Source organism: Azospirillum isscasi, assembly GCF_030849505.1.
Classification (GTDB): Bacteria; Pseudomonadota; Alphaproteobacteria; order Azospirillales; family Azospirillaceae; genus Azospirillum; species Azospirillum isscasi.
This window is the reverse complement of record NZ_JAUJFI010000032.1, coordinates 1-42,015: the sequence shown is the minus strand read 5'-3', so window position 1 is coordinate 42,015 and position 42,015 is coordinate 1. Positions and strand designations below refer to the sequence as shown.

Sequence of the window (42,015 nt, the reverse complement as noted above, 5' to 3'; positions counted from 1 at the left end):
ATCCGCTCCACCCAGCCCAGGCTGCGCAGCCGTCCGGCGTGGCGGGAGGCGGCGAGCCGTCCGGGCAGCGCCCCGGCGTCCCCGGCGAACAGCACCACCGCGCGCGGGGCGGCGTCGAGCAGCCGCTCCAGGAGGGCCAGGAACTCCGCCCCGACCTCCGCGTCCAGCCGGTTGCCGATCACCACGCAGGGGAAGGCGTCGCCGGGAATGCCGAAATCCGCGGGGGAGGCGGGTGGCGCGCCCTCGTCCCGGCGCAGCGACAGCCCCAGGCGGAAAGGCCGCCACGCGCGGGCGAAACGCCCCCCTTCCGGAGGCGGCGTGGTGCCGCCGAAGTCCAGCGCGATGTCCGCCAGCGAAACCGGCGTGCCCGTGGTCGTCGGGATGCAGAGCAGCGGGCGCGCCGCCCCCAGCAGGTCGGCCAGCAGCACCGAACCGCCGAAGCCGATCACCACGTCCGGATCGAACGCCTCCACCGCCTCCAGGAAGCCCTTCAGCTTGCCCGCCGCCAGCCCCGGCTCGACCGAGGAGAGCAGGCGGAAGCTCTGGTCCTCGAAGGCGATGCGCTGTTCCCCGTTCAACTGCGCCTCGATGGCCGCGGCGAAGGGCGGCACGAAGGGGCTGTGGTAGCGGTCCGGCATCATGTTGGTGTTGAGGATCAGCACCTCCCGCCCGGCGCCGCCCTGCAGCAGCGCCGCCTGCCGCAGCAGGTCACGCGAGGGCTGGTGATAGGCCGACAGGAGCTGGTTCGTGACCATCACCACCCGCCCGGTGTCCGGCGCCCCGGCGGGCCGCGGTGCGGGGCGCAGGCCGAGGCGCCGCGCCGCCTCGCCCAGGAAGCGTTCGTAGAAGGGGAAGAGGCGGGCGGTGAAGAAGTCCGGCATGGTCGCCGCGTCCATGCGCGTCAGGAACAACTGGCGCTGCATGGACCAGTAGATCTGGTTGATGCCGTCCAGCGGCGCCAGATCCAGCACGTTTTCCACCATGTCCAGGATGCGGGCGAAGCGCCGCAGGTCGCCGGAGACGTGGGCCAGCGCGGATTCCCGAAGGATCGGGTCGGCCCCGGCCGCCGCCGCCTCCAGCGCGGCCACCAGCGCCGGGTCGGCGCCCAGCCCGGCGGCCCGTGCCTGTTCGCAAGCTTCGGTGATGGCCTTCAGATCCTCCCCGGTGCCCGCGGGCCCGCACAGGCGCGCCGCAACCGCTGCAAGGAGGCTGGAGGCGTGGCTGGAGTCGATCGGCATGACGGCGCTCCGGATCGGGAAAGGGGGCGAAGGGGCGGAGAGACCGGCGGCAACCTGGACGCCGCTCAGGCTCCCTTCTAGAAGCGCAGGGCGCCGCCGTCAATTCAGCGGACACGCGAGCGTCCAGGAATTTCGTCACCCAACGGTGGAAATATTTCATCTTTTCAATCAGTTCCGGATCTTTCGACGGAACGGCGGCGTCCTTTGCATCTTCCGGACGGGACAGCCATCGTTTATCTTCGGCCCACGGTGGGCACGGAGCCTATCCATCTGGGAAATAAAGACAGCGGTTTCTTGGAGGAGTAGAGCTTGCGGATGCTCGTCGCCGTGGCTGATGAACTGCGTCGGCAGAGCCGCAGTGTTATCGTCCGTCTTATGCTGTTTGGACTAGCCCTGGTCTTGATTGGCGCCTGCGTGCGCATTTGGGTCCTGTCATCCTTCCTGGAGGACAAGATCAACGAGCTGACGTCAGCCCAGCAACTTTCGATTGCTTCCTACGTCGCCCACGATATTGACGAAAAGATCAAGGCGCGGCTCGATCTCCTGCGCCACGCCGCCGGCAGTCTTCCGCCGGCGACGCTCGACGATCCCGCGGCGCTGCAGGACTGGCTGAGGAAGCACCAGGAGATCGCGCCCCTGTTTTCGCGCGGGATGATCCTCGTCCGTCCGGACGGCCGCGGGATCGTCGCCGAACATCCGGAACGGGCCCGGTCGCCGGGTTTCGACGTTTCGGACCGCGACTGGCTCCGGGCGGCGCTGGAAACCCGTGGGCCGGTGATCGGGCGGCCCACCCGCGCCGCCATCGACGGGGAACCGATGGTGGTCATGGCGATGGCCGTCACCGATTCCGCCGGAACGCCGGCCGCGGTCCTGGCCGGGGCCACCGCCCTGTCGTCGCCCGGCTTCCTCAATCTGGTCCAGGGAAACCGCATCGGGCGCAGCGGCGGCTTCCTGCTGGTTTCCCCCCGTGACCGGCTGTTCGTGTCGGCCAGCGACCACGAGATGATCCTGACCGCCACCCCGCCGGACGGGGTGAATCCGCTGCACGACCGGGCCATGGCCGGCTACCGGGGCACCGGCGTCACCGTGAACGCGGCGGGGGTCGAGGAGCTGTCGGCCATGGTGACGGTTCCGACGCCGGGCTGGTTCCTGGTCGCCCGGCTGCCCACGGCGGAAGCGTTCGAAGGGGTGCGGGATCTCCGGACCTTCATCGCCTCCAACAGCCTGCTGATCGCCACAGTCGCCACGACGGTGCTCTTCATCGGCATGCGCCGCTTCTTCCGCCCGCTGACCGACGCGGCGCGGCGGATGCACCAGATGGCCGACGGGCATGTGGAGCTGGCGCCCCTGCCGGTCCACCGCATGGACGAGGTCGGGGAGCTGGCGCAGGGCTTCAACTATCTGCTGGGCAAGCTGCGGGAGCAGGAGGCGGCGCTTCGGGCGAGCGAGGCGCGCATGGCCCATATGGCCCACCACGACCCTCTGACCGGCCTGCCGAACCGCGCCATGTTCCACGAGCGGCTGCAACAGGCCATCGACCGCGCGGCGCGCGGCGGCACCCTGTTCGCCCTGCTCTACATCGATCTGGACGGCTTCAAGCCGATCAACGACACCCACGGCCACAGCCAGGGCGACGAGGTGCTGCGCGTGGTGGCGCGCCGCCTGTCCGGCCTGCTGCGCAAGTCCGACCTGATCGCCCGCATCGGCGGCGACGAGTTCGCCATCATCCTGGAGGTGGACGTGACCCGCGCCGGGGCGGAAACCGTCGCCGACAAGTGCCGGGCGGCGCTGGCGGAGCCCATCCTGATCGACGGGCTGCGGCTGCCGCTGGCCCTGTCGATCGGCGTCGCGGTCTATCCGCAGGACGGGTGCGATGCCCAGCAGTTGATCGCGCACGCCGACCAGGCCATGTACGCCGTGAAGAAAGGCACCACCCGCGCGGCGGCCCTGTAAGCCGGCCCGCTCAATGGCAGCTTGAGCCGCCGGACGGACCGCATCCCTTGCACCCCCCGCCGCAGCCGTGGGACCCCGGCGCCGCGCGGCCCAGCAGGCGGGCGCGCAGCCGGGCCGGAAGGATCAGGCGCCACACCGTCCAGCCCGCGGCCAGCGCCACCACCACCGCGACCACCAGATCCTGCCACATGGCCCGGCCCTCCCCCTTCCGTTACAGCAACGCCGAGGCGACGCGGTAGGTGACGAAACTCGCGCCATAAGCCAGCGCGATCATGTAGGCGAACATCACCGCCGGCCAGAACCAGCCGTTGGTTTCCCGCTTCACCACCGTCAGGGTGGCGATGCACTGCGGGGCGAAGACGTACCAGGCGAGCAGCGACAGGGCGGTCGGCAGCCCCCAGGAGGCGGCCAGCGCCCCGGCCAGCGACGATTGCAGCGCGTCCCCGCTGTCGCTCAGCGCGTAGATGGTGCCCAGCACGCCCACCGCAACCTCGCGCGCCGCGATGCCCGGCACCAGGGCCACGGCGATCTGCCAAGTGAAGCCGATGGGCGCCAGCAGCGGTTCCAGCGCATGGCCGATCATGCCGGCGATGGAATACTGGATGGCCGGCTCGCTCGCCCCCTCCGGCGCGCCGGGGACGCTGGCCAGGAACCACATGACGATCATCAGCGCGAAGATCGTGGTGCCGGCCCGCGCCAGGAAGATCCTGGCCCGCTCGAACAGGCCCAGCGCGATGTCGCGCGGGTTGGGCAGGCGGTAGGCCGGAAGCTCCATCAGCAGCGGTTCCCGCGCGCCCTTGAACACCGTGCCCTTCAGCACGAAGGCGACGGCCAGCGCCGACAGGATGCCCGCGGCATAGAGCGCGAACATCACCAGCCCCGGCAGCCCGACCAGACCGCCCAGCACCGGACGGTCCGGCACGAAGGCCGCGATCAGCAGCGTGTAGACCGGCAGCCGGGCGGAGCAGGTCATCAGCGGGGCGATCATGATGGTGGCCAGCCGGTCGGCCCGGTTCTCGATGGTGCGCGCCGCCATGACGCCGGGCACCGCGCAGGCGAAGCTGGACAGCAGCGGGATGAAGGCCCGCCCGTGCAGCCCCACCCCGCCCATCAGCCGGTCCAGCAGGAAGGCGGCGCGGGCCAGATAGCCGGTGGCCTCCAGCACCAGGATGAAGAAGAACAGCACCAGGATCTGCGGCAGGAAGATGACCACGCTGCCCACCCCGGCGATGATCCCGTCGGTCAGCAGGCTGCGCAGCGCGCCGTCCGGCAGGGTGGCGGCCACCCAGTCCTTCAGCCCGCTGACCGCGCCGTCGATCAGGTTCATCGGCGCCTCGGCCCAGGCGAACACCGCCTGGAACATCAGGAACAGCACCAGGAACAGGAAGGCCAGCCCGAACACCGGGTGCAGCAGCACGGCGTCCACCCGCCGGGTCGCCACGGGCGGCAGGCCGGCGTCGGTCACGCAGCGGGCCAGCAGCCCCTCGACCTCCTGGTGATAGGCGCGCAGTTCCCGCGAGGACGGCTCGCTCCAGCCGTTGGGGGAGCCGCAGGGGGAGCAGCAGGGGGCGGGGCTTTCCGCGGCGTCCGCCGCCGCCGCCAATGCGACGGCCCCGTCGATCTGGTCCAGCAGCGGCTGGACGCCGCCGCGGCGGATGGCGACGGTGGGCACCACCGGCACGCCGAGCGCCGCGGACAGCGCCGCCGCGTCGATCCGGCAGCCGCGCTTCTCCGCCGCGTCCATCATGTTCAGCGCCAGGATGATCGGAAGCCCCAGCCGCTTCAGCTCCACCACCAGCCGCAGGTTCAGGCGCAGGTTGGTGGCGTCGGCGACGCAGACCAGCAGGTCGGGGCTCTCCTCGTGCGCGAAGCGGCCCAGCACCACGTCGCGGGTCACCTCCTCGTCGGGCGAGCGGGCGCGCAGGCTGTAGGTGCCCGGCAGGTCGATCACCTGAACGCGGCGGCCCAGCGGGCTGACGAAATGCCCGATCTTCCGTTCCACCGTGACGCCGGGATAGTTCGCCACCTTCTGGCGCGACCCGGTCAGCGCGTTGAACAGGGCGGTCTTGCCGCAGTTCGGGTTGCCGACCAGCGCGATGCGCGGCGGCACGGCGGCGGATGTCATCACCGACATGGCCGATGTCCTTGGATAAGGAGTCGTTTTGGAACGGGGGCGCCGCGCGTCAGGCGGCGGGCGCCACCAGCACGGCCCGCGCCTCCGCACGGCGGAGCGCCAGCGTGTGTTCGTTCACGCGGATGGCGATGGGGTCGCGGCCCGGGAAGGCCTCGTGCAGAACCTCGACGTGGGAGCCCTCGACCAGCCCCATCTCGATCATGCGGCGTTCCAGTTCCCCTTCGGGAAGGGAGGTGACGACCGCCGTCTCGTCGACCCCGGTCACGCGGGCGCGCTGGCCCTTCCTCAACTCGCCCAAATGCCGTCCGCCGGGGCGCTGGCCTGTTTCAGGGAAGGACTGACCGCTCATGGCTGCACCTGATCGCACCGGGGGGCGCGTTCCGCCCCTCTTCGCCGCGGATGATCCTGCGAAGCGTTCGCATCCGTCCAGCCGGCCAAATGTCGCAGGAGCCTTGTAAAATTAGCGTATCGCCCCCACCGCGATTAAGGTTTTGCGGGAGCGGCGGCGCCCTTCGCTTCACCTTTGGGTGCGGGAGCGGGTGCGCGGGCGGAGCGGTCGAGATTGGCTTGCGCCGTCTTCGCCGCCCCGCTGTCCGGCGCGTTGCGGACGATCTGCCCCCAATCCTCGCGCGCGCCGGCCAGATTGCCGGCCTGCGCCTTGATGTTGCCGCGCAGCAGCAGGGCGTCCGGATCGCCGGGCCGCAGCTCCAGCGCGCGGTCGATGTCGGCGACGGCCTGCCGGTCGTTGGCCAGCGCCTTGTGGGCGGCGGCGCGGTAGAGATAGGCCTCGGGCCGCCGCGGGTCCCTCGCCAGCGCCGCGTCCAGGTCGGCGACGGCGTCCCAGAAACGCTCCGTCTCGGCCCGCGCGATGGCGCGGTCGATCAGCAGGTCCACGTCGTCCGGCTGAAGCGCCAGCGCGCGGCTATAGGCCCGCTCCGCCCGCGCGTTGTCCCCGGCGCGCAGCCACGCCCAGCCGGCCCGCCCCAGGATCGAGGCCGCCGCCTTCGGGTCGTCCTTGCCCAGCACGGGGGCCAGTTCCTCCAGCCGCGCCCCGGCGGTGGTGAAGTCGCCCTTGTGGAACAGCGCCAGCGCCTGGCACAGCCGGGCATGGTCGCCGCCGCCGCGGTTCAGCCAGGTCTGGGCGCTTTCCAGCGCCTCGGCGGGGCGCTTCTCGGCCAGCGTCAGGCAGGCCTGGAACTCCCGGTTGTGGTCGACGGCGGGAGCCGCGGAAGCCGGAACGGAGAAGGCCAGACCGGCGGACAGGAGCGCCAGCACGGCCGTGATGTGGTAAGCGTTGCGTCGGTTCATGGCGGCCTTACACTCCGTCATTGCCGCTTCCGACGCAAGGACCCCGCAAGACATGGCTTCACCCCGTCTGTTCGTCTTCGGCCTGGGCTTCACCGCCCGCGTTTTCGCCGACCGGCTGAGGGCCGAGGGCTGGCGGATCGCCGCCACCTGCCGCGGCGAGGACAAGCGCGCCGCCCTGGAGGCGCAGGGAATCGAGGCGTTCCTGTTCGACCGGGGCCGCCCGCTGGAGGACGCCCGCGCCGCGCTGGCCGGCACCACCCACCTGCTGGTCAGCGTCCCGCCCGACGAGCGGGGCGACCCGGTGCTGGACCAGCACGCCATGGATCTGGCGGACCTGCGGACGCTCGACTGGGCCGGCTACCTCTCCACCACCGGGGTCTACGGCGACACCAAGGGCGAATGGGTGGGCGAGGCGGCGTGGCTGCGCCCCACCGGCGAGCGGCAGAAGCGCCGCGTCGAAGCGGAGCGCGGGTGGCTGAACCTGTACCGGCAGTACGGCGTGCCGGTGCATGTCTTCCGGCTGGCCGGCATCTACGGACCGGGGCGCAGCGCGCTGGACAACGTGCGCGACGGAACCGCCCGGCGGGTGGACAAGCCCGGGCAGGTCTTCAGCCGCATCCATGTGGAGGACATCGCGGCGACGCTCCGCGCCTCGATGGACAAGCCGACGCTGGGGGCCGTCTACAACGTCGCCGACGATCTGCCGACCCCCTCGCACGAGGTGGTGAGCTACGCCTGCGGCCTTCTGGGGGTGGAGCCGCCGCCCCTGCTGCCCTTCGAAGAGGCCGGGCTCTCGCCGATGGCCGCCAGCTTCTACGCCGACTGCCGCCGGGTGAAGAACGACCGCATCAAGCGCCAGCTCGGCGTGGAGTTGGCCTACCCCGACTACCGCGCAGGTCTGGACGCCCAATTCGCGGCGGAGTCCGCGGCGGAGGGCGGGAGGGGGTGACGTGTCCCCGTTCAGCGGCATTCCCGGCCATGCCGTTCGGTGCGGGATGCTCACGCTCAGGCTGGCATCCGGTTTTGCGTTGCGGCATAACCGGCCCATGATGCAGATCGACACCATCATCGGGATCGACGCCAGCCCTGCCGTCGTGTGGGGCGTCCTTACCGATTTCGCCGCATACCCAAGCTGGAACCCGTTCATCGTGAACATCGAGGGGATCGCCGGGGCCGGTGAACGCCTGACCATTCGCGTCGTGCCGCACGGGCAGAAGGGCATGGCCTTTCGCCCCCGGGTCCTTGTCGCCGACCCCGAGCGCCAACTGCGGTGGAGGGGCCGCCTGATCCTTCCCGGACTGTTCGACGGCGAGCACATTTTCCGCATCGAGCCCGTTGCCGCCGGCGTCCGCTTCCATCATTCGGAGCGGTTCACCGGCCTGCTTCCCCACATGATGCCCGCGTCATCGTTCGACGCCGTCCGCAAAGGATTCGAAGCGATGAACGAAGCGTTGAAGCAGCGCGCCGAAGCCCGCAAGAAGCACTGATCCGCACCGTTCGGCCGTCTCCGGCAACGCCAGAGTCGCCGCCAGCCGAATCGGCGCCCGCACCGCTTCCGCCGCAGCCCCCCCTACGGCGGGGTGCCCCGCGGGAGCATCACGGACCTCCGGACGGGCCGGAATCGTCCTTTCCGGAGACCGCCACACCCTCCCGAACGAATTTGGTTCGGCAAAACCGACGTTGTGGTATCATGCGCCCCCGTTCCGGCCCGTTGGACTGCGGCCGGACCGGCATGGGTACACCTGCGAATCGCAAGAAAACACGACCTGCCGAGACGACGACCAGCATGAACATCATCATCGAACGCGCCGCCCTTCTCCGGTCCCTGGGTCATGTGCAGAGCGTGGTGGAGCGCAGGAACACCATTCCCATCCTGTCCAACGTGCTGTTGCGGGCGAGCGACGGCGAGCTGTCGCTGGCCGCCACCGACATGGACCTGGAGATCGTGGAGACGGTCCCGGCCACGGTGACCCGTGCGGGCGGCACCACCGCCCCGGCCCACACGCTGTACGACATCGTGCGCAAGCTGCCCGACGGCAGCCAGGTGGAGCTGGACATCGGCGGCGACGGCACGATCCTGACGCTGCGCGCGGGCCGGTCGCAGTTCAAGCTGTCCTGCCTGCCGGTGGACGATTTCCCGCAGCTGTCCGGCGGCGACCTGCCGCACCGCTTCGATCTGGCGGCGGGCGACCTGCGGGCGCTGGTGGACCGCACCCGCTTCGCCATCTCCACGGAAGAGACGCGCTATTATCTGAACGGCATCTACCTGCACGCGGCCAAGGCCAAGACGGGCGGGTCCGAACTGCCGGTGCTGCGCGCCGTGGCGACCGACGGCCACCGTCTGGCGCGGGTCGAGATGCCGCTGCCGGAGGGAGCCGCCGGCATCCCCGGCGTGATCGTGCCGCGCAAGACGGTGAACGAGATCCGCAAGCTGATCGACGAGGCCGCCGACCGCATCGAGCTGTCGCTGTCGGACAACAAGATCCGCTTCGCCTTCGATTCGGTGGTGGTGACCTCCAAGCTGATCGACGGCACCTTCCCGGACTATGAGCGGGTGATCCCGGTCGGCAACGACAAGACCATGGAGGTGGACGCCAAGCTGTTCGCCGCCGCCGTGGACCGCGTCGCCACCATCTCCACCGAGAAGAGCCGGGCGGTGAAGCTGTCGCTGACCCGCGGCACGCTGACCCTGTCCGCCACCAGCCCCGAGGCCGGCAGCGCCACCGAGGAGCTGGAGGTCAATTACCAGGAAGGCCCCCTGGAAATCGGCTTCAACTCTCGCTATCTGCTTGATATCACGCAGCAGATCGAGGGCGAGGGCGCGCGCTTCTCGCTGGCCGACGCCGCCTCGCCGACCATCGTGCGCGACGTTGCCGACCCCACGGCCCTTTACGTGTTGATGCCGATGCGTGTGTGACCGGTCCGGACGGACCGGCGCTCTTTGGGCCGGCGCCCCCTGGACCCCGTCTTTCGTGGGTTGCGGTGGCGCGGTCCCCGCATTCCGGATCGGACGCTTTGCTCGACGCCAGACAGACTTTTTCCCCCTCCGCCCTCGCGGCGGACACCCCCGCCGCCCTGGTGGTGACGCGCCTGACCCTGACCCGCTTCCGCGGCTATGACAGCGCGCGCCTGGAGCCCGACCACCGCCCGGTGGTGCTGACCGGCCCGAACGGTGCGGGCAAGACCAACCTTCTGGAGGCCGTCAGCTTCCTCGCCCCCGGACGCGGCCTGCGCGGCGCCAAGCTGTCGGAGGTGGAGCGGATCGGGACCTCCCCCGGCCTGGGCTGGGCCGTCGCCGCCGTTCTCGACACCCCCACCGGCCCCGTGGAGATCGGCACGGGCCGGGAGATCGGCCCCCCGGCGGCGTCGGGCGCCGAGCGCGACCGCCGCGTCGTCCGGGTGGACGGCCACCCGGCCAAGGGCCAGACCGTCCTGGCCGAGCATGTCGCCGTCGTCTGGCTGACCCCGCAGATGGACCGGCTGTTCCTGGAAGGCTCCAGCGGGCGCCGCCGCTTCCTCGACCGTCTGGTCTTCGGATTCGATCCTGCCCACGCCGGGCGGCTCAGCCGCTATGAGCACGCCCTGCGCGAGCGCGCCCGCCTGCTGCGCGAGGGGCACCGCGGCTGGAACGGCGACGAGGGCTGGCTGAGCGGGCTGGAGGACCAGATGGCAACCACCGGAGTCGCCGTGGCCGCCGCCCGCCGCGACGTTGTGCAGCGGCTGTGCGCCGCCTGCGGGCGGGCCGTCGGCCCCTTCCCCGGCGCCGGCCTGTCGGTCCAGGGCACGGTGGAGCGCTGGCTGGACGAAGGCCCGGCGCTGGCCGCGGAGGACGCGCTGCGCCGCTCCCTGCGCGACAGCCGGCGGGCCGATTCGGAGAGCGGCGGCGCCGCGGCGGGGCCGCACAAGAGCGACCTGTCGGTGCGCCACGCCCAGAAGGACATGCCGGCGGCGCTCTGCTCCACCGGGGAGCAGAAGGCGCTGCTGATCGCCATCATGCTGGCCAACGCCCGGCTTCTGGCGGCGGAGCGCGGGGCCGCCCCGCTGCTGCTGCTGGACGAGGTGGCCGCCCATCTCGACCCGCAGCGGCGCGAGGCCCTGTTCGACGAGATTCTGGCGCTGGGCGCCCAGGCCTGGATGACCGGCACCGACGACGCCGTCTTCGGCCCGCTGGGCACCGCCGCCAAACGCTTCCACATCGAGGATGCGACCGTGACCCCGGCCTAGACCCTGGAGAACGGGCCGTAAAGCCCAGAAAAACGCATACCGAAGAACGGTATTCCGCCGAAACCCAACGCAGTCTGCTATAGTCGCACCATGGCACAGGAAGCACTGAAGAACGACCTCCCGCAGCAGGATTACGGCGCGGAATCGATCACCGTCTTGCGCGGGCTGGACGCCGTGCGCAAACGTCCGGGCATGTACATCGGCGACACCGACGATGGCTCTGGCCTGCACCACATGGTCTACGAGGTCGTGGACAACGCGATCGACGAGGCGCTGGCCGGCTACTGCGACGCGGTCGTGGTGCAGCTCAACGCCGATGGGTCGGTCACGGTGCGCGACAACGGCCGCGGCATCCCCACCGACATCCACTCCGAAGAGGGCGTGTCGGCGGCGGAGGTCGTGATGACCCAGCTCCACGCCGGCGGCAAGTTCAACCAGAACTCCTACAAGGTGTCGGGCGGCCTGCACGGCGTGGGCGTGTCGGTGGTGAACGCCCTGTCGGAAACGCTGGAGCTGCGCATCTGGCGCAACGGGCGCGAATGGTCGATGCTCTTCCGCCATGGCGTCGCCGATGCCCGTCTGGCCGACGTCGGCCCGGCCCCGATGGTGGACGACGGCAAGGGTGGGCAGAAGCAGCTCACCGGCACCGAGGTGACCTTCCTGCCGTCCAAGGACACCTTCACCAACACCGAATTCGACTTCGCGACGCTGGAACACCGGCTGCGCGAGCTGGCCTTCCTGAACTCCGGCGTGCGTCTGGTGCTGACCGACGCGCGCGGGGTGGAGCCGAAGGTGCAGGACTTGCATTACGAAGGCGGCCTGGAAGCCTTCGTGAACTGGCTCGACCGTTCCAAGGTGCCGCTGCACAAGCCGGCCATCTCCATCAAGGCGGAGCGCCCGACCGAGCATGGCGGCGTGGTCACCGTGGAATGCTCGCTCCAGTGGAACGACAGCTACCACGAGACGACGCTCTGCTTCACCAACAACATCCCGCAGAAGGACGGCGGCACGCACCTTGCCGGCTTCCGCGCGGCGCTGACGCGGGCGATCAACAACTACGCCAACGAGTCGGGCATCGCGAAGAAGGAGAAGGTCAACCTCTCCGGCGACGACGCGCGCGAGGGCCTGACCTGCGTGCTGTCGGTGAAGGTGCCCGACCCGAAATTCTCCAGCCAGACCAAGGACAAGCTGGTCTCCTCCGAAGTCCGTCCGGTGGTCGAGGCGGTGGTTGGCGAATGCCTCGCCCAGTATTTCGAGGAGCATCCGGCGGACGCCAAGCGCGTCGTCCAGAAGGTGGTGGAGGCCGCCGCGGCCCGTGAGGCCGCCCGCAAGGCGCGCGAGCTGACCCGCCGCAAGGGGGCGCTGGACATCGCGTCGCTGCCCGGCAAGCTGGCCGACTGCCAGGAGCGCGACCCGGCGCTGTCCGAACTCTTCATCGTGGAGGGCGATTCGGCGGGCGGGTCGGCCAAGCAGGGCCGGTCCCGCCAGTTCCAGGCCATCCTGCCGCTGCGCGGCAAGATCCTGAACGTGGAGCGGGCGCGCTTCGACAAGATGCTGTCCTCGGCGGAGATCGGCACGCTGATCGCCGCGCTGGGCACCGGCATCGGGCGCGACGAGTTCAACCCGGACAAGACGCGCTATCACAAGATCATCATCATGACCGACGCGGACGTGGACGGCAGCCACATCCGCACGCTCCTGCTGACCTTCTTCTTCCGGCAGATGCCGGAACTGATCGAGCGCGGCTATCTCTACATCGCCCAGCCGCCGCTCTACCGCATCAAGCGCGGCAACGCGAAGGAGCGGTACCTGAAGGACGACCGGGCGCTGGAGGAGTATCTGATCGAGGCGGCGCTGGGCGATCTGTCCGTGCGGCCCGCCGACGGCTCCCTGTTGAACGGCGCCCCGCTGCGCGAACTGGTGGAGCAGGCCCGCAACGCCCGCCTGCACATCGAGACGCTGGCCCGCAAGGCCGGCAGCCTGTCGGTCGTGGAATCGGCTGCGGTGAGCGGTGCCCTGTCGGTCGCCCTGGCGCAGGACGCCGCCCTGGCGCAGCAGGCCGCGGAGACGGTGGCCGCCCGGCTGAACGCGCTGGACGCGGAAGGCGGCTGGCGCGGCGAGGGTCTGGCCCAGGGCGGCTACGCGCTGGTCCGGACGCGCCGCGGCGTGACCCACCGTCACCATCTGGACGCCGACCTGCTGAAGAGCGCGGAAGCCCGCAAGCTGGACGCCATCGCGGCGGACCTGAAGCGCGCCTACGCCGAGCCGGGCCGCGCCTTCGAGAAGCAGAAGGAGAGCCGCAGCCTGACCGGCCCGGTCGCCCTGTTCGACACGGTGATGGAGTTGGGCCGCCGCGGCGTGACGATCCAGCGCTACAAGGGTCTGGGTGAGATGAACCCGGACCAGCTCTGGGAAACCACGCTGGACCCGGCCAAGCGTTCGCTGCTGCAGGTGAAGGTCAACCACGCCGATCAGGCGGAAGAGGTCTTCTCCACCCTGATGGGCGACATCGTGGAACCGCGCCGCGAGTTCATTCAGGAAAACGCCCTGAAGGTCGCGAATCTGGACGTGTGATGGTTTTTTTGTCGGATGACTCGTAAACCGAGGCTCTGACAAGGAAAATGAGGCGGGTTGCGGCCCGCCTCATTCTTTTTCTCGGCAAGGCGGAAGCGTTCAGGACTTTTGTCTTATTATCTGTCCTTGCAAAACCGCCCACACCAGCCTCCCAACTGATTGTCAACATTCCGCGTTTTGACGATTAAGGGGGCAAGCTCCCCTTTTTTGCGGACGGCCGCTGTCGACGCCTGTCCTTGAGCGAATCCGCTTCCCCTTTCGTGTCAACATGGTGCCCCTCCACGATGCGGGAGCAGTCGCCCGCATGTTGTCAACATTTGCTTTCGCGCCCCTTCGAGGTCCAGGGCGAGGAAAGGGGAAGGATAGATTGGGGCCGTGGGAAATCGTTCTGTTTGCCAGCGCCGTCAATCATCCGCCGCAATCCCTGCCGTCTCTCCCGGGCACACAGGAAGGACACGGGATAGCCTGCACAAGCCAGAGAACGATTGCCCGTTACGGAGCGTCTCCCGGGTTCTGAACAAGCTGCAGCATCCCGTCGACGGAAGCGGCGAGACCGGCGCTCCCTCCGAGACCGTTATCCGGTGGAGGAGCCCATCGCTCCCGACAGGCTTAACCTGGGGCGTAACCCTCACGCCTCCGACATAGGATGAAATCCCATACTTATTCCTGGCGGTTGGGACCATAATCCTGATTTGCGCCCGGAAAGCGGCGCCTCTTCCTAGATGGGTCGCCGCTCCGGCGACGGGGACGGCTGTGCCTTGGGTCCGGCCCTCCCTGACCATTGGGGAGAACGCGCATGACCAGTCCAGACTTCTCACCCCTCGGCGACGATCCCCTCGGGATCAGGAGCCAAGGCGCATCGGACGCGGGTGGCCCACCCACGCCTTCAAAAGATGGCAGCGAGACAGTCCGGCGCCGCAACACCAGTGTCCGAGGCATCGTCGCCAGCCTGAAGAACGGCGTCGCCATGCCGTGGCGCTGGGACGCCGAGCGTGACTTCATGCACCTGCTTGAGGTCGATCCCGACGTGCTGTCCTACCAGCGGCACCAGAAGCCGGTCGCGCTCATAATCGGCCACCGTGTCCGCCAGCACACGGTCGATTTCAAACTCGAACTGATCGACGCCCACCAGGTCCGGTCGGCCCTGGTGGACATCGTCGGCGACACGAGCACGCCAGAAAGGGACGCGCGCACCCGCGCCTTGAGCACGTACTACACCGCCCGGGGCACCCACTACGGCACCGTCTCCGTGACCGAGATCAGGTTCCAGCCACGACTGGACAACGCCAAAGAGGTGCTGACCGGACGATCGGTCGAGCCGCCGGAGGAGCGAACTGGGTTCATCTGGACCCCTTGGAACGCCTCGTGCCGCTTTGACGGATGATCTACGCGGCCGCGCTGCGCAAGCGCGTCCGCCTCGAGATCAACGTTGAGCCGATCTCCGAAAACACTCCCGTTTCTTTTTGAGGGAGGACGACATGGGACGCACATTCGTTCCGAAGCTGTCTTTCATCGTCGGCCAGATCGTCGAGATCCAAGGACGCCGCCATCGGTACGTCATGCGGGCGCCCGACGGGAGCGCCGTCTTCCAAGACGAGGAGACAAAGGATAACAAACGGCTGCCAGACGCCGAGATCGCCCGCCTGATCGCCGTCGGGAATCTCGACGTACGGAGCTTCCCCACGTGCGGTCCTTCTACCGCTTCCGGGACCGGCGAATCGACCAGCATACCCTTGTTGCCACCCGAAGGAGCAAGCAGGAAGCCGACGCCCTGTACCGGCCGGTCGGCTCCGGCCCGGTCGTCGAGCGCATCAACGATTATTGGGAGATCGACCACACGGAGCACACCGGGGTGCTTGCCGTTGACGGCGCGACCGGCCTGATGATCGGCCATCCGTGGGTGAGCGTGGTTCTCGACCGTTGCAGCACGATGCCGGTCGGCTTCCACCTCGGCTTCGACGGTCCGAGCATCTTCGCCACGTTCGAGTGCCTGCGCAACGCCGTCCTGCCCAAGGACTACATGCGCGAGGCGTATCCGCAGATCGAGAACGATTGGCCGTGCTTCGGCCTGCCACGGACGATCGTCCCGGACAACGGCTCCGATTTCCGTTCTTCGCATTTCATGGCGGCCTGCCTTCTGCTCGCCACCGACATCCAGTACACGCCCGTCGCCAAGCCCTGGTACAAGGGCAGGCTCGAACGTTTCTTCCAGACCCTCCAGACCCAGTGCCGCTCAGCGTCGAGCGCCCGCTTCGCCGACTATTACAGGCGCGCGCGCCGCAAGCAGCCCGATCAGGTCTCCCTGATCACGCTCGAGGAGCTCACCATGCTCCTCCACAAGTGGATCGCCGATGTCTACGCGGTCAGCCCGCACCGCCGCTCCGACGGGCGCTGCCCGCGGCAGGTATGGGAGAACAGCGCGCGCGTCCACGGGATCGTGCCGCCTCCGAGCCGCGAGCGCCTGTTCTCGATCCTGTCACTGACCGAGTTCCGCGTTCCGCACAAGTACGGCATCGAATTCCTCGGGCTGCGGTACAACAGCGCGCGGTTGGCGAAGGTCCGCATCGCCCCGAACGCCCCTAAGGAATTCCGTGTCCAGATCGACCCCGGCGACTTTGGGGCCATCAGGGTGCAGGACTTCGAGACCGGCGAGTTCTTCCCGGTCGAGGTCGACACGTCCCAACGCGGAATCGCCGCGGGCGTCACCCTGCACCAGTACAAGGTCGCCCGCGCCCTGGTCCGCAACACCCCCGACCGGTTCTCCAGCGACGCGGACATCGCCAAGGCCCTGGTCTACATCATGGAGTACGGGCGCGAGCGGCAGGGCAAGGGCACCCAGCGGGAGCGTCGCGCCATCGCGCGCCACACCTTCAAGCCGACCCACCGTGAAATTCAGCAACAAGCCGGGGCGCCCGGCCACTCCCTGCGGTCGGTCACCGAGGAGTTCCTCGACGGCACGGACATGCCGGTACAGGACGCTGCGGCCGCGCCGGACGCTACCGTCGGCGACACCCTGGTCCCGCCGCCCGAGGACGACCTCGACCTGGACGCCGAGGCGCGCCGCCTTGGCGTCCGATCGGACACCATCCGGGACATGGGGGACGGCGATGAACAGAAATGACCGCGTCCGTCGTCTGTTCAAGCTGAAGAACGTGTTCGCCGACACGGAACGGACGCGCGAGGCCACCGAGCGCATCCAATGCCTGCACGAGAACCACGGCACCGGGCTGGAGGCCCGGTGTCTTCTCCTCACCGGCCTTCAAGGGGCGGGCAAATCGACAGTCCTGAAGCGATACGCGCTTCGGCATCCCGACACGGCGGAGGAGCTCCGGGATCGGCGCCCAATCCTCCAACTCGATGTCCCGGCGGAGGCGACCCTGCGGTCCCTCGCCAGCACGATGCTGGCCACGCTCGGCGACCTCGTCCCGTCCCGGGGGAACCAGGTCGAGATGACCGTGCGCGTCCAGGGCCTGCTCCGCAAGCTCGGCGTGGAGCTCGTGATCCTCGACGAGATCCATCACCTCATCCACTCCAGCACCCACAAGATCGCCTACGACGCCGCGGAGTGGATCAAGGGGATGCTCAACGCGAACATCTGCCCCTTCGTCCTGGCCGGGCAGCCCTACGCCGACCGCATCGTCGCCAGCAACCCCCAACTCAGGCGCCGTTGCGAGGGCGAGGTGTACCTGCCCTCCTACGACTGGGAGGACGAGCGGCAACGGACCGAGTTCCGGGTGGTGCTCAACGCCCTGGAGCACGCGCTCGAACTGCCCGGCGCTTCCAGGCCCGGAAGCTACGACACCGCGCTCCGGCGCGAACTTCCCTGCCTGTCCCATGAACTGCTCGCCGAGGCCACGGATTGGTTGCGCGTCCGGGAGGACCGGCGGCTGGTCAATCCGTTTCGCGTGCCGTCCATAAGACCGGTGCGTCCCGCCGAACGGAACGAGGCGCTCGTCCCGCGTCTCCGGGACGAGGTCGCGCGCCGGAGCCGCAAGCCCCGGGGAGGCGACGATGCGGCGTGACGATCCGCCCCGCCTTCCTCTCCGGGTCCGTCCGGAACCGGACGAGAGCCTGCCCGGCCTGCTGCTGCGGATGGCGGCCGAGAACGCGCTGGGAACCCCGTCGCGGCTCCTGGACACCTGCGGGATGGGGCACATGGACCTCGCCGCCGCGGCGATGTCCTACGCCGGGCCGGACGGCGACCTGCGGATGCTCGGTCACCGTGTCCGGGGCCATTTCGTGAACCCGCGCCGCCGCATGGTTTGCCCGAGATGCCTGACGGAGAGCAACCACCACAGGGCCGTGTGGGACATGAGCCTGACGACGGTCTGCGTGGTCCACCAAGTCCGGCTGGTGGACCGCTGCCCGGGCTGCGGCAAGCCCCTGTCCTGGAAGGTGCCTTCACCCTCGGCGTGCCGTTGCGGCCATGATCTGCGCCGGGATGAGGGGGGAATCCGTTCCCGAGGGCGAGCTCGCCGGTGCCGCGGCCGTCCACCGCCTGCTGCACACGCCGCCCGATCGTCTGGAGGGGTTGGCCGCGCAGGTCGGGGTCGGCGGCGTGCTCGCCCTGGTGTACGCGTTCGGAGGCATGGCTTCCGGGGACAGGCGAAGCCGCAACGCGGTCTCCTTCGCCCGGCTCCATCCCGAGCGCGCGCACCTCCTGTTCGACGCCGGGTGGCGGGCGTGCGCGGACTGGCCGTCCTCGTTCCACGGCCTCCTGGAGCGCCTGCGGACCCGCGCGTCGGAACGCAAGGGGCGCTACGGAATCGCCAAGGAGTTCGGCAGGCTGCACGACTGGCTGTCCGACATCGGGGACCAGACCTACGGACGCGTCGCCCTGAAGGCGTTCGCCGACCACGTGGCCGCCCGGCCGGAACTCGCCACCCGGGCGCTGGTCGCCCTCCGCAGGCGCGCCGAGGCGCCGCCGGAACACACCGGCATGACGCTGATGCGGGCCGCCCGCCTGCCGAATGTGGCTTTCGAGACGCTGCGCCGCCTCGTCGACCGGCACGGGCTGGCCCTCGCGGGCGGCGGCGGCAAGGGGGCGCCCGTCCTGCTGCGGGCCTCGGTGGTCCGCACGCTCAAGGCGGAGATGGCCCGCCTCGTCGATCAGGACGCCGCCTGGCACCTGTTCGGCATGGGCAAGCGGACCTTCGTCGAACTCCGGGACACGGACCTGTTGCCGCTTCCGGTGCCGGGCGCGGACGTCCTGCCCCCACCGGCATGGGCCCTGGCCGCCGACCTGTTCGGCCGTCCCGTGTGGGCGGTCGCCGACCTGGAAACCTTCGTTCGCCGCTTCGACGCGGCGGTCGTCCGCAGGCGGGGCGGAGGGCGTCTGATCGGCCTGCCGACGGTCGCCCGCATGCTCTCCGGACTCGGTCTCGGGATGGAGCAGGTGCTTCGGGTCGTCCTCGACGGTCGCCTGCGCCCCGCCGCCCTGACGGCGGGCAAGCGGGGCTTGGCCCGGCTCGCCTTCCGCCGGGAGGATGCCGTCGCGCTGCAGAAGGCCATGGCCGCCGAGAAACGGGGGACGCTGTCGGTGAACGGAGCCGCCAGGACACTCGGCGTGAAGCAGGAGGTCGCCTACCAATGGGTGCGGCGCGGTCTGCTGCCCACCGTGCTCGTTCCGGGCAAGCGCGCCGAGACGGGGCGCCGGGTCACCACGGAAGCGATCGACGCGTTCCGGGAACGGTACGTCACGGCGTCCGAACTCCGCAGCGCCGGGGCGCTCGGCCGCTCCAGGAAGCTCGCCCTCGACATCATCGCGATGGGCGTGGCGCCCGTCTGCGGCCCGTCCGTGGACGGCGCCCGCCAATACCTGTTCCCGCGCGCCGAAGTGCGGGACGCCCTTTCCGGCGCTTCAGGGAGACCGGAATGACGGACGAGTTCGATGCTTCCAAGGGCACGGGCGGCGCGGAAGACGAGGATCCGCTTCGGCTTTGGCGCGACCGACGGCCATCCGCCGACGCGCAGGCCCGCCTGCGGGCGGCGCTGGTCGCCGAAGCGCGCGCCAGACTGACCGAGGTGTCCGTGCCCACTCGGGACACCCTCGCCTCCCTCCTTCCCCGATGCGAAAGCGGAGACCCGTGGGCATGGATGCTCCTCTTCCCGCTGGTCAGGGAGACGTGGGGCCTCCCCGGCGACCAGGACCGCTGGCCGGAGATCGAGAACGGCTGTCTCGTGCTGGCGTCGCGCGCCGTCCCCCTCGCCGACCTGGTTCTCACGATGCGCCTTCACCGGGATGTCCAACACCCCCCGGACGACGCCGGATCCGACGAAACACGGCCGAAGCCGCATTGAAGGCCAGGTTGGAGCGCCTCCGCGTGCGCCTGTCCCGGTTCGCCGACCCGGCCGACATCGCTGCCGGGCTCGGTCTCGACATTTTGCTGGCGCCCCCTGCGACCGAGAAAACGGCGGACGCCGTGGGGAGCGAGGAGGACCGTCAGGACGGCCCGGCCATGCGCGTGCTTCTGGCCAGCCCGCCGCCCACCGGGGACCGCGACTTCAAGCCCATCCTGGACGGGATCAGGACGACGCTCGACGGCGAGGTTCCGCTGGCCCCGGCACCCGACCCGGACGACCTGTGCGCCGCTCTGGAACGGGAGTTCCCGTGGTTCGGCGCGGTGGTCGAGCGCGTCCACGACGACCTCCTGCTCGGCGCCCGCTGCGGCCGGACCTTCTTCGGGCTGTCCCGCCCGTTGCTGCTCACCGGTCCGCCCGGCGTCGGGAAGACGCGGTTCGTCCACCGCCTGTCCCGGCTCGGCGGACCGCCGATGGGCGTGGTCAACGCAGCGGGGGCGTCGGACAACCGGCTTCTCCAGGGCACCGCCCGAGGCTGGGGAACGGTGAGGCCGTCCCTGCCGATCCTCCTCATGCTCCGGGACGGGATGGCGAACCCGTTGGTTCTGGTGGACGAAGTGGACAAGGCGGGCGGCAGCGACCGGAACGGCCGGTTGCACCACACGCTGCTGTCGATGCTCGAGCCGTCCTCGGCCCGGCGCTGGCCGGACGAGGCGCTGGCCGTCCCCGTCGACCTGTCGCGCGTCGTGTGGCTGCTGACGGCGAACGACACGGGGGCGATCCCGGCGGTCCTGATGTTCCGGCTGGCGGTGGTCGAGGTCGGGTCTCCGCGGGCGCGCGACTTCGACGCGCTGTTCGCGGGATGCCTGGCCGACGCGGCGGACGACTACGAGTGCGCCGTGGCGGTGCTGCCGGAGATCGACCCAACGGCGCTGGACGCGATGCGCGAGGGGTTCGTCCGCGGGCGCCTGCAGGCCCGCCAGCTTGCCGCACTGGTCCGGCGCGCGCTGGTCGCCGGAGCCAAGGCGGAACGGACGCTGCGGTGCTGAGCGCCCGCCCCGCCGTTGCTCCGCCTACTGGCCGCCCACGACGATCAGTCGTCTCTGCGACCTGGGCGGCTCGCCTCCAGGTCGCCTTGCCAGTCGATAGTACCGTGGAGCGCCAGCGTCTTCTCCTCCTGCTTGAGGCGGATCAAGCGGCGAAGCGCCTCCTCGACGACGGCCTCCTTCGTGGTCAGTCCAGTGGCCGCCATCGCCTCGGCAATCAGAGCATCATTGATGTCGATATTGGTGCGCATGTCGCACTCCCTGATGAGGACAGCCAACTGTTCTCGCGTTCGATGCGATCCATCGTGCTCGTGCCTTCCATCGCAGCAGAAGAGCGGTGGCAAGAAACGCTACCAGCATGATCGTTGCCGGACATCCTATACCGGATCAGTGGCCCATTCCCTTATGACCCATTTGTCGGTGCCCCGTGGGTCCGTGATCCATCCGGTCATGACCCATGGCGCCGTGGTCCATCGTGCCGTGCGCGCCGTGCATGGACATGCCGTGGACCATGGACGGGTCGAGCTTGATGGCGCTGGCGTCGCCGGGGAAGCGATCAATGACGCTCTCCAAGAGCCCGATCTCGTAGGTCTGGTCCTGGACGATGTCGTAGTTCATGGTGCGCAGGAAGCTGTTATCGCCGTTCGGGTCGGTGTTGTAGTCCCGCGCCATGTCGAGCGCGCCCTGGTGGTGCGCGATCATCGCCTTGGCCCAGCGGACGTCGTACTCGTCGACCGCGCCGGATGTCGTCCAGAGGTCGAACGCCGTCGGCGGCGGCGCCTTGATGTAGGACAGGCGGTGCTCCAGCCCCTCGGTGGCCACCGGCCGCCGGACGAGCTTGGTCGAACCGAAGTCGGCCAGCACCGTCGGGGGCTGCTCGACCTGGCGCTTCACCTCGTCGAGCACGGCGATCTCGTACTCCTGGTTGGCGATGATGGCGCCCGCCATGCGCCGCAGCACCGGGTTCCGGCCCTTGGCCAGGTACTCCTCGGACATCGTCAGCGCACCCGCGTGGTGCTCGCGCATGCCGGTCACGTATTCGAGGTCGGCCCTCACGGCTGCGGAGTCGGCCGCGCCGCCCGGAACCAGAGCGAGTTCGTAGACGGCGGTCTCGTGCCAATCCCCGCCGCCGCCGCCGTCGGCCATGGCCGCCGACGCCGCGGAGAGCGTCAGGACCAGAGCCAGGGCGCTGCCCAGGAGGGCGTTCTTCTTCGTCACCATGGTGCGTCTCCTCAGGCGATGGGCGTGGCGTCGTAGCCCGCGTCGGCCAGCGTACGAACGATCAGGTCGGCGCCGACGTCGCCCTCGACGGCAAGGCGTCGGTCGGGCGGATCGGCCTGGATGGCCGTGATGCCGGGGACGGCAGCCAGGGACTTGCGGATGGCGTTGGCGCATCCGCCGCACGTCATGCCGGGAACGGTGAACTGCAGCATCGTTATCCTCCTCGACGGGGTCCTTCCGGACCGCTCCGTTTCGTCTCTGGAGGCCAGCCTCCACCTTCCAATCATTGGAAGGTCAATCATCTTCGTGCCGCAGCGCGGCGGCGCAACGCGCAACCCAGGCATGTCATCGAAGCATCACGGCGGGCGGGTCACCCTCGGTCGCTTGGCGCCCGTAACGGGACGATGAACTCGGTACGGGTTGCAGGTGGCGCACAGGATTCGCGTCCCCGATTGCTCCCCGGCCATCCGGTGATTTACCCTATCCGAATGGGGATATTCAGTGGGAAAATGGTCTTGTCCGACGCGATGCGCACTCTGATCCAGCGGTGGCGAGAGGACCCGAACGCCACGTACCGCTCCTGGTTCCTGTGGGAGGAGCGGGTGAAGAACTTCCGCTCGATCCGCCGCGGCATCCAGCAGGTCGTCGCCGACATCGAGGCCGGGACCTTCGGCAACGCCTACCGCGGCTCGTCGCTGGAGACGGTGGTCCACTCCATCGCCGAGCAGCGTCAAATCTTCAAGGGCGCCGACCACGCCTTCCTGTGGAAGCCCAAGCTGCGCATCCCGGACATCTACGAGAACCCGGACAACCAACGCGCCTTCGGCCGTTTGCTCGACACGTGCGTTTGCTGCAACGCCGAGACCCAGGTCCTCGCCGCCATCCGGCAGTTGGACGCCAAAGGCATCAAGGGCCTCGGACCGGCGGTCGCGAACCTGCTGTACTTCCTGCACCCGACCATCGTGCCGCCCTTCAACACCGCCATCGTGAACGGCTACAACGCTCTGACCGGCGCCAAGGTGAAGCTCGGAAGGTGGGACGAGTTCCTGGCCATGCGCAAGGGCATCCTGGCGCTCAACGCCGAGTACCGCGACCTGCTTTCCAACGACCTCGGCGCCGTCGGCAGCCTGCTGTTCGACGTCGGTTCGGGGCGGTATGCCGCGCCGCCGCGCGAGGACGACGCGACCGCCCGGGCCGCCTGGGAGGCGGACTTGGCCAAGGTCCGCGAGGAAAGCGCCAAGGCGACGAAGGCCGCCGCCGCCGAGCGCGAGGGCGACCGCACGCACACCGAGATCCAGGGCTGGCTGCGCGACCTCGGCAGGGCGTTGGACTACGACGTCTGGATTGCGTCGAACGACCGTGGGCGTCCTTACAACGGCGGCAAGCTCGGCGAGGGCTGCCTTGAGCGCCTGCCGGGGGCGATCGAGAAGGCGCCGGGCGCCGACGCCGTCCGATTGATCGACGTGCTGTGGCTCGACCGCGGCAAGGCGCACGTCGCCGCCGCCTTCGAAGTCGAGCACTCCACCTCGATCTACTCGGGCATCGTCCGCATGCTCGACCTCGCGCTCGGCGGCGACGCGCACGCACTGGAGGGCCTGTTCCTGGTGGCGCCGAATGGCCGCGAGGAGGAGGTCCGCACACAGCTGGGCCGACCGGCTTTCTCGCGCGTTGCCGATCTCAAGGTCCGCTACCTGCCGTACGGGGAACTGGAGTCGCACCGGGAGTCCATCGCCCGGTTCGGAAGCGGCATGAAGGCCATCCACGCCATCTCGCGCACGCTCGTCTGAGCGGCGCTGGCGGGACACGCGCCACGGCGGCTTGTTGAAGAGGCAGGGGCCCCGAGGGTGCCCCTGCCGAACCATTTCGTCCCCGAGAACGACGGCTTCCGCAGTAGGCGGATATGGCTTACCCGTTCCACGAATCCGCGACCGTCGAAGTGGCCATGGCGCCAGAGCCGCTTTTCGAACGCCTGGACGACCACACGCGGCTCGCCGCGCACATGGAGAAGCCTTCCATGATGACGCTGGGCGGGCGCATGACCTACGCCTTCGACGAGGACAAGGGGCGTGCTGTCGGATCGGTCATCCGCATGAGCGGCCGTTTCCTCGACATCTCCCTGGGCGTCGACGAGGTTGTCACCGAACGCGATCCGCCGCGGCGCAAGGTGTGGGAGACCATGGGGCGCCCCCGGCTTCTGGTCATCGGTCCGTACCGCATGGGCTTCGAGATCGAACCCAAGGGCGACGGTTCGGCATTGCGCGTGTTCATCGACTACGCTCCTCCCGCGTCGCCGGACTGGCGCCTCCTCGGCAGTCTCCTTGCCGGAACCTACGCCCGCTGGTGCGTGAGGCGCATGGCGGCCGATGCCGTTGCCCTGGCTGCATTCAAGGCCAGAGCGGCTTGAGCCTCTGGTTGAGAGGTAGAACCCGGCACCGGGGCCGAGAATGCCCAAGAGCACTCCCGGCCGCTTCTCCGCCGGTCAGCCCTTGCGCGGCCTCTTGCGGAAGGCAATCAGTACCCCGGCGAGCGCCAGGAACACGATGGCGCCGCCGCCCCAGACCCGGACGTAGCCGGGCATCCCGAGGCTGGGGACGAAGGCGTAGACGGCGGCCAGCACCGCCCACACCGCGACGATGGCCAGGGTCAGCCAGAGTTCGTCGTTCTTCATGGCTTCTCTCCTGCGCTCAGTGACCATGCCCGCCGCCGATGGCGATGATCGGCAGGGATTGGATCAACTGGAACGCGACGATGGTGAAGACGTACATGGCGGCGACCAGCGCGGCGACCGACACCGGCCCGGTCCACGCGGGCGCGGCGCCGACGTCGCGCCCCCCGGCCTGCCAATCGACCACGGGAGCCTGTTCAGCCGTCGCGCGCCGCGACAGCAGCGTGCGCACGACGCCGTAGACGGTGACCGAGATGGCCACGGCGAAGACCGTGGCGCCGACGCCGACCAGGGCCATCAGCACCGGCCACGCCGCGGGGGCCATGCCGCCGTAGCTCACGTCGAACACCCGGCGCGGCACGCCCATGAACCCGGCCGTGATGCCTGCGGCGCCGAAGATGAGCAGACCGATGGTCACGACCACCGGCATGCGCTTCAGCACCGCCGGGCGCCACAGCGTGCCGCCGCCGAGTGCCGGGAGCATGGCCATCATGGCGGCCAGGAACGTCTGGGTCAGCACGCCGACCGCGAAGAAGTGGAAGTAGCCGGGGACGAAGAAGGTGTCCGACAGCATCGGCGCCAGTTCGCCCTGGATCAGCACGAAGGCGAAGGTGATGCCGACCATCATGTTCACCACCGCCCAGCCCATGTTCGCCATGGCCGGGTTGTCCCACGGCAGCCCGCGCATCCAGCCGAAGAGGCCGGTGGCGCCGCGCGCCCGGGCGCTGGCCTCCAACGAGGAGACGATGATGGCGAAGGCCGCCAGCGTCGGGACCGAGACGAACAGCGACAGCAGCGAACCGACCACCCGCACGCCCTCGGACAGGTTGGGCTCCAGAAACATGTGGTAGAGGCTGGTCGGCGGCACGAACACCAGATACGCCGCGAAGACGATCTTCGACATCCTGGCGCCGTGGATGGACTTCATGCCGGTCAGGTGCTCGGTCAGCACGTACCACACCAGCACGGTCGCCATCAGCGGCAGGTAGTGCAGGTTGTGGAACAGGATGTGCCACTCCGTGCCGTGGTCGGCCGGGAACGGCCCGGCGCCCAGCGCCCACAGCACGCCCGGCAGGAAGGCGTTCGTCGCCGCGATGGCGCTGACCACCAGGAAGCCCGCCCAGGCGAACAGGGCGAAGCCAATTGACGTGAACTCCTCGGCCTCGCCGCGCAGCCGGGGCTGGAGCACCGTCGCGATGCCGCTGACGGCCGAAGCGACCAGGCCGCCGGAGAGCAGCAGGTAGCCCAGGGCAAAGAACCCGACCGAGCGTGGATCGTCTGCGGCGAGCTCAGGGCTACCGTCGTAGAGCAGCGGCGTGCCGGTGTAGGAGATCCATTCGCTGACACCGAAGCCTGCCAGCATCAGCGCCGCACCCAACCAGGCGAACGGGCGCAACGCCAGCCCGCGTCCGTTCTCGGCAGCGGCGAGCACGAGCAGGAGGGCCGCTTGGATCAGATACAGCCAGTAGAAGAACACCGACACGCCGTGCAGGGTGAGCAGGCGGTAAGCGTCGTCGGGGAAGAAGGTCAGCGCACCGGCACGGGCCAGGGCGGTCACAAAGCCTCCGATCAAGCCCAGCACCAGCGCCAGCAGGGCGGCACCGAACAGCAGCTTGAGGAGCGCCTTGTCGGGCGCCGGCAGGGCTTTGATGCGCGCCGCCAGGGTGGGCTTGGAGCCGACCGGGGCGACGTTCGTTGAGATGGTATCCATGGTGGGTCCTCCCCGGGTCACGCGACGACGATGCGGCCCTGCATGGCGTCGTGCGCCTGGCCGCAGTAGACGGTGCAGTACACGAGGTACTCGCCCGGCTTGGTGAAGGTGATGACCTGCGCGGTGACCGTGTTCGGGCGGAGACGGATGATCCGGCTGGCGGCTCCCAGCTGGATCGACGCACCGTGGGTGATGTCGTCCGCCATCATGCGGAACCGGTACGCCTGCCCGGCCTTCAGCCGCAACATGTCCGGGCTGTAGGAGAACTTCTGGGCCATCAGGTAGACGTCCACCGGCTCACCTCCGGCGTCATGGCCGTGGTCATGCCCCTCGGCGGCGTGGCTGTGCGTGTCCTCGCTGACGTGCGGGTTCACGCTGCCGTCCTTCTGCGTGAACCGCTGGATGAAATAGTCGTGTTCGAAACGGAACTCCTCGGGCGCCATGCCCGCCGAAGCCCCGTGACCACCGTGGCCACCGGCCTCGGCGGATGCTTCGGCGGCACCATGGCCGCCATGACCACCACCGTGAGCGTCGGGTTCGGGGGCAGCGGCCGCCTTGCCGCCGAAGGGGAGCGGTGCGGCCCCGTATGCCGCCCAGGCGCCGTACAGGGAGACGGCGCCGAAGCCCAGTCCGGCGATGAAGCCGCGACGGGTCGTGAAATGCCTCTCGGACATCGTGAGAGTCCTCTGGTCGCGTGGTCGGAATCGCTCGCGAACGCCGCCGGTCAGGCGGCGCGTGGCCGGGCGTCCGACGCAGACGGCGTCAGGGCGCTCGGCTGGTCAGAGGACGGTCTTCGGAGGGGGCGTGTCCGGCGCGATGTCCCGGGCGTTGGGGGCGTAGTCGGGCCGCGGGTGCCAGGACATCTCCACCGTCGTCACCGCGACGGCGGCGACATGGTCCGCCGGGGTTTCGGCCGCCGGGCAACACGGAGCCACGACCACGAGGGCGGCCTTGTGGGAGTCGCCGTGCAACGGGGTCGAAGGCGATGGCGTGTGATGGGAACGGTGGTCGATCGGCCCGCCATGGGCCTCCACATGCGCCATGGCTCCGCCCGCCGCGCCCACCAGGAGCGCGAAGGCGAACGCCAGAACGGCGAAGATGTGGCCCAAACGCGTCATGTCTGCCATCGTCACCAATGACCCGGGACCTCCCGGGCCATGCCAAGCGTAGCCCCTATCGTAGGTCCGGGAATTGATTGGCATCAACCCGGCGCCCGTGTCACGGTCCGGTAGTGGAAACGCCGTGGGTGAAACGTCACCGGGCGGTGGTGCCTTGCGCCGGCGGCAGGGCGGCGCCGGTGACCGGACAGGAGACGTGTTCGACTTTGTCCTTGACCTTCCAGCGGCTGGAAGGCGCAGGGTTCTTCCTGTGGCATCTCCGGCCCGGTCGAAGGTGCGGGTGACATTCCGACGCACTCCTTCTCCGACGCTTGGTAGGGATCGTTGCCGAAGCCATCTGTTGTTGCAGGGGGCTGGGAACGGTCGTAGGTTTCCATAAGGGTGCGGTGGGCACTGGGGTGCCGCACGGCTCCCACAAGATGAGGCAAACGCCATGTGGCGTGCGACGCGGTCGTCGGTGAGGAGGGTGGTGGTGAGCCTGCTGATGCTGGCCACGCTGCTCGTCTATGCCGCGCCGAGCCACGCCAACCTGGGGCCTCACCATGCGTCCCAGACTCCTCACGAGCACGTTCCGGTCGACGCCCATGGCGATGCCATCGCCGCGGTGGGCGACCACGAGCACGAGGAGGCTCCGTGTGGGGACCTTGGCCTGCTCGACGAAGGGGCCTGCTGCAGCGTCGCTCAGTGCGTCACCATGCACGGAGGCCTCCCCGCTGCGATGGTCGAGGCGTTCACCCCGCGCCTGAACACGTCCCAGCATCTGCCTGCCCTGGCCACGCCGGACGGCATCGGCATCGACCCGGCTATCCGCCCCCCGCTCTGACCATCTGACGCCACGAGTCCGCCCGCGCCCGACCTGAGCCTCGGCTCGGCGAAGGACGCCGGTCCCGGCCCTCGTGCGCTTGGCTTTTGCGTCCCCGGCGCTCCCGTGTGGAGTCCGTCCGGGATGGCTCGAACCAGATGTTCAGATGGAGGACGCCATGTCGTCTCTCACCCGCAAGATGCTCCCGGCACTCGCGCTGACCGCCATGATGTCGGTCGCCCAGGCCCAGACCACCACAGACCAGGACCACAACGCCCATCATCCGGACGGGGCCGCGGCCACGACGCAGACCCAGCCCGCTCCGGCCCCGACCCCGGCTCCCACGCAGCCGACCCCGGACGCGTTGCCCGGCGCGCCCGGCAACGCGCCGATGATGGGTCAGGGCATGGGCAGCGGCATCATCGTCCAGCCCGGCTCCCAGGCGCAGGGTGGCCAGCCCGGCATGATGATGAACATGGACCAGATGCGTTCGATGATGGGCGGCATGTCGGGCCAGCAGGACGGCCAAGCCGGGATGATGGGGCCCGGCATGATGTCCATGATGCGACAGATGATGATGGGCCAGCAGGGCGGAATGGGCTTGCCCTTCGAGCACGTCGAGGGCCGCATCGCGTTCCTGAAGGCCGAACTCAAGATCACCGACGCCCAGGCGCCGCAGTGGAACGCCTTCGCCGACAGCCTACGGGCGAACGCCAAGGCCCATCAGGCCATGCACGAGCAGATGACCAAAGGCGGCATGCCCTCCTCCTGGCCCGACCGGCTCGCTTTCCAGCAGAAGGCGCTCGCCACCCGGCTCGACGCCCTGAAGGCGCTGGAGTCCGCCGCCAAGCCGCTCTACGCCGTGCTGACCGACGAGCAGAAGACACTCGCGGACCGGCTGCTCCCCGGCCCCATGGGCATGATGTGAGGAGGCGGCCATGACGCACCACGAACACACCCATCGCGCTCCCGAGCCGCAGGCGCGCACGCCCTGGTACCGGACCTGGACCGGCTTGGCCGGACTCGGCGCGACCGCCCTGGCGGCCGTGTACCTGTCGCTCTTCCACGTCGACCATGTGCTCGACGCGCTTCCGCTTCTCGTCCTGCTCCTGTGCCCGCTGATGCACCTGTTCATGCCTGGCGGTCACGGGCATGGCGGCCACGGCGGGAATGGTGACGCCGACCGGCCGAACAAGCGGGGCACGCCATGACGCACGAAGCCTCGGCCTATGGCCTGTGGATGCTGGTCGCCCTCAACTCGGCCATCTTCATCATCTTCGCCTTCAGCTTCGGCAAGCCGCAGTCGCCCCGGGACTGGCGGTCCTTCGGGGCGTTCAAGCGGGCCGAGGCGCTGAGCGAGGTCGTCCGCTCCGAGGCCGAGCAGGCCAACGCGACCCGCACGGTCGAGTCTGACATCCGGCAAGCCCGCTTCGCCCATCAGGCGGCGAGCGAGCGCCTGTCGATCGCCCGCGACCGGGCTGCTGCCCTCAGGGCACGCCTGTCGAACATCGAGCGCGCCCGGAGGGCGGGCGAGATCAGCCTCGTCGAGCACGTGCGCGCCCAGGAGGCGGCCTTCGAGGCCGACCTCGCCCGCGCCACCGCCGAAGTCCAGCTCGGCGCCGCCCGTGCCCGTATGAACCAGTCCCTCGGAGTTCTCCCATGACCACCCGACGCCTTCTTGCCGCGACCGTCGTCGCCGCGAGCCTTGCCGCGCCGGTCGCCGCTCCCGCCCACGAGGGCCACGCCCATGGCGGCGAGGAGCCGAAGCCGGTCGTCACGACGGTCGCCCCCACCCTGGAGACGTCCTCGTCCGACTTCGAACTCGTGGCGGTCGCCCAGGGAAAGACCTTGCTCGTCCATCTGGACCGCTTCGCCACCAACGAGCCCGTGAACGGCGCCACCGTCGAGGTAAGCGCCGATGGCGAGGCCACAACGGCCTCGCCCGTCTCCGGGGAGGAGGGCGTCTACCGCCTCGACCCGTCCTGGCTCTCAAAGCCGGGATCCCATGAAGTGACCGTCTCCATCGCCGCGGCCGACGCGGCCGACCTGCTGATCGGCACCCTGGAGATCCCGGCAGGTGCGGCTGAAGCGCAGACCGGAGGTGCGCAGGGTGTTTCCGCCGTCCTCGGCCAGGTCCGGAACGATTCCGGCCTGATGCTGGGGGCGGTCATGGTCTTCCTGCTCGGGGTCCTGACCACCGTCGCCCTGACCCAGCGTGGACGCACGCGGACGGTCGCGGGCGCCGCGCTGGTCGGCATCGGCCTGCTGTTGGCGAGCGGCGCCGCCTTTGCCCACGGCGGCGAGGACCACAGCCACGGCGACGAGGACAAGGGCAAGGCACCGACGGCGGCCGTCCCGATGGGGGCGACCGGTGCATCGGAGAGCCCGCGACGCCTACCGGACGGCAGCCTGTACGTGCCAAAGCCGTCGCAGCGTCTGCTGTCTGTCCGCACCGTCGTAGCCAAGCCGCAGGAGGCGGCGCAGACGGTGCAGTTGATCGGTCAGGTCATCGCCGACCCCAACGGCGGCGGCCACGTCCAGGCCACGCAGAGCGGTCGCATCGAGCCGGGGGACAAGGGGCTGCCCTACGTCGGCCAGCGGGTCGAGGCCGGGCAGATCCTCGCCTACATCGCCCCTGCCGTGACCTTTGTGGACCGCAGCGGGATCCAGCAGCAGATCGCGACGGTCGAGCAGGAACTCGTTATCGCCGAATCCCGCCTCCAGCGGCTCCGGAAGCTGGAAGGCAGCGTGCCACAGCGCGACATCGAAGAGGCGGAGGCCAACCTCAACGGTCTGCGCAAGCGCCGGGCCGCTCTGTCCCCCGCGCTGACGACCAAGGAAGCCCTGCGGGCGCCCATCTCCGGGGTGGTCACGGCCAACAACATCAAGGCCGGACAGGTGGTCGAGGGGCGCGACCAGGTGCTGTTCGAGATCGTCGACCCGTCGCGGCTGATGGTCGAGGCGGTCGCCTTCGATCCCCGGGTGGCGAACGCCATCAAGGCGGCCACGGCGATGACGGCCGACGGCACCAGCTTGTCCCTGGAACTCCTCGGCTCCAGTCTCGCGCTGCGCCAACAGGCGATCCCGCTGCTCTTCCGGATCGGCAATCCGCCGTCGGGGCTCGGCGTCGGCCAGCCGGTCCGGCTCGTCGCCCAGGTGCAGGGCACCGCGTCGGGCATCGTCCTGCCGCGGCAGAGCGTGGTGCGCAACGCCAGCGGCCAGCCCATCGTCTGGCAGCACGACACCCCGCAACGCTTCGTCGCCCGACCGGTGCGCACGCAGCCTGTCGACGGCGACACGGTGCTCGTCCTGGCGGGCGTCGAGCCGGAGGCGCGCATCGTCACCGATGGCGCCGGTCTCCTCAACCAGGTCCGGTGAGGAGCGCCCCGCCATGTTCAACTTCCTCGTCAACACCAGCCTGCGCAACCGGCTCTTCGTCCTGGCCGCCGCGGCGATCCTCGTCGTCTACGGCTCGTTCGTCCTCAAAGACCTGCCGATCGACGTCTTCCCCGACCTGAACAAGCCGACCGTCACCCTGATGACCGAGGCCGAGGGGCTGGCGCCGGAGGAGGTCGAGCAGTTGGTCTCCTTCCCGCTGGAGACCTCGATGAACGGCATGCCGGGCATCACCCGCGTGCGCTCGGTGTCCGGCGTCGGGCTCAGCATCGTCTTCGTCGAGTTCGATTGGGGCACGGATATCTACCGCAACCGCCAGCAGGTCGCCGAGCGGCTGGCCATCGTCCAGGGGCAGCTTCCGCCCAACGTCCGGCCGCAGATGGGGCCGATCTCGTCCATCATGGGCGAGATCATGTTGATCGCCATGAGCGGCGACGGCGTCGGCCCGATGGAGGTCCGTGAACTCGCCGACTGGGTGGTGCGGCCGCGGCTGCTCGCCATTCCCGGCGTCAGCCAGGTCATCCCGATCGGCGGGGAGATCCGGCAGTACCGCGTCGCGCCCAACCCGGCACGGCTGCACGACCTGGAGATCACCACCGAAGAACTGGTGAAGGCGTTGCAGCAGTTCTCGGCCAACACCGGCGGCGGCTTCATCGACCAACATTCCCAGGAGTACCTGATCCGCAACATCGGCCGGACGACCCGGCTGGAGGACCTCCGCAACCTCGTCGTCGCCTACAAGACGGGGCAGCCCATCCTGCTCCACCAGATCGCCGCCGTGGATTTCGCCGCCCGCGTGAAGCGCGGCGACGCGGGCGTCAACGGCAAGCCCGCCGTGATCCTGTCCGTCCAGAAGCAACCCGGCGCCGACACCACGACGTTGACCGCCGAGGTGGAAGCCGCCCTGGGCGACTTGGCGAAGTTCCTGCCGAAGGGCGTCCACGCCGACGAGATCCTGTTCAAGCAGGCCAACTTCATCCAGACCTCCATCGGCAACGTGGAGAAGGTCCTGCTTGAGGCGGTCGCCGTCGTGGCGGTGATCCTCTTCCTGTTCCTGCTGAACGTGCGGACGACGTTCATCTCGCTGACCGCCATCCCGATCTCGATCCTGATCACCGTGCTGGTGTTCAAGGCGTTCGGCATGTCGATCAACACCATGACGCTGGGCGGCCTCGCCATCGCCATCGGCGAACTCGTCGACGACGCCGTGGTGGACGTTGAGAACATCTACCGGCGCCTCGGCGAGAACCGGCGGGCGGGCAACCCGCGGCCCGTCCTGGAGGTGGTCGCCTCGGCCTCGCAGGAGGTGCGCTCGGGCATCGTCTACGCCACCATCATCATCATCCTGGTCTTCGTGCCGCTGTTTGCGTTGACCGGCATCGAGGGACGCCTCTTCGCGCCCCTGGGCGTCGCCTACATCGTCTCCATCCTGGCCAGCCTCGTCACCGCCATCACCGTCACGCCGGTGCTGTCCTACTACCTTCTTCCCAGGCTGAAGCGGCTGGAGGAGCACGACAGCTGGCTGGTCCGCAAGCTGAAGGCCGGGAACGCCCGGCTCCTGGGCTGGGCCTTCGCCAACCCGGGGACGCTGTTCGCCACGGTGGGGGCCGCCGTCCTGATCGCCGCGGCGACGGTTCCGAGCCTGCCACGCGCCTTCCTGCCGCCGTTCAACGAGGGCACGCTGACCATCTCCATGGTGCTGAACCCCGGCATCTCGCTGGCCGAATCCAACCGGGTCGGGCTGGCGGCGGAGAGGCTGATCATGCAGGTGCCCGAGGTGGCCTCCGTCGGGCGCCGCACCGGGCGCGCCGAACTCGACGAGCACGCCGAGGGCGTCCACTCCAGCGAGATCGACGTCGACCTGAAGCCGTCCGAACGCAGCCGGGCCGAGGTGCTGGCCGACGTGCGCGCCCGGCTGGCGGCCCTGCCGGTGTCGGTGAACATCGGCCAGCCGATCTCGCACCGGCTCGACCACATGCTCTCCGGGGTGCGGGCGCAGATCGCGCTGAAGGTCTACGGCGAGGATCTGGACACCTTGCGCAGCCTCGCCGGACAGCTTCAGCAGAAGCTCGCGGCGGTTCCGGGACTGGTGGACCTCCAGATCGAAAAGCAGGTGCGCATCCCGCAGGTCCAGGTGGTCGTGGACTACGAGCGGGCGGCGCTCTACGGCGTCACCCCGGCCATGGCGACGGAGGCGCTGGAGAGCCTGTCCAACGGCCGCGTGGTGTCGGAGATCGTCGACGGCACCCGGCGTTTCGACGTCGTGCTGCGCCTGTCGGACGAGGATCGCACCACCAGCGGCTTGGCGAACCTGCTGGTCGAGACCCCGGCGGGCCGGGTGCCGCTCAGCCTGTTCGCCTCGGTCGAGGAGACGGACGGCCCCAACCAGATCCTCCGGGAGAACGGCAAGCGCCGCATCGTCATCCTCGGCAACTCCGACGGCCAGACGGACATGGCCCGGATCGTCGCGGGCATCCGCGACGTGGTCGCCCGGTCGCAGCTGCCGCCGGGTTACTTCACCAGCCTGGAGGGCACCTTCCAGGCGCAGGAGGAGGCGTCCAAGACCATTGCCGCGCTGTCCATGGTGTCGCTGGCGATGATCTTCCTGGTGCTGTACAGCCGGTACCGCTCGGCCGTGCTCGCCCTGATCATCATGGGCAACGTGCCGCTGGCCCTCATCGGCAGCGTGGCGGCGCTGTGGATCGCCGGGCAGCCGCTGTCGGTCGCCTCGATGATCGGCTTCATCACGCTGACCGGCATCAGCACGCGCAACGGCATCCTGAAGATCAGCCATTACATCAACCTGGTCCTGCACGAGGGCGAGACCTTCGGGAAGGCCATGGTGATCCGGGGCAGCCAGGAGCGCCTGACACCCGTGCTGATGACCGCGCTTTCGGCGGGGGTGGCGCTGGTGCCGCTGATGATCGGCGCCGACGCGCCGGGCAAGGAGATCCTGCACCCGGTCGCCGTCACCATCTTTGGCGGGCTGGTCAGCGCGACCCTGCTCGACACCGTCCTGACCCCGGTCCTTTTCCTCAAGCTCGGTGAGAAGCCGCTGAATCGTCTGGTCGCCGCCCAGGCCGGTTCGCTGCGTCCGGCCGAGGCCTACTGATCCCCCTCACCCGGTCCATCCAGAAGGAAACCACACCGTGAAGTTCTCGACCCTCCTCCTCGCCGCCGCCCTGTTCACCGCCCCGGCCACGGCCTTCGCCGACGGCCCGAAGATTGGTCCGAACGGTGGCCAGCGCGCCGACGCGGGCCCCTACCACGTCGAAGTCGTGCTCAAGGGCAACGACGTCGTCCTGTACGTGACCGATGGTGCCGACAAGCCGGTGGATGTGACCGGCGCCAAGGCCGAGGCGACCGTCCTGGCGAACAAGCAGACCCAGAAGGTTGCGCTCGAGCCCGCGGGCGGCAACGCCCTCAAGGGGCAGGCGAACCTCGGCGGCGCGCACGACAGCGTCAAGGTGGTCACCGCGCTGACCATGCCCGGCCAGAAGCCGGTGCAGGCCCGCTTCGAGATGGGCCACGCGGGTCACTGATACGGTTGGAAAATGATCGCTTTCATCATTCTCCAACCGTGAAACCTGGCAGATCAATGCTTTAGCATTGATCGAGAGGGTCATGCCGACGGCGCCTTCAGGTGCCGTCGGCATGAGATCGGCATGGGCGGCATGAGGCTCCCCGCCCCATGCCGCCCCGCAAGCAAGGAGATGCGCGATGAGCGCCAAGAAGAAACTCGCCACGATGGCTGCTGCCCTGCTGGTCGGTGCCATGGTCGCCGGACCGGTCCGGGCGACCGAGACCCTCAAGCTGAACGAGGTCTCGCACCTCCACGGGATTGCCGTCGACCCCGCAGACCCGTCGCGCCTGTATCTCGCCTCGCATCACGGCGTGTGGCTGACCAACCCCGACGGCACGGCCACGCGGGTATCCGACAACCGTTGGGACTACATGGGGTTCACACCGAATCCGGCGCAGCCCGACGCCTTCTTCGCCAGCGGTCACCCGGAGAAGGGCGGGAACCTCGGCGTCCTCGTCTCGACCGATGGCGCGAAGACCTGGAAGCAGGTCTCGGCGGGTGTGAACGGACCCGTGGACTTCCACGCCATGGACGTCAGCCCGGCCGACCCGAAGGTGCTGTACGGGCACTACGGCACCGTCCAGATCAGCCGCGACGCCGGGAAGACCTGGGAGGTGACCGGCAAGCCGCCCGCCGACATGTTCGACCTGGCAGCCTCCTCGAAGGACCCGAACACCGTGTACGGCGCCACGCGCGCCGGACTGATGGTGAGCCGCGACGCGGGCAAGACGTGGCAAGCCGCCAACATCGTGCGGCGCCCGGCGACCATGGTCGCGACCACAAAGGACGGCGCCGCCTACGCCTACCAAGTCGGCACCGGCCTGCTCAAGACGACCGAGCCGAGCCTCGCGTGGCAACCGGTCAGCAACGGCTTCGGTGACGCCGTCCTGCTGCATCTGGCGACCGACCCGACCGACCCGGACCGGCTCTACGCCGTGACCGACAAGAGCGCCATCCTGGCCAGCCAGGACGGCGGCAAGACCTGGAAACCGTTCCGGTCGTGATGTGCCGGGGGATGTGGTGATGAAGGCGATGAAGATTGGCGTTGGCTTGGCCATGGGTGCGGCGATCGCGGTGGTTGGCGTCGTCCTGTTCGCTGGACCCAAGGCAGGCGCCGATCCAACCGACGCCGCCCAGGTTGCCCAAGGCAAGGCGGTCTACGCGGAGCAGTGCGCGTCGTGCCACGGCGCGCGGCTCGAGGGCCAGCCGGAGTGGCAAAGCCGCAAGCCGGACGGCCGTCTGCCCGCGCCGCCGCACGACGCCTCCGGGCACACGTGGCACCACCCCGACGCCGACCTCTTCAACATCACCAAGCAAGGCGTCGTTGAATTCGCCCCGCCCGGCTACGAGAGCGACATGCCCGCCTTCGGCGGCGTGCTGAGCGATGCCGAGATCTGGGCGGTCCTGGCCTTCATCAAGAGCTCCTGGCCCGCGGAGATCCGTCGTCGCCACGCCGCCATGAGCGAACGCGCGAAGAAGTGAGGAGAGGACGCGAGCGGGCCACACAACGCGCTTGACCTTCCAGTCACTGGAAGGCGGAGCCTTGGTTTCATGGATGCCATCGCACGCCGGTGCCGGGAAGCGCGAACGAACGCGGAGGCACCGACGCCTGCATGCGAAGGGAAAAGCGAACATGAACGACCAGCACCGCAGCCACGCACACCATCCTGACCACCACAGTCACGGTGGGCACGACCACCACGCCGGTCCCGACGACCGGCCCAAGGTGAAGGACCCCGTGTGCGGCATGATGGTCGATCCCGAGCGGACCGGGCACCAAGCCGGGCACGGCGGCCAGACCTTCCACTTCTGCTCGGCGCGCTGCCACGACAAGTTCGTCGCCGACCCGGAGCGGTACCTGAAGCCGGAGGCAAAGCCCGCCGCGCCCGAGAAGGCAGCGCAGGCGTCGCCGCAGAAGGGCGTGATCTACACCTGCCCGATGCACCCGGAGATCCGCCAGGAGGGGCCGGGCAACTGCCCGATCTGCGGCATGACCCTGGAGCCGGTCGGAGCCACCCTCGGGGAAGGGCCCAACCCGGAACTCGTCGACATGACGCGGCGGTTCTGGATCGGCTTGGTCCTGAGCGTGCCGCTGCTGGTGCTGGAGATGGGCGGCCACATCCCGAAGCTTGGGCTCCATGACGTGGTGCCGCCCCGCATCTCCGTCTGGGTGCAGTTCCTGTTGGCGACGCCGGTCGTGCTGTGGGCGGGCTGGCCGCTGCTGGAGCGCGGCTGGCGGTCGTTCGTGAACCGCAGCCTGAACATGTTCAGCCTGATCGCGCTGGGCGTCGGGGTGGCCTACGTGTTCAGCCTGGTCGCGACGTTCCTGCCGGGCGTCTTCCCGTCAAGCTTCCGCGGCATGGACGGCGTGGTGGCCGTCTATTACGAGGCGGCCGCCGTCATCACGGTGCTGGTGCTGCTCGGGCAGGTGCTCGAGCTCCGCGCCCGCGAGCAGACCGGCGGCGCCATCCGCGCGCTGCTCAACCTCGCGCCCAAGACGGCGCGGCGCATCCGTACCGACGGCGAGGACGAGGAGGTGCCGCTCGAGGTGGTCCAGGTCGGCGACCGGCTGCGCGTCCGTCCCGGCGACGGCATGCCGGTCGACGGCGAGGTCCTGGAGGGCCGCAGCGCCGTCGACGAGTCCATGGTCACCGGCGAGAGCATGCCGGTCGGGAAGGAGCCGGGCGCCAAGGTCATCGGCGGTACCGTGAACCAGACGGGCGCCCTGGTGATGCGGGCCGAGAAGGTTGGGTCCGACACCATGCTGTCGCGCATCGTCACCATGGTGGCCGAGGCCCAGCGCAGCCGGGCGCCCATCCAGCGCATGGCCGACGTGGTGTCCGGCACCTTCGTCCCGGCGGTGATCCTCGTGGCCGCCCTGGCCTTCGTCGCTTGGATGGTCTGGGGGCCGCAGCCCGCCTTCGCCTACGCGCTGATCGCGGCGGTCTCGGTGCTCATCATCGCCTGTCCTTGCGCGCTGGGGCTGGCGACGCCGATGTCGATCATGGTCGGCGTGGGCAAGGGGGCGACCGCGGGCGTCCTGATCAAGGACGCGGCATCCCTGGAGCGGTTCGAGAAGGTCGACACGCTCGTCGTGGACAAGACCGGCACCCTGACCGAGGGCAAGCCAAAGGTGATCGCCGTGGCTCCGGCGCCGGGCATCGACGAGGCGACCCTGTTGTCGCTGGCGGCGAGCCTGGAGCGGTCGAGCGAGCACCCGCTGGCGGCCGCCATCGTTGCCTCCGTCAGGGAGCGGGGCCTGCCGCTGCGGGACGTCGCCGACTTCGAATCGGTGACCGGCAAGGGCGTCGTCGGGACGGTCGGCGGGCGCACGGTGTCCCTCGGCAACGCCGCGATGATGCGGGACCAGGGTGTCGCGCTGGGGGACCTGGAAACGCGCGCCGACGACCTCCGGCGCGAGGGCGCCACCGCTCTCTTCGCCGCCATCGACGGCCAGCCCGGTGGCGTGATTGCGGTCGCCGACCCGATCAAGGCGACCACGCCGCACGCGCTGGAGACGCTCCGGAACGACGGCGTGCGGATCGTCATGCTGACCGGCGACAACCGGACCACGGCCAAGGCGGTGGCGCGCCGCCTGGGCATCGACGCGGTCGAGGCCGAGGTGCTGCCGGAGGACAAGAATCAGGTGGTGAAGCGTCTGAAGGCGCAGGGCCGGGTGGTGGCGATGGCCGGAGACGGCGTGAACGACGCCCCGGCGCTGGCCGAGGCCGACGTCGGTGTGGCGATGGGCACCGGCACCGAGGTCGCGATTCAGAGTGCCGGGGTGACGCTGGTGAAGGGGGATCTTGCGGGCATCGCACGGGCGCGGACGCTCAGCCGGGCAACGATGCGCAACATCCGGCAGAACCTGTTTCTGGCGTTCGTCTACAACGCGCTTGGCGTGCCGGTCGCGGCGGGTGTCTTCTACCCGCTGTTCGGGTGGACGCTGTCGCCGATCATTGCCGCGGCCGCGATGGCCCTGAGTTCGGTGTCCGTGGTTGGGAACGCGCTGCGGCTGCGTAGGCTCAAATTGTAGAAGGATCGACGGGTGTCGCCCCCGTCCGATCGCCGTAGCGGTCCCGCGGTTCGGCTGGCCCTTGTTGGGGGGAATCGCCCATCCAAGCCCTTCGTCTGAACCAAGCCCGCCGATGCCATCCTCGCCAAGCTCGCCCGTCTGCCTGCACCTTTTGAATGGGTCAGTGTACCAGCTTCGGGAGCGCGACGGAGGACGGGGGCGAAGGGCAGGCTGACGTCCGAAGGTGCGGTTGATAGCCGACACTCACGTCAGTGGAATTCTATCGAAGATGTTCCTTAACCCATTGAACACACTTGATAGAAGATCATTCAAAGCCATCATCAACAGGAAGCGGATGGTCACTGCCAGACCTGTTACCTTCACGTCCCACCGAAGATCGGCGCATCCGTACAGGATGCACCTCAGGAGGGCCGTATGGGGTTACGCTTTCAGAAGCGCGTGACGCTGTTCCCAGGCGTGAGGCTGAACTTCAGCGGCGGCGGGATCAGCACGATGATCGGTGTCCGCGGGGCGAGCGTCAACATCGGACCGGGCGGCGCCCACCTGAACCTCGGCCTGCCGGGGACCGGCCTCTCCTACCGCACCCGGCTTGACGGGAACGGAGCCCACCCCACCCGGGCGGAACCGGTCGTCTCCGCCCCTCCGGCGGGCCCCGTCCCCGCTCGGCCTTTTCCGGTGCAGCCGCTCCCGGCCCCTCATCGTCCCCTTCTTCCGGGCGAGGGCGAGATCCGGAGCGCCGCCATCTCCACGCTCACCAGCGAGGGGCTCGGCGACCTGAAGAGGCTCATCAACGAGGCCGACGCGCGCAAGCGGTCGGCGAAGATGAAGCTCGAAGCCGCCGAGCACTCCCGCGTCCTGGCGGAACGGCGCCTGAACTCCGCCCGGCGTTTCATCGTGCGGCTCTTCCTGTGGTCGGCCATCCCGACCCGGCAGCAGGAGGTCGTCGATCTTGACCGCAAGATCGGCGAGGCCAGGATGGAGCTCGACGGCTCCCACATCGACCTGGGACTTCGCCTTCGACCAGCCGACATACGACGCGTACGATTCGCTCCGCCGCGCCCATGCCCGCCTGCGTGCGAGCGACATGATCTGGGACGTCACGACTTCCTTCCTGACGAACCGGATCGCCGAGCGCACGACCGCCGCCACGCGCGTGGACCGGACGCCGGTGCGGCTGTCGGAGACGGCATCGGACCTCCTGAACACGAAGTGGCAGGGGCTGAAGTTCGACAACGCCAACAGGGAGGACATCTTCGTCTACCCGGGGTCGGACTTCCTGCTGCCCCGGCCCGAAGCCGATGAGCCCGCGGACGTGGAACCACCTGACGCGCCACCGAATGACGGCCCCTCCGCGGTGGTGAGCGGGCGCCCCCCAGCCCGCGCCCTGTTTGCCGACGGGCTCGTGCTCGCCGCTGTCGTAGCGGTCGGCGCCTGGGCGGCCGTCGGACACCGCGCACGCGATTCCGCACCGAACGTCCCCGCCGCCGCGGTTCCGGCGCCGCCCCTGACCGCTCCGGCTCCGCCGCCCGCGACGGCCGAAGCCCCGGCGGCGAATCCCTTGGAGAAGACCCCGGAGACGCCGAAGGCGCGCGAGGCCGTCGTGGTGAAGGCGCAGACCGCGAACATCCGCACCAAGCCGGACCGGGACGGGGAGTGCTTGTGCTGGCGGACCGAACCAACACGGTGCGGCCGCCGATGCGGGCGATGATGGGCTTCCCAGCGGAGTTCCACGCCGACGGCGGGCGCGTCTTGCAGGGCACAGCCACCTATGTCCCGCCGTCGGCGCCGAACCGCGCCCCGGTCGTGGTGTTCCGGCTCCCCGACATGGACGAGCAGGCGTTCGCCGGGGAGGGGATGAGCCTCCACCACATCGACAACCCGCACCTTCGCCCGCTCCGGAAGCACGGCTCGCCCATTCTTGATGACGCATTCATGGAGCGGGTCATGTGGGCCGACGCGGTCACGGATTTCGCCTTCAGCATCGCCGCGGACAACGCGGCACGGACCCTGCCGATCGTGTTCCGCGAATGCGGGCGTCAAGGCGTCGGACGCAAATAGCTCGGTCGCCAAGCTCTAGCAGGTCGCGGAAAAACGAACATATTTCGGCTTTTTGCCTCTGCTGAGGCTTGGAAATGGCGTTTCCGCCGCCCGTTTTTGTCAGAATGGAGCGCCTTTTCGCGCTCCGAGACGCTCGGAGCCGCCGTTCAGGCGGACTCCGAACGTCATTATGCCGCCGCCAGCAGCTTGGGCAGGCGGATCAGGTTGTAGGCGGTAGCGGTCAGGGTGAACATCCAACCGACGCGGGCCGTGCCGCGATGACGCGTTTTGCGCAAGCCAGCTCCCTTGATCCAGCCGAACAGCTCCTCAATCCGCTTGCGGATGCGCAAGGACACGGCATAGCCAGGGTGGTGGGTGGTCCGGCCGTCGATCGCCGAGCGGCGATTGCGCGTGTTCTGCGCGACGTGCGGAGCGGCGCCCAACTCGCGCATGTTCGCCACGAAATCCTTGGTGTCGTAAGCCTTGTCGGCACCCACCGTGATGCGGTGACGGCCAGGAATGGCCTCGACCATGGAAACCGCCGCCTCGCGTTCGGCCAAGCCGGTGGCTGCCGTCAGCCGAACATCCACCACCAGGGCGTTCCGGTTCTCCATCAGGGCGTGGCCCATGAAGGCCAGCTTCGCCGGCTGCCCGTTGCCCTTGCGGTAC

39 protein-coding genes and 2 pseudogenes are annotated in these 42,015 nt (G+C 69.3%); 28 read left to right on the top strand and 13 right to left on the bottom strand.

The window, feature by feature from the left end; translation table 11 throughout:
- On the bottom strand, window positions 1-1,238 hold a 1,238-nt coding region (locus QSG27_RS09320), incomplete at its 3' end, for a hypothetical protein (protein ID WP_306705403.1).
- Between the two features lie 414 nt (window positions 1,239-1,652).
- Between QSG27_RS09320 and QSG27_RS09315 the strand changes: the two genes are divergently transcribed.
- Window positions 1,653-3,191, top strand: coding sequence for a sensor domain-containing diguanylate cyclase (locus QSG27_RS09315; protein ID WP_306705401.1), 1,539 nt, complete (start codon window positions 1,653-1,655; stop codon window positions 3,189-3,191).
- Between the two features lie 10 nt (window positions 3,192-3,201).
- On the opposite strand, the gene QSG27_RS09310 is transcribed toward QSG27_RS09315, so the two are convergent.
- From QSG27_RS09310 to QSG27_RS09295, 4 genes are all read right to left on the bottom strand, one after another.
- Complete coding sequence (locus QSG27_RS09310) at window positions 3,202-3,381, bottom strand: hypothetical protein (protein ID WP_306705400.1); 180 nt, start codon at window positions 3,379-3,381, stop codon at window positions 3,202-3,204.
- Window positions 3,382-3,402: 21 nt separating this feature from the next.
- Complete coding sequence (gene feoB, locus QSG27_RS09305; RefSeq protein WP_306705398.1) at window positions 3,403-5,325, bottom strand: ferrous iron transporter B; 1,923 nt, start codon at window positions 5,323-5,325, stop codon at window positions 3,403-3,405.
- A 49-nt stretch (window positions 5,326-5,374) separates the two neighbouring features.
- Window positions 5,375-5,674: a FeoA family protein gene (locus QSG27_RS09300; protein ID WP_306705396.1), complete on the bottom strand. Its 300-nt coding sequence runs from the start codon at window positions 5,672-5,674 to the stop codon at window positions 5,375-5,377.
- 134 nt (window positions 5,675-5,808) lie between these two features.
- Window positions 5,809-6,633, bottom strand: coding sequence for a tetratricopeptide repeat protein (locus tag QSG27_RS09295; RefSeq protein ID WP_306705394.1), 825 nt, complete (start codon window positions 6,631-6,633; stop codon window positions 5,809-5,811).
- 52 nt (window positions 6,634-6,685) lie between these two features.
- Between QSG27_RS09295 and QSG27_RS09290 the strand changes: the two genes are divergently transcribed.
- From QSG27_RS09290 to QSG27_RS09240, 12 genes and pseudogenes are all read left to right on the top strand, one after another.
- Window positions 6,686-7,582, top strand: a complete 897-nt coding sequence (locus QSG27_RS09290) for an SDR family oxidoreductase (protein WP_306705392.1) — start codon at window positions 6,686-6,688, stop codon at window positions 7,580-7,582.
- A gap of 1 nt (window position 7,583) precedes the next feature.
- Window positions 7,584-8,120, top strand: coding sequence for an SRPBCC domain-containing protein (locus tag QSG27_RS09285; protein ID WP_306705390.1), 537 nt, complete (start codon window positions 7,584-7,586; stop codon window positions 8,118-8,120).
- Between the two features lie 299 nt (window positions 8,121-8,419).
- Entirely contained in the window at window positions 8,420-9,550 is a 1,131-nt protein-coding gene (gene dnaN / locus QSG27_RS09280) for a DNA polymerase III subunit beta (RefSeq protein ID WP_306705388.1), read from the top strand.
- 98 nt (window positions 9,551-9,648) lie between these two features.
- Window positions 9,649-10,857 carry a DNA replication/repair protein RecF gene (gene recF / locus QSG27_RS09275; protein WP_306705386.1) on the top strand — a complete coding sequence of 403 codons (1,209 nt, stop codon included), beginning with the start codon at window positions 9,649-9,651 and terminating at the stop codon, window positions 10,855-10,857.
- A 90-nt stretch (window positions 10,858-10,947) separates the two neighbouring features.
- Window positions 10,948-13,431 carry a DNA topoisomerase (ATP-hydrolyzing) subunit B gene (gene gyrB, locus QSG27_RS09270; protein ID WP_306705385.1) on the top strand — a complete coding sequence of 828 codons (2,484 nt, stop codon included), beginning with the start codon at window positions 10,948-10,950 and terminating at the stop codon, window positions 13,429-13,431.
- Between the two features lie 796 nt (window positions 13,432-14,227).
- Window positions 14,228-14,815 (top strand): hypothetical protein, encoded by a 588-nt coding sequence (locus QSG27_RS09265; RefSeq protein ID WP_306705384.1) that lies wholly within the window; start codon window positions 14,228-14,230, stop codon window positions 14,813-14,815.
- A gap of 300 nt (window positions 14,816-15,115) precedes the next feature.
- Window positions 15,116-16,552: a Mu transposase C-terminal domain-containing protein gene (locus QSG27_RS09260; protein ID WP_306705383.1), complete on the top strand. Its 1,437-nt coding sequence runs from the start codon at window positions 15,116-15,118 to the stop codon at window positions 16,550-16,552.
- Complete coding sequence (locus QSG27_RS09255; protein ID WP_306705382.1) at window positions 16,539-17,453, top strand: TniB family NTP-binding protein; 915 nt, start codon at window positions 16,539-16,541, stop codon at window positions 17,451-17,453. Before QSG27_RS09260 ends, QSG27_RS09255 begins: the two co-directional genes overlap by 14 nt.
- Window positions 17,443-17,772 (top strand): annotated as a pseudogene (locus QSG27_RS29255) (TniQ family protein); the annotation flags it as partial. The gene QSG27_RS09255 and the pseudogene QSG27_RS29255, both read left to right, overlap by 11 nt.
- A 100-nt stretch (window positions 17,773-17,872) precedes the next feature.
- Window positions 17,873-19,309 (top strand): MerR family transcriptional regulator, encoded by a 1,437-nt coding sequence (locus QSG27_RS09250; protein WP_306705380.1) that lies wholly within the window; start codon window positions 17,873-17,875, stop codon window positions 19,307-19,309.
- Complete coding sequence (locus tag QSG27_RS09245) at window positions 19,306-19,731, top strand: hypothetical protein (RefSeq protein ID WP_306705378.1); 426 nt, start codon at window positions 19,306-19,308, stop codon at window positions 19,729-19,731. Before QSG27_RS09250 ends, QSG27_RS09245 begins: the two co-directional genes overlap by 4 nt.
- A gap of 23 nt (window positions 19,732-19,754) precedes the next feature.
- A complete protein-coding gene (locus tag QSG27_RS09240; protein WP_306705376.1) occupies window positions 19,755-20,780 on the top strand; it encodes an AAA family ATPase in 1,026 nt (341 codons plus the stop codon).
- Window positions 20,781-20,824: 44 nt separating this feature from the next.
- On the opposite strand, the gene QSG27_RS09235 is transcribed toward QSG27_RS09240, so the two are convergent.
- From QSG27_RS09235 to QSG27_RS09225, 3 genes are all read right to left on the bottom strand, one after another.
- A complete protein-coding gene (locus QSG27_RS09235; protein ID WP_306705374.1) occupies window positions 20,825-21,028 on the bottom strand; it encodes a type II toxin-antitoxin system VapB family antitoxin in 204 nt (67 codons plus the stop codon).
- A 136-nt stretch (window positions 21,029-21,164) separates the two neighbouring features.
- On the bottom strand, window positions 21,165-21,998 hold the full coding sequence (locus tag QSG27_RS09230) for a DUF305 domain-containing protein (RefSeq protein ID WP_306705372.1): 834 nt from the start codon (window positions 21,996-21,998) through the stop codon (window positions 21,165-21,167).
- An 11-nt stretch (window positions 21,999-22,009) separates the two neighbouring features.
- Window positions 22,010-22,210, bottom strand: coding sequence for a heavy-metal-associated domain-containing protein (locus QSG27_RS09225; protein WP_306705370.1), 201 nt, complete (start codon window positions 22,208-22,210; stop codon window positions 22,010-22,012).
- A 303-nt stretch (window positions 22,211-22,513) separates the two neighbouring features.
- Here QSG27_RS09225 and QSG27_RS09220 point away from each other — a divergent pair, with 303 nt between their 5' ends.
- Both QSG27_RS09220 and QSG27_RS09215 read left to right on the top strand, forming a co-directional pair.
- Window positions 22,514-23,785: a type II restriction endonuclease gene (locus tag QSG27_RS09220; protein ID WP_306705369.1), complete on the top strand. Its 1,272-nt coding sequence runs from the start codon at window positions 22,514-22,516 to the stop codon at window positions 23,783-23,785.
- Window positions 23,786-23,898: 113 nt separating this feature from the next.
- Complete coding sequence (locus QSG27_RS09215) at window positions 23,899-24,402, top strand: SRPBCC family protein (protein ID WP_306705367.1); 504 nt, start codon at window positions 23,899-23,901, stop codon at window positions 24,400-24,402.
- A gap of 75 nt (window positions 24,403-24,477) precedes the next feature.
- Here QSG27_RS09215 and QSG27_RS09210 read toward each other — a convergent pair whose 3' ends face one another.
- The 4 genes from QSG27_RS09210 to QSG27_RS09195 all read right to left on the bottom strand — a co-directional run bounded on the left by QSG27_RS09210 (window position 24,478) and on the right by QSG27_RS09195 (window position 27,492).
- Entirely contained in the window at window positions 24,478-24,666 is a 189-nt protein-coding gene (locus tag QSG27_RS09210) for a hypothetical protein (RefSeq protein WP_306705366.1), read from the bottom strand.
- A 16-nt stretch (window positions 24,667-24,682) separates the two neighbouring features.
- Window positions 24,683-26,374, bottom strand: coding sequence for a cbb3-type cytochrome c oxidase subunit I (locus tag QSG27_RS09205; protein ID WP_306705364.1), 1,692 nt, complete (start codon window positions 26,372-26,374; stop codon window positions 24,683-24,685).
- A 17-nt stretch (window positions 26,375-26,391) separates the two neighbouring features.
- Entirely contained in the window at window positions 26,392-27,048 is a 657-nt protein-coding gene (locus QSG27_RS09200; RefSeq protein WP_306705362.1) for a cupredoxin domain-containing protein, read from the bottom strand.
- 105 nt (window positions 27,049-27,153) lie between these two features.
- The gene (locus QSG27_RS09195) at window positions 27,154-27,492 is read right to left on the bottom strand and encodes a hypothetical protein (RefSeq protein ID WP_306705360.1); all 339 of its coding nucleotides are present in this window, start codon (window positions 27,490-27,492) and stop codon (window positions 27,154-27,156) included.
- 472 nt (window positions 27,493-27,964) lie between these two features.
- Between QSG27_RS09195 and QSG27_RS09190 the strand changes: the two genes are divergently transcribed.
- The 13 genes and pseudogenes from QSG27_RS09190 to QSG27_RS09130 all read left to right on the top strand — a co-directional run bounded on the left by QSG27_RS09190 (window position 27,965) and on the right by QSG27_RS09130 (window position 41,367).
- Window positions 27,965-28,315: a hypothetical protein gene (locus tag QSG27_RS09190; RefSeq protein ID WP_306705358.1), complete on the top strand. Its 351-nt coding sequence runs from the start codon at window positions 27,965-27,967 to the stop codon at window positions 28,313-28,315.
- 157 nt (window positions 28,316-28,472) lie between these two features.
- Window positions 28,473-29,222 carry a Spy/CpxP family protein refolding chaperone gene (locus QSG27_RS09185; protein ID WP_306705356.1) on the top strand — a complete coding sequence of 250 codons (750 nt, stop codon included), beginning with the start codon at window positions 28,473-28,475 and terminating at the stop codon, window positions 29,220-29,222.
- A gap of 10 nt (window positions 29,223-29,232) precedes the next feature.
- Window positions 29,233-29,505 (top strand): DUF2933 domain-containing protein, encoded by a 273-nt coding sequence (locus QSG27_RS09180; RefSeq protein WP_306705354.1) that lies wholly within the window; start codon window positions 29,233-29,235, stop codon window positions 29,503-29,505.
- Window positions 29,502-29,957: a TolC family protein gene (locus tag QSG27_RS09175; RefSeq protein WP_306705352.1), complete on the top strand. Its 456-nt coding sequence runs from the start codon at window positions 29,502-29,504 to the stop codon at window positions 29,955-29,957. Before QSG27_RS09180 ends, QSG27_RS09175 begins: the two co-directional genes overlap by 4 nt.
- The gene (locus QSG27_RS09170; protein ID WP_306705350.1) at window positions 29,954-31,672 is read left to right on the top strand and encodes an efflux RND transporter periplasmic adaptor subunit; all 1,719 of its coding nucleotides are present in this window, start codon (window positions 29,954-29,956) and stop codon (window positions 31,670-31,672) included. The genes QSG27_RS09175 and QSG27_RS09170 overlap by 4 nt, the downstream gene beginning before the upstream one ends.
- Before the next feature lie 13 nt (window positions 31,673-31,685).
- Entirely contained in the window at window positions 31,686-34,802 is a 3,117-nt protein-coding gene (locus tag QSG27_RS09165; protein WP_306705349.1) for an efflux RND transporter permease subunit, read from the top strand.
- Between the two features lie 37 nt (window positions 34,803-34,839).
- Window positions 34,840-35,232: a hypothetical protein gene (locus QSG27_RS09160; protein WP_183182226.1), complete on the top strand. Its 393-nt coding sequence runs from the start codon at window positions 34,840-34,842 to the stop codon at window positions 35,230-35,232.
- Window positions 35,233-35,410: 178 nt separating this feature from the next.
- The gene (locus QSG27_RS09155; RefSeq protein ID WP_306705345.1) at window positions 35,411-36,277 is read left to right on the top strand and encodes a WD40/YVTN/BNR-like repeat-containing protein; all 867 of its coding nucleotides are present in this window, start codon (window positions 35,411-35,413) and stop codon (window positions 36,275-36,277) included.
- Window positions 36,278-36,296: 19 nt separating this feature from the next.
- The gene (locus QSG27_RS09150) at window positions 36,297-36,755 is read left to right on the top strand and encodes a c-type cytochrome (RefSeq protein ID WP_306705343.1); all 459 of its coding nucleotides are present in this window, start codon (window positions 36,297-36,299) and stop codon (window positions 36,753-36,755) included.
- 151 nt (window positions 36,756-36,906) lie between these two features.
- On the top strand, window positions 36,907-39,309 hold the full coding sequence (locus QSG27_RS09145) for a heavy metal translocating P-type ATPase (RefSeq protein WP_306705341.1): 2,403 nt from the start codon (window positions 36,907-36,909) through the stop codon (window positions 39,307-39,309).
- Between the two features lie 414 nt (window positions 39,310-39,723).
- Window positions 39,724-39,831 (top strand): annotated as a pseudogene (locus tag QSG27_RS29245) (DUF4236 domain-containing protein); the annotation flags it as partial.
- Between the two features lie 562 nt (window positions 39,832-40,393).
- Window positions 40,394-41,017 (top strand): hypothetical protein, encoded by a 624-nt coding sequence (locus QSG27_RS09135; RefSeq protein ID WP_306705337.1) that lies wholly within the window; start codon window positions 40,394-40,396, stop codon window positions 41,015-41,017.
- Complete coding sequence (locus QSG27_RS09130; RefSeq protein ID WP_407653195.1) at window positions 40,969-41,367, top strand: hypothetical protein; 399 nt, start codon at window positions 40,969-40,971, stop codon at window positions 41,365-41,367. Before QSG27_RS09135 ends, QSG27_RS09130 begins: the two co-directional genes overlap by 49 nt.
- Window positions 41,368-41,534: 167 nt before the next feature.
- Here QSG27_RS09130 and QSG27_RS09125 read toward each other — a convergent pair.
- On the bottom strand, window positions 41,535-42,015 hold a 481-nt coding region (locus tag QSG27_RS09125; protein WP_306705335.1), incomplete at its 5' end, for a transposase.

Coding starts and splice junctions, on each gene's coding strand:
- QSG27_RS09195 (WP_306705360.1), bottom strand. CDS start 27,492: ATGACGCGTTTGGGCCACATCTTCGCCGTTCTGGCGTTCGCCTTCGCG.
- QSG27_RS09200 (WP_306705362.1), bottom strand. CDS start 27,048: ATGTCCGAGAGGCATTTCACGACCCGTCGCGGCTTCATCGCCGGACTG.
- QSG27_RS09205 (WP_306705364.1), bottom strand. CDS start 26,374: ATGGATACCATCTCAACGAACGTCGCCCCGGTCGGCTCCAAGCCCACC.
- QSG27_RS09300 (WP_306705396.1), bottom strand. CDS start 5,674: ATGAGCGGTCAGTCCTTCCCTGAAACAGGCCAGCGCCCCGGCGGACGG.
- QSG27_RS09180 (WP_306705354.1), top strand. CDS start 29,233: ATGACGCACCACGAACACACCCATCGCGCTCCCGAGCCGCAGGCGCGC.
- QSG27_RS09150 (WP_306705343.1), top strand. CDS start 36,297: ATGAAGGCGATGAAGATTGGCGTTGGCTTGGCCATGGGTGCGGCGATC.
- QSG27_RS09290 (WP_306705392.1), top strand. CDS start 6,686: ATGGCTTCACCCCGTCTGTTCGTCTTCGGCCTGGGCTTCACCGCCCGC.
- QSG27_RS09230 (WP_306705372.1), bottom strand. CDS start 21,998: ATGGTGACGAAGAAGAACGCCCTCCTGGGCAGCGCCCTGGCTCTGGTC.
- QSG27_RS09145 (WP_306705341.1), top strand. CDS start 36,907: ATGAACGACCAGCACCGCAGCCACGCACACCATCCTGACCACCACAGT.
- QSG27_RS09215 (WP_306705367.1), top strand. CDS start 23,899: ATGGCTTACCCGTTCCACGAATCCGCGACCGTCGAAGTGGCCATGGCG.
- QSG27_RS09165 (WP_306705349.1), top strand. CDS start 31,686: ATGTTCAACTTCCTCGTCAACACCAGCCTGCGCAACCGGCTCTTCGTC.
- QSG27_RS09135 (WP_306705337.1), top strand. CDS start 40,394: ATGATCTGGGACGTCACGACTTCCTTCCTGACGAACCGGATCGCCGAG.
- QSG27_RS09155 (WP_306705345.1), top strand. CDS start 35,411: ATGAGCGCCAAGAAGAAACTCGCCACGATGGCTGCTGCCCTGCTGGTC.
- QSG27_RS09255 (WP_306705382.1), top strand. CDS start 16,539: ATGAACAGAAATGACCGCGTCCGTCGTCTGTTCAAGCTGAAGAACGTG.
- QSG27_RS09185 (WP_306705356.1), top strand. CDS start 28,473: ATGTCGTCTCTCACCCGCAAGATGCTCCCGGCACTCGCGCTGACCGCC.
- QSG27_RS09295 (WP_306705394.1), bottom strand. CDS start 6,633: ATGAACCGACGCAACGCTTACCACATCACGGCCGTGCTGGCGCTCCTG.
- QSG27_RS09175 (WP_306705352.1), top strand. CDS start 29,502: ATGACGCACGAAGCCTCGGCCTATGGCCTGTGGATGCTGGTCGCCCTC.
- QSG27_RS09210 (WP_306705366.1), bottom strand. CDS start 24,666: ATGAAGAACGACGAACTCTGGCTGACCCTGGCCATCGTCGCGGTGTGG.
- dnaN (WP_306705388.1), top strand. CDS start 8,420: ATGAACATCATCATCGAACGCGCCGCCCTTCTCCGGTCCCTGGGTCAT.
- feoB (WP_306705398.1), bottom strand. CDS start 5,325: ATGTCGGTGATGACATCCGCCGCCGTGCCGCCGCGCATCGCGCTGGTC.
- QSG27_RS09235 (WP_306705374.1), bottom strand. CDS start 21,028: ATGCGCACCAATATCGACATCAATGATGCTCTGATTGCCGAGGCGATG.
- QSG27_RS09170 (WP_306705350.1), top strand. CDS start 29,954: ATGACCACCCGACGCCTTCTTGCCGCGACCGTCGTCGCCGCGAGCCTT.
- QSG27_RS09310 (WP_306705400.1), bottom strand. CDS start 3,381: ATGTGGCAGGATCTGGTGGTCGCGGTGGTGGTGGCGCTGGCCGCGGGC.
- QSG27_RS09225 (WP_306705370.1), bottom strand. CDS start 22,210: ATGCTGCAGTTCACCGTTCCCGGCATGACGTGCGGCGGATGCGCCAAC.
- gyrB (WP_306705385.1), top strand. CDS start 10,948: ATGGCACAGGAAGCACTGAAGAACGACCTCCCGCAGCAGGATTACGGC.
- QSG27_RS09250 (WP_306705380.1), top strand. CDS start 17,873: ATGAGGGGGGAATCCGTTCCCGAGGGCGAGCTCGCCGGTGCCGCGGCC.
- QSG27_RS09245 (WP_306705378.1), top strand. CDS start 19,306: ATGACGGACGAGTTCGATGCTTCCAAGGGCACGGGCGGCGCGGAAGAC.
- QSG27_RS09265 (WP_306705384.1), top strand. CDS start 14,228: ATGACCAGTCCAGACTTCTCACCCCTCGGCGACGATCCCCTCGGGATC.